The sequence below is a fragment of the Paraburkholderia sp. EG286A genome (assembly GCF_040965375.1).
In the GTDB taxonomy this organism is placed as follows: domain Bacteria; phylum Pseudomonadota; class Gammaproteobacteria; order Burkholderiales; family Burkholderiaceae; genus Paraburkholderia.
Map to the genome: position 1 here is coordinate 1,371,401 of NZ_JBFRCB010000001.1, position 57,491 is coordinate 1,428,891.

Sequence of the window (57,491 nt, forward strand, 5' to 3'; positions counted from 1 at the left end):
AATTCTCCTCGATGAAAGTCTGGAAATCGCGCGGCTGATACACCTTGACGGTGGCCTCAGCCAATAGTTTGTCTTCCTGATTGATGGTGCAGCCGTACGCGCCGTGGCCTTCTTCGCTGCGCAGCAGTTCGCTAACCGTCACGCTGAGTGGCGCGCCGCCTGCGAACGCAGCTTGAGCCGCCTCATAGCGGCGTGTGCCGAGCAGCACGCCCGGGCGGGCCGGCTTGCCTTCGCGCATCGACAACAGGCCGACGTGAGCGGCGATCGCCTGCGCCATCAGTTCGATGCCGATCCACGCGGGCATCGCGCCCTGCTCGTCGGCATACCATGCATCGGCGTGCACGCCGGCCAGCGCCGTGAGGGATTCGTCGCTGCATGCGGCGACCGAGTCGAGCAGCAGCATCGTGCCGCGGTGCGGGATGATCGCCTCGATCGGCGGGAACGCATCCGTCGAGGAGGAAAGAACGGAATTCATGGCCTCGATCATCGTCCGAGTATGAGTGACGCGTTGCTGCCGCCAAACGCGAATGAGTTGCTCATCACGTATTGGCGCACCCCGTTGCGCGGCAAATGCCGCAGGTCTTGAACCAGGTCGAGCGCGGGCAGCGCCGGATCGGCTTCCCCGTCCCACAGATGGCGCGGCAGCGCGACGTCGTCGCGGGCGAGCGTGAGCCACGCGAGCCCCAGTTCGCTCGCGCCTGCCGCGCCGAGCGTATGACCCGTGAGCGGCTTCGTGCCGCTCGCGGCCACGCCGTCTGAGAACACGCGCGCCATGAGATGCGCTTCCATCTGGTCGTTCTTGATCGTGGCCGTTGCGTGCAGGTTGACGTAGCCGATCGCGGCCGCGCCGATGCCCGCATCGGCGAGCGCCGCACGCAATGCGAGTTCGCCACCCGCGCCCTGCGGGTCGGGGGCGGATATGTGGTGGGCATCGCTCGACTCGCCCGCGCCCGCGAGCATCACCGGCCCTTCCTCGCGGCTCATCAGGAACACTGCCGCGCCCTCGCCGATGTTGATGCCGCGACGCTGTGCGCTCATCGGGTTGGTCCGTACGGGGCTCGTCGATTCGAGCGAGGCGAAGCCTTGCAGCGTGAGTTCGCAAAGCGAATCGACGCCGCCCACGACGACGGCATCGCACAGGTTCGCGCGCAGCAGACGGCGCGCGGCGGCGAACGCCTTGGCGCTCGAGGTGCATGCCGTGGAGATCGTATACGCCGGGCCGCGCAGATCGAGCGCCGCGGCGGCGAACGGCGCGGCCGTGCCGATCTCCATCTGGCGGTAGTCGAACGTCGAAGCGGCGTCTTGCTGCACCGGCTGCGTGAACGTCGCTTCCACGGCGCTGATGCCCGACGTGCTCGTCCCCAGCACGACGCCGATACGGCCCGCGCCGAAGCGCTCGCGCGCGGCTTCGATGGCGGGTCGGATCTGCGCCAGCGCGGCGAGCAGAAGCCGGTTGTTGCGGCAGTCGTAGCAGGCGAGCGACGCGGGTGGCGCAAGGTCGAGCGGCGCCTTCACGCTGCCCGCGAAAGCCGTGCCGGTACGCGTCGCGATCGGCCCCATGCCGGGCGCCTCGCCGCGCGCGAGCGCTGCGACGATCGCAGGTACGTCGTCGCCGAGCGCATTGACCATGCCGAGCGCGTGCAAATAGACAGGGAGCGCCATCAGGCCTTTCTCCGTTGATTCGTGGGCATGCCGCTTGTTCCGCTTATGCCGATAGGCGCGAGCATGACGGACACCATGATGCCGAGCGACAACGTGGCGCCGAAACTCTTGAGAGCGGGCATGGAACTCATGCCGAGCATGCCGAACGAGAGCAGCGTGGTCGCGGCGGACAGCAGCACACCGGTCCATACCGCGCCGCGATCGGTGGCGGCGCGCAGCGCGCCTTCGCGCAGAAAGACGGCGTAGTTCGCGCCCACGCCGAGCACGAGCATCAGCGCCAGCATGTTGAAGAGATTGATGCGCACGTGCGCATAGCCGAAAGCGGCGAGCGTGACGCCGATGGCGAGCCACACCGGCAGCGCGACCGCGATGGCCCCGCGCCAGCCGTAGCGGAACATCAGCAGCGCGAGCACGAGCGTGAGCGCGCCCGCGAGCCAGATCGCACCATCCTGCCGGTACACGCCAAAGAGCCGCGATACGCTCGCGGCCTTGTCGACGAAGCTCACGCCGGGCAACGCGTGCGCGACGTCGAGCAGCGCGGGCGCATTCGCAGCGGACACGCCTTGCGGAATCACGATCGCCGCGAATGCGCCGGGTGTGCTCACGGATCGCCCGAGCCACAGGTGGCGGAACGGCTGCGACCAGGGTTCGGCGAGCCAGTCGTCCACGTGCAGCACGGCAGCGCCCGAGTGCGCCCAGGCATCGAGCCACGTTTGCGCCACCTCGTCACGAAAGCCCGCCGCGCCCAGCAGCGTGCGCAAGGCGGCGGGATCGGCGAACACGTGTGCGCCGAGCAACGCGCGATCGGCCCGCTGCCGTGCTTCGGACGGCACGAACGACGTGACCGATTGCCAGCCGCTCAGCGCGGACGCGCCCGTGAGCATGTCGAGCCGCGCGCACAACGCCTCGGTGCGCTCGAGCACGGCCTCGGGCGACGCGCCGCGCACGACGAAGAACTGCGCGCTGTTGTCGGCGCCCACGGCGCTCGACACCACGCGCTCCTGCGCGACGAGCGCCGGGTCCCGCTGGATCAGCAGATGAATGTCGTCGTCGCTACGCAGTTGCAGCCAGCCCGGCACGGCTACGACCAGGAGAGCGAGCGCGACGCCCCAGGCGCGACGGCCGCCGATCAGCGCCTGCCATTTCGCGAGCGAGCCCGCGGCCACGGCGAAGAGCGTTTGGGGACTGCGGCGCGCGGGCTGCGTCATGAGGCTCGGCAACAGCCAGATGACCGAAGCGAAAGCGGTGAAGATGCCGACGATGGCGAAGCACGCGATCTGCCTGAGCGCCGGAAACGGCGCGAACGTCAGGATGGCGTAGCCAAGCAGGCTCGTGCTGAGCGCCACCGTGAGCGCGGGCAGCACTTCCCGCGCGCCGCGCCGCGCATCCCAGCCGTGCCGCGTGCCCAGGTAGACGACGAAGTACTGAATGGAGTAATCGACCGCCTCGCCGATCAGGCTCGCACCGAACACGAGCGTCAGCAGATGCAGCTTGCCGAAGACGAGCATCGTGGCCGCGAGCGCGCAGACGATGCCGAGCGCCGTGGAAACGAAGCCCAGCAGGATCAGCCGCGGCGAGCGGAAGATCCACAGCATCAGCAGCGCGATGCCCACCGCCGAAACGATGCCGATCACATGGACGTCGCGCTCCGAGGCGCGCCGTGCAGACTCGGCATAGAACACGGCGCCTGTACGCGCGAGCGTGACGTCCGGCCACGACGCCTTGAGCGCAATTTCACCGTGCGCGACGGCAAGCAGCACACCTCGCTGAACATCGGACTCGTAGGCTGACCCAGGCAGCGTGCCAATCACGAGCACGCTCGTGGTGTCAGGGCGATGCGCAACGAGGAAACCGTCCTCGACGGTGAGATTCGATGCCGCGAGCGGCAGCCCCGCGAGCCAGTGCTGAAGCCAGCCGAAGGGATCGTCGGCGAGCGACGTTGCGAGAGCCGCATTCGGCAGTCCATAGAGGCGCTCGGCGAGCGCGCCGCGCAACGTTTCGGTGCTTCCGGAGGCAAGCGCACGGTCTTGCGCAGTCAGCAGGCCAAAGCGGTACGGCAGGTAGAAACGCGTGATGCGCCCGAGGTCGAACGGCGGGACTTGCGCCGTCACCGAGGCGAACGCGTGACTTGCGCTGAGCACCGCGCCCAGTTGCTGTGCCGCGGCTTTCGCGTGCGCCGCGTCGCGGCTCGACACCAGCAGCACGGCGCGGTTGCCGAGCGCGCTCGCGAGCTGGTCCACGGCCTCTTCGGCCACGGGGTCCGCTTCGGTTGCGGGCAGCAGCGCGAGCAGGTTGGTCTGCAGGGGCGTCGGTCCCGCAAAGCGCCAGGCGCAATACAGCGCCGCCGCGAGGGCCAGCAGCAGCCACGCGGCCCGCAGCGTCCACTGCCGCCGCGACTGGGTTGCGGTGCGAAGCTCGGAGGAACTCACTATGGCGTTCCGAAAAGCTTCTGGTCGGCGGGCGTCAGTTCGGACACCTGCGCGCTGCCGCTAAAGTCGTATTGCGTGACGTCGCCGTTGGCGAACGTGATGCGCAAGCTGTGAAGGAAGTCGCCGCCATCCATCTCGATGCCGCGCAGCGCCTGCGCGATCTGCGGCTGGCGCGGCACGAGGCGCATCTGCCATTGCGAAGGCGTGCCGCGCGGCGCTACGTCGAATTGCGAGTACAGCCCGCTCAGGTCGCCGCCGAGCATCGCCCGCATCATCTTCGCGATCTCTGCCGCACCGCGCGCGCCCTGCGCACCGCCGTTCCGGGTGCGCTGATCAGGTTGACCGTTGGCATCGATCACGGTGACGCCGCTGTCGCGCATGATCCACGTCTTCTTGTATGGCGTTTCGACCTGCCAGATCACGCCGCGCTCGCGAAAGAACAGCAGCGAGCCCGTGCTGACGAGCGGGGCTTTCATCGCGGCAAGCGTCTGCGTTTGCGTGAAATGCGCACGCACGCCGTTCGCGCGCGCAAGACGCGCCGCGATCTGCGAGACGAGTGCCGCGTCGCCGGCGTTCGCGCCAGTGCTCACGTTCACGGGCGCCGTCGCGGCCCGCACCGGCATCCACACCGACTGAAGCGCAAGCAGTGCGGCCACCGCCGCCGCGTATCGTTTCAACGCGCCCATGCACGCTCCAGCTTTTCGAGCACGACAGGCGGCGAGACGAACTGCAGCTCCTGCGTGGCGGCGTTCACGGCGACCTGGATCGTGTAGCCCTTCGTGAGGCGCGTGCGCGAATCGCGATCGTAGATTTCGTAGCTGATTTTCAGGCGATTTTCGTACTCGATCAGGTCCGCGCAGACCTCGAGCTGCTGCCCATAAATAGCGGGCCGCACATACTTCAAATGCGCTTCGACCACGGGCCACACGTAGCCCGACGCCTGCATCTCGCGATAGTCGTAGTCGAACTTGCGCAGCAGCGCCGCGCGGCCGAACTCGAAATACTTCAGATAGTGGCCGTGCCAGCAGACGTTCATCGCGTCCACGTCGTGGAACGGCACTTCCACGTTCGCGCTCGCGCTCAACACCGGCACCACCTTGCGCGCCTCGCTCATGGCCTGCCCTCCGCGTTCTGCCCGAGGAAGTCGCCTGTTGCGATGCGCTCCGTCATGGCGCGCAGTTCGTGTTCGAGCGCGCGGTCCTCGTCGACGAATGGCGACGTCGCGGCCACGTCTTCCATGAACGCGGCAAGCGGCTCGGGAATCACCGTCGCGGCGTTGCCGCGCAGACGCAGGCGCGCGGCCTGCACGGTGGCGAGCGCGTGAGCGGCCGCGACCTGCTCGGTCAGTTGCAGCACGCGCAAGCAGTCGCGCGCCGCGATCGTCCCCATGCTCACCTTGTCCTGGTTGTGCGCCTCCGTCGAGCGGGAGAACACGCTCGCGGGCATCGTGTGCTTGAGCGCCTCCGCCGTCCACGCCGACGACGAAATCTGCACGGCCTTGAAGCCGTGATTGATCGGCGCGCGCGCACTCGTCGCGCCCGTGAGGTTGCGCGGCAGGCCGTTGTTGAACTTGTCGTCGACGAGCAAGGCGAACTGGCGATCCATCAGATCGGCGAGATTCGCCACGGCCGTCTTGAGGCCGTCCATGGCGAACGCGATATGGCCGCCGTAGAAGTTGCCGCCGTGCAGCACGCGCTCGCCGTCGGGATCGATCAGCGGATTGTCGTTGGCGCTGTTCAGTTCGTTCTCGATGTCGCGCCGCATCCACGTAAGCGCGTCGTTCGCCACGCCGATCACGTGCGGCGCGCAGCGGATCGAATAGCGGTCCTGCAGCCGGTGACCCGGCGTGTCCGGACGGCCGGCCAGGTCGGCGCGGATCCAGGCCGCCGCCTCGCCCTGCCCCGCGTGCGGCTTGGCTTCGAAGATGAACGCGTCGAAATGCGCGGCGCGCCCGTCGAGCGCCACCGTGGCGAGCGCGGTGAGACGTGCGGCCAGGCGCGCGAGCTGCGCCGCGCGCGTGAACGCGAGACAGGCGAGGCCCGTCATGACCGCCGTGCCGTTCATCAGCGCGAGGCCTTCCTTGGGCGCGAGCGTGAGCGGTTCGCGGCCTAGCGCGAGCCACGCGTCGCGCGCCTCGCACGGCGCGCCGCGAAACTGCACGCCGCGCTCGCCGACCAGCGCCGCCGCGACATACGAAAGCGGCGTGAGGTCGCCGCTTGCGCCCACCGAGCCTTCGGCGGGAATCCGCGGCAACACGCGATGATTGATGAGATCGGCGAGGCGTTCGAGCAGCACCGGGCGCACGCCCGAAAGCCCGAACGCCAGCGAATTCAGACGCGCGGCGATCACGGCGAGCGCCGAGGCGTCGTCGAGATACTCGCCCATGCCGCAGCCGTGATAGCGCGTGAGCTGCAGCGGCAGGGCCTCGACCAGCGCCATCGGCACGTCGACGACGCAGGCGTCGCCGTAGCCCGTATTGACGCCGTACACGGTCGCACCGGCGGCGAGATGCCGGCGCAAGAACTCCGCGCCGCGCGCGATGCGTTCGCGCCAGGCCGGGTCGTCGTTGAGCCGCACGGCGGCCTCCCCGCGCGCAACCGCCACGACGTCCTCGATCGTCAAATGGCGGCCGCCGACTACCACGGCATCCGCGTTGACTCCGGCATCCTTCAGGTCAGTCTCGGCCATTCGCTCCCCCACTGGGGCGCGCCCAGAAATCGTAGAAGTTGAACCATTGGTACGGCGCCTTGCGGCAATAGTGTTCGAGGCGCGACGCAAAGCGCTGCGCCCATGCCGCTATATGCTCGGCGCGGCCACGCCGCGGCAGATCGATGCGCTCGGCAAACGGCTCGAAGTAGAGCCGGTAGCCCGCGTGCTCTTTCAGGCAGAACAACAGATAAACGGGGCACGCGAGCGCGTGCGCCAATACATAGGGGCCCTGGGCAAACGCGGCCGTCTCGCCGAGGAATTGCGCTTCGGTGGTACGGCCGGTTTCGCGCGCAGGCGTGCGGTCGCCGACGATGACGAGCAGCTCGCCGCGCTCGATGCGCTCCTGCATCATCAGCGCCGTCTGCGGGCCGAAGTCGCTCACCGGCACGAGATGCTGCGCGAAATCGTGATGCGCGGAAGCCAGCACGCTGTTGAAGCGTTTGGCGTGCTCCGTGTAGACGATGGCCGTCACCTTCGTTTGCGCGCCGCGCACGGCCAGCGCCCGCGCCATTTCGAGGTTGCCGTGGTGCGAGCCGATCACGAGCGCGCCGCGGCCGCTCGCGATCAACGCGTCGAACGCGCGTGGGTCGTCGATCTCCACGTCGGCCTCACCGACGCGGCCTGTCCAGGCGGCCAGCTTGTCGAAGCCAGATTGCGCGAACGAGAGCATATGGCGATAGGCCGTGAACCAGCCGGGGCGCGGCGTCTCGCTTTCCGGCGAGCACTGGCGCAGCCGGTCGAAATAGCGCCGCGAAGCGTCGCGTGCGGGGCGGCCCGTGACCAGGAAGTAAGCGACGATGGGGTGCAGCCAAAGCGCGGTGAAGCGCCGCCCGAACAGGCCGCAACTCCAGGCAAGCAGCGCCATGCCGAGCCGGCTGCCGCGTTCGGCAGTGCGCCACCACGGGTCGTTGCCGTCGCCCGCCTCCGTGCGCCGCGGCAGGGCCTTGTGCGCGAGCAGCAGCGGCAGACGCGCGAGCATGCCCGCGACGAGCCGCGTATGGCTGCGGCTGATACGCACGTTGTCCCACAGCACGTCGAAATGCGAGACGCCGTCGGCCGCGTAGGTGACGGCGGTCGGAATCGAGACGAACGCCACGCGCCGCCAGTGCAGGCGCACGAGAATCTCGATGTCGAAGTCCATGCGCTCGGGCAGCTTCACGCTGTCGATCAGCGCACACGCGAGGTCGAGCGGATAGAGGCGAAAGCCGCACATCGAATCGCGGATCGTGAACGAGAGCGTCTCGATCCAGACCCATACGTGGGTCAGATAGCGCCCGTAGAGACGCGCTTTCGGCACGCTCTCGTCGTAGACGGGCTGGCCGATCACGACCGCGCGCGGATTCGCCTGCGCAGCGGCGAGAAAGCGCGGGACGTCCGAAGCGTCGTGCTGGCCGTCGGCGTCGATCTGCAGCGCATGCGTATAGCCGGCGTCGCGCGCGGCGCGCAGCCCCGCCATCACCGCGGCGCCCTTGCCGCCGTTCACGGGCAGGCGCCGCAGCGTGAGCTTGCCGGCGTAGCGGCGCGCGAGGTCCGCCAGCACCTGCTGGGTGGCTTCGTCGCTGCCGTCGTCCACGACGATGAGCGGCAGGCCGTGGACGATCAGGTTCGCCACGGTGCCGCCGATCGCGTCCTTGTGGTTGTAGATCGGAATGACGATACAGGCCGCGAGGCTCATGCGGGCTCCCTGTATACGAAAACGCCGGACGCGCAGTCACGCTCGCCGACGCGCCACGCGAACGCTACGCGGCGGCGCACGGCGTCGTGCTTGAGCACGAGCTTGAGCAGCACGCCCGGCGGCACTGGCATGGTGAATTTCAGTTGATCGATCGAGGCGAGCGCGCGCACGCCGGGCACCCAGTCGCGCGCGAACCGCATCGCCCAGTCCACCTGCACGACGCCCGGCAAAATCGGCAGCCCCGGAAAGTGGCCCGCGAAATGAACGAGCGTGTGCGGCACGCGCAGTTCGAACGCCCGCCCTTCTGCGTCGTCCCATTGCGCAAGCAACTCGAACCCTTCTTCGCTGGCCGCGAACGCACGGGCGACCGCTTGCGCCTGAATCTTGCCGCGCGAGTCGACTGGCAGCGCGCTATGAATGCGCCAGTGGCGCGGCAGAACGACAGTGTCGAACCAGGCGGCGAGATGGCGGCGAAATGCTTTCAGGAGCAGAACGCGGCCGTCGCGGCGCAGCGTTTCGCGGCCCTCCGCGGTGAGCACCACGAGCGCGCCAATGCGCTCGCGTGAGCCGCCTTCGAGCAGCACCGTTCTGACTTCGGCAACGCCGGGATGCAGCAGCAGTTTGCTCTCCATCTCGCTGAGCGACACACGCTTGCCGTCGAGCTTGACCACGCGGTCGAGACGCCCTTGCAGCACGAAGCGGCCGTGCTCGTCGAACGCGGCCTTGTCGTCGGTGCGATGCCAGCCGTCGTGGCCGAGATGCTGCGAGCGCACTTCGAGCGCGCCGCCCTCGTCCGCTGCGCCCGCGCGCACGGCGATGCCCGGCATGGGCGTCCATGCTTGCGCTTCGGTTTGTCTGCGCCAGGCGATGCCGCCCGTCTCCGTGCTGCCGTAGATCTCCAGCGGCGCGGCACCGAACGTGGCGGCGTATTGCTTCGCCGTGTCGAGCGGCAGCGGGCCGCCCGACGAGAAGAACGCGCGCGGCTGCGGGGCGAGTGTCGCGAACCCCGGCAGATCGGGCCAGCGCGAGAGCTGCGCAGGCGTCGAGACGACGACGGTCGCGTCGCACTGCGCCGAACATTCGGCAATCCGCGCCTGCAATTGCGCCGGGTCGGCACAGGTCGCGCGGGCGAACGGCCTGCCCGCGGCCAGCGGCCAGAAGACGCGGAACAGCAGCCCGTAAATGTGGTGATGCGGCACGCTCGCGAGCACGGCCGCGTCGCCCAGCAGCGCGCCCCATGCGGCTTCCAGCGTATGCACTTCGGCGTCGAACTGCGCGAGCGTCTTGTGGACCGCCTTCGGCGTGCCGCTGCTGCCCGACGTGAAGAGCGTGAGCATCGCATTCGCGTCGATCGCCATGGCGGGTTCGACGGGTTGAACCGCGGCCGTATCGGCACACCACGCGGCAAGCTCGTTTTCGTCGAGCACCGCATCGTACGCGTCGCTCAGTTCGGCGAGATAGCCCGGCGTCGCGTTCGCCGGAATCACGGGCACCTTGCCTGCAACAAGCAGTCCGAACAAAGCGCAGGCGAATAGATACGGGTCGTCGCTCCATAGCGCGAAGCGCAGGCCCGGCCGCGTGCGCAGGCGCGCCGCGATGCCAAGCGCATGCGTACGGAACATAGCGAAATCCGTCACGTTGGCGCCATCGACGCAAACGACGCTGCGCGGCTCGCGGCAACGCGCCACGAGAAGCTCGTGCAGTGCGATCACACCGCCTCCCGTCGCGCAGCACGCGGCAGCATGATCCATTTGCGCCAGACGAACTCGCCGGCGAGCAGCGCACCGATGATCACATACGCGAGCATGCCGTTGTAGAGCGACCAGGCGCGAGCAGGCCAGGCGAGTGCCGTCCAGGCGGAAAACACACTGTTCAAAGCGAAGAAAACACACCAGAGTTGCGTGACGCGGCGCGTATAGCACACGATGTGCGCGGGCGGATCGGCATAGGTCAGACGTGCGAATTTTTCGATCATCGACGGCCCCTTCACGAGGGTCGCGCCGAAGGCGACGAGCAGCCCGAGATTCACGAGCGAAGGATACAGGCGCATGAGCCGTTCGCTATTGGTGATGACGATGGCCACCGAGGCAATATTGAGCATGACGGCCACGGCCCAGTCCACCGGCGTGAGCTTGCGCAGGGTGGCGGCGAGCGCGCCCGTGCCGGCCACGCGCTGCATCCAGAGCAGCACGAGCAGCAACAAGCCCACGAAGCGCGGCGAATCCCAGCGCCACGCGCAGAGAATCACGACCGGGTAGGCGAGACCGGCTAGCAGCTTCCATTTGCTGCGCGCCCGGCCGCCTGCCACGTTGCTTTCACCTGCCGCGGCAGGCTCAGCCGGGCCGGGCCCGCGAAGAGCCGTCACGAATGGCCTCAAGCCTGGGTCACGAGCAGCGACTCGACCGCGGCGATCACGTCGCCCACCGTGCGCACCTGCTTGAACTCTTCCGGCTTGATGCGGCGGCCCGTCATTTCCTGGAGCTTGATGGCCAGATCGACCGCGTCGATGCTGTCCAGATCCAGTTCCTCGAACAGGTGCGCCTCCGGCGTGACGCGCGCCGGATCGATATCGAAGTTCTCGTGAAAGATCTCGCGGATACGGTCGAGAATTTCAGCTTCGTTCATGATTCAATCCCCTTTCCCTGCAGTGGCTTCCAGCGCCTCGTTTTCGTTTGCGTGGCCCGCGACGAGCGCCGCGAGCGTATTGATCGACCGGAAGTAGCCGCGCACGTTTTCGTCGTCGGCGTTGATGGTCAGTTGATAGCGCTGGCGCAGCACGATGCCGATCTCCAGCGCGTCGATCGAGTCGAGCCCCACGCCGTCGGTGTCGAACAGCGGCGCGTCGTCGTCGATATCGGCGGGCGTGAGATGCTCGAGATCGAGCGCCTCGATCAGGAGCCGCTTAATTTCCAGTTTTAAAGTATCCATAGTCAAACAGGTGCTGTGTGATTTGCGCCTCGATGGTGCGCGTGACGTTGCGCGCGGCGAGTGCGGAAGGCATGTCGCGCGGCGCGAGCGGCTGGACGCCGATGGGTGCCAGCACGTTCACGGTCATGCGAAAGGGTCGCTGCGGAACGTGATACCAGCGCATCTGCTTGGTGAAGGCGGGCGGATCGCAGTGCATGAGCACGGGCAGAACCGGCGCGCCGGCCTCGAGCGCCGTATGCGCGAAGCCGCGCGAGAACGCGTGCAGGCGATTCGGCGCCGGGCTGCGCGAGCCTTCGGGAAAAATGATCATGCTGTAGCCGTTCACCAGTTGGCGCGCGCAGTCCTGCACGAAGCCTGCGGGATCGGCGTTGCTCACGTACTCGGCCGCCCGCACGATGCCCCAGAAGCACGGGTTGCGCCAGTGCGCGTTCTTCACGACGCAACAGGCGGAAGGCGTGAGCGCGAGCAGCACGACCACGTCGAGGTAGGTGGGATGGTTCGCGACGACGATGGCGGGTGCGCCCGAGCGCAGCGCGTTCGCGCCGGCCACGTCGAGCGTCATGACGCCCGCGCGCTGCAAGGCGGCCACGAGCGAGCGGAAAAACCAGTGGATGACGGTAGTGACCGCGCGTTGCCGCGAAGCGCGATGCGGCCAGACCGCCGCGAGCGGAAATACGATGACCGAGAACAGCAGCCCGCACGCGCCGAACATCGCGAAGCTGAAGCCGGTGGCGAAGAGCCGCCAGCCGTAGTCAAGCCGAGCCAACATGCCAGCTCCATTGCCATGTGCCGCCGCCGCCCTGCCACGCGGCGCTTGCGCCGCCGCTCAGGCAGTGATGCAGCGCTTCGCTTTGCGTAGCGAATGCGCGTGCCGCCGCGGCCGGGCCCGGCTTGTCTTCCGTGATGGAGCACGCGAGCCGGCCTTGCGCAGCCGCGCTCGCATCGAGCAGCAGCGCGAACGCGCCGCGCTGCACTTCCTGCTCGACCGCGCCGTAGCGCGCGTCGGCGGGTTCGTCGGCGTAGACGATCAATACGGGGCTTGCGGGGTCTTCCGTATGCAGCGCGTGGCCTTCGAGCAGCGCGTAGCCCAGCGTCTGCGCGCCTGCCGAGAGGGCCGTCGCCGGCGAACGGTCGCCCCGCACGATGCCGAACAGCCCCGTCATCGCGTTGAGCACGGAAAGGCTGAACGCGTTCGGCGAAACCGGTTTGCTTGTCTCGATGTCGCGCAGAATGTCCGTCGTGCGGCGCAACTCGCCGTGCCGCGATGCGAAAACCACGCGTGTCCTGGCTTGCGCATCGACGCAGTCGCCGGCCACCTTCAGCGCCATCCGCGAAAGCGCGCTCAGCCGGCGGCGCATCATCGGATCGACGAACGCAACCTCAGGCAGACTTTCCGATGCGGAAGACCAGAAGGACCAACGCGCCACGGGCATGGTCCACGACAAATCGGGCATAGGGGTTGACGATAACGGCGGCCGCAGCGTGCGGGCTCTCGGCCCCGAACGGCGTATGTTTATTCTTCCTCGGCCCGCAAATATTCTGGACAGAGTTCTCGTGCGTACTTTAACGGCGTGATTCGCGGATTATTTAGGGCGAACCATGAAATATTTCGAAATGATTTGTTACGCATCAATAGATGCATTGAAATCAATAATTTAGGCGCGCGGCGTAAGCGCGCATCTGCCAAAGCGTATGCCGCTCTCAGCATGTCGAATATCGGCCAATGGTTTAGCGCCCCGGACCCGGCTGAAATAGGCAGTTACCGGGGTAAGCCGTAGAATGCGGGCGCCGCGCGGCAGTTTTAGTCACTGGCTGCCATGACACCCTACAGTCAGCTTCCAATAATCCGAACCCTCTATCCCCCAGTCGCCCTCATGCTTTCCCTCTCCACCGTCGGGCTGATGGTCTCGGGCTGCGCGATCGTGCTGCTCATGCCGGGGCCGACCAACACCCTGCTCGCCGCCGCCGGTTTGCGGCAGGGTTTGCGGCACTCCGCTCATCTGACCGCAGCCGAACTGGCCGGCTACCTGGTGTCGATTACCGTCTGGGGGTTGTGCTTCACCCATGCGTCGCATTCGCTGGGCTGGCTGCCGAAGGTGCTGCGTGTGGCCAGCAGCCTCTATCTGGCGTGGCTCGCCTTGCGCCTCTGGTTCACGGCCAACGCGATCGAGACCTCGGCCAGGGGTGTGGTCGGCACGCGCACGCTGTTCAGCGCCACGGTGCTCAACCCCAAGGCCATTTTGTTCGCCGGCTCGATTTTTCCGCCCGCGGCGTTCGCGAGCGTGGTCACGTGGCTCCAGGCCATGGCGATCTTCGCGGTCCTGCTGATTCCCATCGGCCTGACGTGGATCGCCATTGGCGCCGCGCCGCGCAACGGCCGTGCGCCGTTCATTCGCCCCGCGTTCTTCCAGCGTTGCGCATCCGTCGTGGTGGGCGCGTTCTCCGTGTCGCTCATATGGGCGCTCGCGCACTGACGCTATCACGTCATTCCCGGGCTCGCGCGACTTGCGGCGAAACGAGTTCGGCAACGCTGCACCAGCGGCTGCCAGCCGTTCCAGCCAGGCGCTGCAGCGCCTCGGCGTCGTTCACGGCGCATTCCACCGGAAACGACCTGGCCGCGTAGGCGGCTAGCCAGAGGGTCCGCATCACGCCGTCCGTGAACGCAACGTACGGTACGGCTGCGCTCGCCGGGCAACTGACTTCTGCAAGCGGCACCGGGTCTTCCTCGCCGAAGCTGAAACCCTCGGCCGCCAGTTCGAAGCGCGGGTCGGCACGCCATGTCTGCGGATTGCCGTTGGCGAGCCTGGCGTACTCGCCGCACGGTTCGTCCCGCCAGAGCCTCAAGAAGCGCGCGCAGTCCACTTCGACCACGGCCCGTTCCTCGTTGCCATAGTTCGAGCGGCTCACCGACATATACACGTCGGCGACCGAGGTGCGCACGCGAAAAAGCGCGGCACGCTGGCCGTTCAACGCCCTCGCCTGCAGACCCAGATAACTCTCCATCTCCGCTCCCGTTTCGTCGCAGCCCCATGCTTGCCGGAGAAAAAAGCGCGGGATAGCAGGAATGCGACAGCGCGAGGGGCAAAAGTGACCCTCTTCATTTTGGCGCCGGGTTGGCGTATTCATTCTCGCGATACAGCGCGTGGGTTCTATGTGCCGCACGCCGATTGGTGGCTTACTTGCGCCATCAAGCCAGCGCCCCGGCACGACGCGCAAGATGCAGCGGGCGCACCACGACACGAGGAGAACGCGCATGCCCACCGAAGACCCGCAACACCGCTACGTGCTCACGCTGTCCTGCCCCGCCGCGGCCGGGCAGGTCGCCGCGGTCGCCGGCTTTCTCGACGCGCACCGCGGCTATATCGACGAACTCACGGTATTCGACGACGACATCAGCACGCGCTTCTTCCTGCGCTGCGTCTTCCACGAGGTCGTGCAGCCCGGCGCGGGCGAGCGCTTCGATCTCGCGGGCCTGCGGGACGAGTTCGCCAGTGTCGCGCGCAAGCACGACATGACCTGGGCCATTCACGACCTGCGGGTACGTCCCAAAGTGCTCATCATGGTGTCGAAGCTCGAGCACTGCCTCGCCGACCTGCTGTTTCGCTGGCGCATGGGCGAGTTGCAGATGGACATTGCGGGCATTGCCTCGAATCACCGCGATTTCGAACCGCTCGCCAGGCAGCACGACCTGCCGTTTCACTATCTGCCCGTCACGCCGGAAACGCGGCGTGAACAGGAAGCCGCCATCCTCGACCTGTTCGATTCGACCGGTTCGGAGCTGCTGATTCTCGCGCGCTACATGCAGATTCTTTCCGACGAAACGAGCCAGAAACTCGCGGGCCGCGCCATCAACATCCACCATTCCTTCCTGCCCGGCTTCAAGGGCGCGCGCCCCTATCACCAGGCGCATGTGCGCGGGGTCAAGCTGATCGGCGCGACGGCGCACTTCGTCACCGACGATCTCGACGAAGGCCCGATCATCGAGCAGGAGGTGCAACGGGTCGACCACTCGCTGAACCCCGAGCGTCTGCTGGCCGTCGGGCGCGATGTCGAGTGCGTGACGCTTGCGCGCGCCGTGCGGGTGTTTCTCGAGCGGCGGGTCTTCATCAACGACGGCCGCACCGTCGTGCTGTGAGCAAGCGCCCGGGCCTTCACGCCGCCATGCTGTGGCGGCGCTGCGCCTGCGCCACCAGCGCCGCGAACGCACCCTCGCTCATCCGGCTCGCCACACGCTCTGCATAGTCGTGATGCCGCCGCGCGAGCGGCGCGCCCACGCAACGCGCCTGCAGATAACGCAGCAGCCCGATACGACCGTGCCCGCGCGCCATGCTCTGCTCCAGCAGGGCGAGCGCGGCTTCGGCATCGCCGTGACAGGCGCGTTTGTTGAGTTCGACGGTTACGGTGCGCGGCATGACAGCGGGCCTCGTGGATGGGTGCGGCGTGGGGCGTGTGCCCGCTCACGAGTTGACCAAAGCGGCGGCGGCGGCGCTAGAACGAACGCGCCAGGGCGGCGGAACCGCGCCGCCATGCGGCGTGTATTCCTTCAAGATTTCGCTTTTGCGAAGATCGATGGCGGAAATCGACAAGCGCCTCGGGGCCATATCGGGGAAGCTTGGCTGAAACCGCATCGCCGCTTATCTGTGCCTCCATGTCCGACACTCTCGCCACCGCCGTTTCCATCGACGCCGCTCCCAAGGAGCGCATCCGTTTCGGCATCGTGCTGCTGCCGAACTTCACGCTGACCGCGTTCTCCGGTTTCGTCGACATGCTGCGTCTGTCCGCCGACGAAGGCGACTACAGCAAGCCCGTGCGCTGCTCGTGGCGCGTGATCGGCGAAACGCTTGCGCCGGTGCGTGCGAGCTGCGGCATCCAGATCGCGCCTTGGGAAACCTTTGCCGACGCCGAACCGGTCGACTATCTCGTGGTCGTGGGCGGACTGCTGCACTCCGGCCCGCACGCGAGCGAAGCGACGCTGCAGTACATCCGCCGCGCGGCTGGCGGCGAGACGACGGTCGTCGGCATCTGCACGGGCGTTTTCGCGCTGATGCGCGCCGGCGTGCTCGACGGTCATCGGATATGCGTGAGCTGGTTCCACTATTGGGACTTCATCGAGCGCTTCCCCAACGTCAATGCCGACGCCATCGTCGCCGACCGGCTGTTCGCGATCGACCGTCGCCGCATTACCTGCTCGGGCGGCCGCGCGTCGATCGACGTCGCCGCCGCCATCTTGCTGCGCCACTTCGATCACGCGACTGTGCAGAAGGCGCTGCGCATCTTGCTGGTCGGCGAAATGCAAAAGGGCAATGCGCCCCAGCCTCACCCGCCCGGCCTCGAGCCCGCCACGCACCCAAAGGTCAAGCGCGCCGTCCTGTTGATGGAGCAGCAGGTTGGCCGCAACGTGCCGCTGGAGGAACTGGCCTGCAAGCTGAACCTTTCGGCGCGGCAGCTCGAACGCCTCTTCAAGGCGGAAACGGGGAAGAGTCCGCGCGCGTTTGCCAATGCGTTGCGTCTGCGGACCGCAGCGTGGCTACTTACGAGTTCGGATCGAACCGTTGCCGATATTGCTTCGAGTTGCGGGTTTTCGGATGCTTCGCATCTTGGGCGCGAGTTTCGTAAGCAGTTCGGCGTGCCGCCGGTGATGTTTCGTGCGCAGCGTAGTGGGCAGGATTCGGTGCAGTTGGCGGAGCTTGATGCGCTTTTGCGGGGGGGTGCTGCGCTTGCTGAGGGGGAGGTTGCTGTTAGTGGTTCGTTGCATTGAGGCCGAAAAAGCAAAAAAACCGATCACTCAGCGCCGCGCCGCTCATGACTAGGCGCATGCCCAAACTGCACCCGATACGCCTTACTAAAATGGCAGGGTGAATTAAACCCACAAATAGCGGTCACACGAGAAATCGAAGTATCGGTAGTCCGCAAGAGCTCACGCGCCCGCTTAAGCCGTAACGTCAAGTAATAATGCGTCGGCGAGACATTGAGATAAGCCTTGAACATCCGCTGCAAATGCCGCTGCGAAAGCCGAACGAGCCGCGCGAGTTCCTCCAGCGAGAGAGGCTCCTTGATATTCGCCTCCATCAACCGCACGACCTCCACCAACTCCGCGCGCGAAAAACCCACACGCGCATCCACTGGAATAGGCTGCAGATCCGACGAGCCGCGAATCCGCTCGAGAATGAACTGTTCGGACACCTTGGCAGCAAGACTCTGACCAAGTCGCGCGCCAACGAGTTCGAGCATCAGATCGAGCGGCGCAGTACCGCCCGTGCAAGTGAGCCGGTCGCGATCGACCACAAACAGCTCGTCGGCGAAACGCACGCGCGGAAACTCCTCGTGCAGAACCGTGAGATCCTCCCAATGCACGGCGCAGCGATAACCGTCCAGCAGCCCGCTCGCCATTAGCGCGTAAGCACCGGTGCAGATGCCGCCGAGCGGCACGCCCCGCTGTGCCACCATGGCGAGCGTCGCCCGCACGCCCTCGCTCATGATCTCGCGTATGCGTATGCCGCCGCACACGATCAGCACATCGGGCAGGCACGCCGGGTCGAGCGCCTGCGCGGGGCGCACCGTGATGCCGTTGCTTGCGCGGGCCGGTGCGCCGTCGAGCGAGTAGATCGACCAGCGGTAATGCTCCGCGCGCCCCACGTAGTTCGCCATGCGCAGAACCTCGACCGCACTCGAAAACGCGATCATCGAAAAATTCTGCAACGTCAGGAAACCGAAATGCCGGAGAGACGATGCCGTGCGCGTCTCGGGCTCGGGCACGGCGATGTCGGTCGTCACATTGCGCTCCTCGGGAAACGCGGTTGATCGTGTTATTCCAGCGCTTACGCCTCGACGACTGCGGGACGCACGCGCATCAGTTGCTTGAGTCCCGAGAACAGCGGCGCTTTCACGGCGCCCGGCGCCCGGCCAAAGCTCTCAGTAATGCGGTCGAGGATGATGGCGAGCAGCACGACGGAAAGCCCGCTTTCGAAACCGAGGCCAATATCCAGCCGCTGAATACTCGCGAGCACGTCGTTGCCAAGACCGCCCGCGCCCACCATCGAAGCGATGATGACCATCGAAAGCGCCATCATGATGGTCTGGTTCACGCCCTGCATGATGGACGGCAGCGCGTTGGGAAACTGCACCTTGTACAGCAGTTGCCACGGCGTGCAGCCGAACGCCTGTCCTGCTTCGACGATCTCGCGATTCACGTGCTTGATGCCGAGGCTCGTGAGACGCACGGCGGGCGGCATGGCGAAGATTACCGTCGACAGAATGCCGGGCACGCGGCCGAGACCGAACAGCATTGCGGCGGGAATCAGGTAGACGAACGCGGGCATGGTCTGCATCAGGTCGAGAATGGGCCTCACGATGGTTTGCACGAGCTTGCTCTTCGCCGTCCAGATGCCAAGCGGAATGCCGATCACGAGGCTGATCACCGTCGACGAGAGCGTGAGGCCGAGCGTCACGACGGTCTGATCCCAGAAGCCGGTTGCGTAGATCAGCAACAGCGAGCAGGTGGCGAATATCGCGAAGCGCCAGCCCACGCGCCACAGGCCGATTGCGATGAAGAACGCCATGAGCGCCCACATGGGGATGGCCTGCAAGCCGTGCTCGACGAGCGCAGCAAAACCCTCGATGGCCTTGCCGACGGCGTCGAAGCTGTTGGCGTCGTGGTCGAGCAGATAGTGAACCGACTGATCGACCCACTGGCCGACGGGAATGATCTCAGACATGGGCGGCACCTCGATTACGCGTAATGACCTTCAGGACGGCGGCCTGATCGATGGAACCGCAATAGCGTCCCTCGTCGTCGACCACGGGCAGCGCCGTCGTGTTCGCACACACGCGCGAGACCACCTGCTCCAGCGGCGTGCCAAGCTTGATGCACTCGACTTTCTTCAGCGACGGCTGCGCAGCGCCGATCGCATCGCGCGTGACGCAACCGCTGATGCGGCGCTGGGCGTCCAGCACGAACGCGTAATCGGCGCTGCCGTTGAGCGACGAGGCCACGCTCTTCGCGTCGAGCGTGCGGATGAGCGGCACGGCTTCGCGCTGCATGAGGTCGCCGGCGGTGAGATAGCGGCTCGTGTCCACGCCGTCGAAGAACGCACGCACATAGTCATCGGCAGGATTGCTGATGATTTCCTGCGGTGTGCCGATCTGCACGATGCGGCCGCCTTCCATGATCGCGATGCGGCTGCCAATGCGCAGCGCCTCTTCGAGGTCGTGCGAAACGAACATGATCGTGCGGCGCTGCTCTTTTTGCAGTTGCAGCAGCACGTTCTGCATTTCCTTGCGCTTGAGCGGATCGAGCGCGGAGAACGCTTCGTCCATGATCATGAGCGAGGGATTCACCGCGAGCGCGCGAGCGAGCCCCACGCGCTGCTGCATGCCGCCCGACAGCTCGGCGGGCAGCTTCTGCGCAAACGGCGCGAGGCCGACCTGTTCCAGCACGGCCAGCGCGCGCCGCTCGCGCTCCTTGCGGCCCACGCCCGCCACTTCGAGGCCGAACGCGGCATTCGCGAGCACGCTGCGCTGCGGCATGAGCGCGAACGACTGGAACACCATGCTCATGTCGGTGCGGCGCAGCGAGACCAGTTCCGAGCGCCGCACGGCCGCGATATCGCGCCCGTCGATGATGACCTTGCCGGCGGTGGGTTCCACGAGCCGGTTGATGAGCCGGATCAGCGTGGACTTGCCCGAGCCGGACAGGCCCATCAGCACGAAAATCTCGCCCTCATGCACCTCGAATGACGCATTGTTCACGCCGAGCACATAGCCGGTCTTCGCGAACAGCTCGTCTTTCGTCGCGCCCTTCGCAAGCAGCTCACGGGCAAGCTTCGGGTTGGGCCCGAATACCTTGCATAGTCCATCGACCACGATCTTGGGGGATTTCATCGACTCCGTCTCCTCGAACGGCAGGCGCCGGCCCGCACGGTATGTCTACATGGTTGCCAGAAAAATCCCTGCCGGGATGGCGAATTGCGACAGACGCTTACGCAAAAGCGACACGGCGCCGCATCAGAAAAATTACATGCTGCATATGCACAATCGCGCCGCGCGCGGCCCGTGATGGGCGCTGATCTGGCGGGGCCGCTGCAGGCCCCCTGCCGTTTTATTGTTTGCGATTACTGCGTGCCCGCCCAGGCATTCACGCGGTCGCCATGCGCGGCGATCCACGTATCGGCGGCGGCGTCGGGCTTCTCGCCGTTCTGGATCGCGAGCATTACGCTATCGATCTCACCCGGCTTCCACTGAAAGTTCTTCAGGAACGTCACGACCTGCGGAGCCTTCTTCTCGAGTTCGGGGTTGGCCACGTTGTCCACGTGCTCGGCCGCGCCGTACACGTTCTTCGGATCGTCGAGGAAGCGCAGCTTGTACTTGGCGAACATCCAGTGCGGCGTCCAGCCCGTGACGATCACGGGTTTCTTCGACCCCACCGAACGCGCCAGCTCGGCCGTCATCGCGCTGCCCGAACTCGGCATCACGCTGTAGCTGAGGTCGTATTGCTTGACGGCCTCGTCGGTCTTGCGCATCACGCCCGCGCCGGCGTCGATGCCGACGATGCGCCCGCCGAACGCCGACTTGTCCGCGTTCAGATCGGCGATGCTCTTCGCGCTCACATAGTCGGGCACCACGAGGCCGATCTTCGCGCCGGTGAAGTTCGTGCCGAGGTCGACCACCTTGTCCTTGAATTGCGCCCAGTACGCGCCCTGTGTGACGGGCAGCCAGGCGGAAAGCGTCGCGTCGAGGTCGCCGCGCGCCACGCCCTGCCACATGATGCCCGCGGCCACCGGCACGAGCTGCACCGGATAGCCGTAGCGTTTCTCGATGATGCGCGCGGCCACGTTGGACGTCGCGACGCTATCGTCCCAGCCCTCGACATAACCGATCTTCAAGGTCGGCTTGCCGTCGGCAAACGCCGGGGCGCTCAAGCTCACCATCGCCGATAACACACCGGTCCAAAAGAGTTTTCCAGCCAGCTTCATGGTCGATCTCCTGTGATATGGGCAAGCGCCCCGTGCCTATGCAGATTCGCCCGCCACAATCTGCCGCTAACGTCGATTTACGACGTGTTCTTGTCGTTGCGCGACGCGCGCGCTATTTGTCGACGACGAGGTCGGACAGCGGCTTCGAGCAGCACAGCAGCGCCATGCCCTGATCGATTTCGCGCTGGCGTATGCCGCCGCTATGCTTCATATCCACTTGCCCGGAAACGAGCTTGACCTTGCAGGTTCCGCACATGCCCTGGCTGCACGAGGAAGCGAGGCGCACGCCGGCCTGGCGCGCGGCGTCGAGCACGGTCTGTTGTGCACCGCATTGAATCTCGCGGCGGCTCTTCGCGAAGGTGATCTTGAAGCTGGCTGTTTCGACCGACGATTCCGCCGGCGGCTGTTCCACCGGTGCTTCGGCATCCGCCGTAAGCGTTTCGAATGAAAAACTCTCTTCGTGATAGCGTTCGCGCGCAAAGCCCGCTTCGTCGAGCAGATCGCGCACGGCTTTCATGTAAGGCGCGGGCCCGCAGGTGAAGATCTCGCGCTCCATGAAGTCCGGAGCAATCAACTTCAGGAGCGGCAGCGAGAGAAAGCCCGTCACGCCTGACCAATCGGTGCGCGCGCCCACCCTTTCACAGACGAACGACGTGCGGAAATTCGCGCGGCTCGACGCGATCAGCTCCAGCTCGCGCGCGAAGATGATGTCGTCGGGCGTGCGGGCGCTGTGCACGAAAACGATATCGCGGTCCTCCGCGAGATCGTGATGCGCGCGGCTCATCGACATCAGCGGTGTGACGCCGGACCCTGCGGAAAGGAACAGATACTTCGGCGCGGGGTGCCGCGCACAGGTGAATTCGCCGGCCGGCCCGAGCACGCGCAGCGAAACGCCCGGGCGCAGGTTGTCGTGCAGCCAGTTCGACACCTTGCCGCCCGGCACGCGCTTGACCGTAATGGAAATGGTATGAGGCCGTGCGGGCGACGACGAAATCGTATAGCACCGGTTGATGGCCTCGCCGTCGATCTCGAGTTCGAGCGTGAGGAATTGCCCCGGCTCGAACGAGAACGTGCGGCCCTGCGGCGAGCGCAGGAAAAAGCTCTTCACGTCGTGCGTTTCCTGCCATACGTGGCAGCACACGAGGGTTTCCTCGACCTCGCTCGTCCACCGCTCGGGCAGCGCGCCCCAGAACGCCGGGCGCGTGACCCGGCTGTCGCTGGCGTCGAGTGGATTGAATTGGGCCGCGTCTCGCATCATGTCAAACTCCGCTCTCTCTGCTTTACGCGTGTGCGTTATGCGCCAATCTGCGTGGCGAGGCGGCCGATATACCAGGCCGAAAACTTTTCGACGAGCCCTTCCGTGTACGGTGAATACGGACCCGGTTCATACGCGCTGCTCGTCGCGCCGCGCTGCGAATACTCCACGAGCGTGCGGTCCTGGTTGTTGGTCGCGTTCCACACGGCGGTGAGGTTCTCCACGTCGTAATCGATGCCTTCGCGCGCGTCCTTGTGAACGAGCCAGCGCGTGCGCACGAGCGTTTCGCCGGCGGACAGCGGAATCACGGAAAACGACACGATGTGGTCGCTCATGAAGTGATGCCACGAATTCGGCTGCGTCCAGAACGAGAGGCCGCCGAGATCGGCCGTGCGGAATTCGCCGAGCAGCTTCTTCGAGGCGACCTTCGCGTCCAGCGTTTGCGACTCGCCGCAACGGTCGAGCGGCAGGCGCTGCGTGCGAAAACCCGTGACATCCAGCAGTTTTTCGACTTCGACCGATGGCAGGTCCATCGCTTCCCACTGCTGCGCGCGCTCGTTGCAGGTGCGCTCGAACGCGTCCATGCCTTCCGCGTTGGCGTCCGTGCGCGCGTAGCCAAAGCCGTATTCGTAGAGCGAAATCGTCAGCTCGGGATGGTTCGCGACGCAGTGATAGCACTCGCGATTGTTTTCCATCACGAGCTTCCAGTTGCCCTTCTCGATGATGTCCACCTGCGCGGCGACCTTGCAGCCCGCCAGGTCGTGCGGCAGCAAATACGGCTCCATCTCGGCGCGCATGAGCGCGAAGTCGGCGGGCGGTTCTTCCGCCAGACACACGAAAATCAGGCCCGCAAGATTTTCCACATGCACGTTCTTGAGACTGTGCTTGCAGCGGTCGAACTGCTCGCCCATGTGCTCGGCGAACATCAGCGCGCCGGTCAGGTTGTAGGTCCAGCTGTGATACGGGCACACGATATTGCCCACCGACCCCTTCTCTTCGTTGCACAGACGCGCGCCGCGGTGGCGGCAAACGTTGTGGAACGCGCGCACCTGCATGTCGTCGTCGCGCACGATCAGGATCGAGTCGCCCGCCAGATCGACGGTCACGTAGTCGCCCGGTTCGGGAATTTCCGCTTCCGTGGCGACCTCGATCCAGTGTTGCCGGAAAATCGTCTCCATATCGAGCGCGAAAATCTCCTCGCTCAGGTAGAAAGGCGCCTCCAGGCTGTAACCCGCTTGGCGGCGCTCGATCAGCGCGCGAATCTCTGCCGTTACTTTCATGTGTGCTCCGGATTTTTCATCCCAGTTCGTTGCCGACAGGCCAGCAAAATCAGTAATCGATGAGTTGATGCTCCCGCAAATACGCGAGGATCACTTGTGCTTTTTCGACCGAACTCCCTTCAATTACGACGTTGCCGCCCCGGCTTTCGGTCGTGGTCGCCGAAAGCATGCGCGCGTGGCCTGAGCGCTTCTCTGCCGCGGCCAGCCGCACGGGTTTACGCTCGATTGGGCCGACCGTCCAGGCGGCCGCTTCGGTCGATTCGGCGGCGCTGACGCGCGTCGCGCTCGCAGGCCGCACCGCGCCCGCGCGCAGCCGCGCATAGGCGTAACGGGGCTGGGCGTTCGCGAGCGGATGCACGGCGATCACGGCGGGCAGCGCCGTCTGCACGCGACGGCGCAGACCCTTGGGCAGAAACTGGCGCACCACGGCGGCGCGCGTCGTGACGTCGACGTCGATATCGACTGCGCCGCCCACGATCGGCACGCCCAGCGCAGCCGCCACACGGTACGGCAGCATGCCGCTGTCGTGCGCGCCCTCGGCGCGCGTGCCGGTCAGCACGAGATCGTAGCCGCGCACGCGCTCGGCGAGCACGCGCGCCGCGTCGCCGGAAGGCGCGCAGGCCAGCACCTCGACTTCGTGCGCGCCCAGCGCGAGGTATTCGGCGAGTGCGGGATCGGCGGCGTCGCCTGCGTGCAGCACGTCGAGGCGCGCGCGATGTCGCTCGGCCAGCGTGCGCGCGAGCTCGAGCGCGAGCGCGTCGTTGCGGCTGTAACGCGGCGCGCCGCTCACGGGGTGCCGCCCTACCGAAACGAGCACCGCAATGCGCTCGATTCCATCTTGAGGATCATGGCGTGCGTTCATGCGGCGACTCCTGCAGAATGCGTTTCGTCACGGTTGGCGCTCGCCCCGCCACGCTTTGCGCGTGCGGCTCGCACCTGCTCGATCAGCGCGGCGATCGTGCCTTGCGCGTCGCCGACCACGGTCAAGTTGGCGCGCTTCGCTATCGGCGCGCTGCCGTCGAGATTCACGGCAATCACATGGCGGCAGTCCTTGATGCCCTGCAAGTGCTGCACGGCGCCCGAAATGCCGAACGCGATATACACGCTCGCCTCGACCGTCTTGCCCGTTGCGCCGACCTGCTTGTCGCGCGTGAAGTGGCCGTTGTCCACCGCCACACGGCTCGCGCCGATCGCCGCGCCGAATGCGCCAGCGAGGCGCCCGAACGCGGCAATGTCGGTCACGCCGTTGCCCGCCGAGACGATGAAATCGGCTTCTTCGAGCGCGACCTGGGCGGCGTCGATGGCTTCGAGCCCGAGGTCCCTGTATGGCGACGCGAGGTCGGTAGCCGGCCGGATGAAATCGCCTGCGAGGCGTTCGCCCGCGCCGACGAAAGGCAGCTTCGCCTCGACGGCGTTCGGCGCGAGCAGGACCACGTCGGGCAGCGAACGCTCGGCCCACGCGCGCTTCGCCTGTTCATACACGCCCACGTGCTTCGCATCGATCTCGACCACGTGGGTCGCCACGCTCGCACCGGCGGCGGCCGCATAACGGCGGCCGAGGTCGCCGTCGCCGCTGGCGTTGTCGGGCAGGAATACGTGCTTCGGCGCGAGCGCCGCCGCGCAGGCCTGCAGCGCACGCAACGCGCTTTCTGGCGCGAACGTGCGGCGCTCGAAACCGGGCAGTTCGATCAGCTTGTCCACCCCGAGCGCCCCGGCATCGTCCTTCAGCTCGCCGAACACGAGCAGCGCGACTTCGGTTTGCGCATCGGCCAGCAGCGCGGCGGCGGCAATGGCCTGGCACGCGTGATCGTCGAGTGCGCCGCGTTCGGCGTGTGCGACGACGAGCAGATGATGATTCGGATGACTCACCACGCGACGTGGCTTCGCTGCGCCTTCGTGCGCGTGCTGCGCGAGCCACTGCGCATCGCTCGCGTCTGCGCTGCCGGCTTCGCCCAGCGTGATGCGCCTGAGGCCCGTCGCCGTGACGACGAAGGGGCGGCGCGGATCGATTCGTTTGAGGGTATTCATCGATTCACTCCAGCGAAGCGGCCACGAGTTCGGCCACGTCGAGCACGTCGGGGCGCGGACCCACCACGCCTTCGAGCATGGCCGTGCACTGCGGGCAGCCCACGGCGACGACTTCGGCGTCGACGGCACGCGCGTCGGCGATGCGGATGTCGGGAATGCGCTGCTTGCCGGGGATATCGGTGAGCGGCGCGCCGCCGCCACCGCCGCAGCAGCGTGCGCGCATGCCGTGGCGCTCCATCTCCACGACCTTGATGCCGATGGTCTTGAGCAGCTTGCGCGGCGCTTCGGTCTCGCCGTTGTAGCGGCCCAGATAGCAGGGATCGTGGTACGTCGTGCGCTTTTCCGCGAGCGCCTGCACCGCCTTGGGCGCGATGCGTCCGGTCGCGGCGAGTTCCGCGAGGTAGGTCGTGTGATGCAGCACTTCGTAACGTCCGCCAAGCGCGCGGTACTCGTTGCGCAGGCTGTGCATGACGTGCGGATCGGCGGTGACGATGCGCGCGAAGTCCAGCGTGGCGAGCGTCGTCATCATCTGCCTGGCCATCTGCTGGAATGTCGCTTCGTCGCCGAGGCGGCGCGCTACGTCGCCCGTGTCGGTTTCCCGCGCGCCGAGCACGGCGTAGTTCACGCCCGCCTTGTTGAGCACCTTCACGAGCGCGCGCAGCGTGCGCTGATAGCGCATGTCGAACGCGCCCTCGCCCGCCACCACGAGGATGTCCACGCGCTTGCCCGGTTGCGCCACGGGCGCGTTGAGATCGACCGACCAGTCGTAGCGCGCCGCCTTGTCGTAGCCGCCCGCCGTGCCCGTTTCGCGCAGATTGGCCAGCACCTCGGGGCCTTTGCCCGGCACCTCGCCGTGCACCAGCGTCTGGTTGCGGCGCATATCGACGATGGCGTCCACGTGCTCGATCAGCATCGGGCACTCCTGCACGCAGGCGCGGCAGGTGGTGCAGGACCACAGCGTTTGCGCTTCGATCAGGTTTGAAACGATCGGGCCATTCGGCGCGCCGACATGCTCGCCGACCTTGATGCCGGGCGTGGGGCTGCCCGCATAGGCCGCATCGGTGCCGCCCGCCATGCCCACCACGAGATCCTGAATCAGCTTCTTGGGGTTGAGCGGCTGGCCCGAGGCGAACGCGGGGCACGCGGCCTCGCATTTGCCGCACTGCACGCAGGCGTCGAAGCTCAGCAGCTGGTTCCAGCGAAACTCAACGGGTTTCGCCACGCCATATTCCTGCTTCTCTTCGATGTCGGGGAGCTTCAACGCCGTCGGGGGCGTAGCCGTGCCGTTGCCGGTCCAGCCCTCGCGCGTGGCCGAAAAGCGCTCCTGGCGCGGATGGAACGCGAGGTGCAACAGCCCCGCCACGGCATGCTTCATCGGGCCGCCGCGCGCCGCGCCGAACGTCATCGCGAACGCGCCCACGGCGATCAGCAGCGCGCAGAGCACCGCGAAGCCGCCCGACATGGTGCCCGCCGGTACGACCGTGAAGAGCGCCACACCCAGCGCGAACGAACCGAGCAGCCACGGCAGCGTATTCCAGGGCCCGCACGAGAGGCGCGCCGGCACCGCTTTCGCGTGGCGGCGGCGCCACACGAACACCACGCCGATCAGCATGGCGAGCGCCGCGAGAAAGATCAGCTTGTCCAGCCACGGCGAATAGATCGCGAACCCGTAGTTGATGAACACGAGCGCGAGCGCCGCGATGGCGCCGCCCGCGGTGGCGACGTGCGTCTTGGCGATGTACGGATCGCGCGCGACCACGTGGTGCAGATCGACGAAATAACGCTTCGGGATACTGAACAGCTTGCCGACGCCGACGGAGCCGGGCGCAGCCGCGCGCCCCACCCGCCAGAACGCGGCACGCTTCGCGACCGCGAACGCGAGCCCCCCCATCGACACCCACAGCAGCGCGGTAATGAGCCAGGTCGGATTCATGGTTCAGAAGTCCTTGGCGAGCCGCAGCGCATCGTAGATCGCGCCGTGAATGTTGTGCAAGGAGATGCAGTCGCCCACGCGGAACAACAGGAAGCGGCCATTGCCGAGTTCTTCGGAAAGGCACGGCTGCGCTTCGGCCGCGAAGAGCTTGTGCACGTCCACCTGCCCGCGATTGACCGATTCGGGCTTGAGCTTCCAGTACAAGGCGTCGTTGGGCGTGCTGCCGTTTTCGATCACCACCTGATCGACGGCGCGCTCTTCCTGTTCCTCCGTGTACTCGTTGCGCAGCACGGCGATCTTCTTGCCGTCCTCTTCGTACACGCGGTCGAGCCAGTAGTTCGGCGTGTGAATCACGCCTTGCGCATAGAGACGGCGATAGAAGATCGGGAACGTGGTGCCGCCCACGTCGTCGGCGACCTTCACGTCGGGCGTCACGATCTCGACCTTCGAGCCGCGGCTCGAAATGAAATCGGCGACGCCTGCGCCCGCATGTGTGCTCACGCCGTCGTAGACGAGCACGTTCTGCTTCGGTTCGACCTTGCCGCTCAGGATGTCCCACGCGCTCACGGCGAGCCCCTCTTCCACGCCCCAGGCTGGAACCTGCTGCGTGAAGCTCGATCCGCCCGTGGCGAGCACGATGATGTCGGGCTTTTCCGCGAGAATGGTCTTCTCGTCGGCTGTCACTCCAAGGCGGCGATCCACGCCAAGGCGTTTCGTCTCCATGTCGAACCAGCGCACGATGCCCGCCATCTGCTCGCGCTGCGGCGCTTTCGCAGCGAGCAGAATCTGGCCGCCCACGGCGTCGTTCTTCTCGAACAGCACGACGTCATGGCCGCGCAGCCGCGCCACGCGTGCCGCCTCCAGGCCCGCGGGGCCCGCGCCGACCACCACGACCTTGCGCTTCGGCCCGCGCGATTTTTCGAACACGTGCGGCATGGTCGCTTCGCGCGACGTTGCCGCGTTCTGCACGCAGAGCACGTCGAGCCCGTTGTACTGGCGGTCGATGCAATAGTTCGCGCCCACGCACTGCTTGATCTCGTCCTCGCGGCCGTCGCGAATCTTGATGACCATGTGCGGGTCGGCGATCTGTGCGCGCGTCATGCCCACGAGATCGACCATGCCGCTCGCGAGCAGACGCTCGGCCTGGCCCGCGTCGCGAATGCTCTGCGCGTGCATGACCGGCAGCTTGACCACCGACTTGATACCTGCCGCGAGATGCACGAACGGCTCCGGCGGCAGCGCCATGGGCGGCATGCAGTTCGCGAGCGTGTTGTGCGTATCCGCACCTGAGCCGATCACGCCGAGATAATCGATGAGACCCGTTTCCGACATCGCCTGCGCGATTTCCTTGAGCTGCTCGTGATCGAGGCCGTCTTCGTGGAATTCGTCGCCGCACATGCGCAGGCCGACGCAAAAGTCCTTGCCCACCGCTTCGCGCACGGCCTTGAGCACTTCCACGCCAAACCGCAAACGGTTTTCGAGCGAGCCGCCCCATTCGTCGGTGCGGAAGTTCGTGCGCGGGCTCCAGAACTGGTCGATCAGATGCTGGTGCGCGGCGGAGATTTCGATGCCGTCCATGCCCGCGTCCTTCACGCGCTTCGCAGCCGCCGCGAAGTCTCCGATGATGCGGCGGATCTCCTCCACCTCGATGATCTTCGCGTTGCCGCGGTGCACGGGCTCGCGGACGCCCGAAGGCGACATCAAATGCGGCCAGTGCTCGCCGTGAAAGGCGGAGCGGCGGCCCATGTGGGTGGCCTGGATCATGATCTTCGCGCCGTGGCGGTGCATGGCCTCGGCCAGACGCGCGAGCGGATCGATGATCTTGTCGGTGGCGAGATTCACCGACTTCCACCAGCCCTGCGGGCTGTCGATCGACACCGGGCTCGACCCGCCGCATACGGCCAGGCCTACGCCGCCCTTGGCCTTTTCTTCGTAATAGCGGATATAGCGGTCGCCCGGCAAGCCGCCCGGCTCCGCGTAGACCTCGGCGTGGGCCGTGCTGACGATGCGGTTGCGCAGCGTGAGCTGATTGAGCGTCAAGGGTTTGAACAGATTGGGGTAGCGCATCGCAGACGACCTCTGGCGTTCGTGTCTTTCGGTGTGACCTGTATTGCGGGGGGCGCGCGGTCGTTCAGGCGGCGATCGGCGAGACTTCGAATACGCAGTGCGCGTGGCCTTCGGCGGCGCATTGCACTTCTTTTGACTGCGAACGCGGCGCGTGCTTGCCGCCTTCCGTGGTGTCGTTCACCCAGTCCATCGCGCCCGCGAACCAGCCCGCGAACATGTAGCAAAGCTTGCCTTCCTTGCCCGGTTGCGCCAGCACGAACGACGAATGACGCAATTCGATCTTCGCGCGCGCGGTTGCCGGGTCCGCCTCGCGTATCGTGAAGAGGCCCCAGCCGCGCTGCGAAAGACGCTTCAGGTAATGCTCGAACACGTCCATGCCGGCAATGCCGTGCTTTTCGGCTTCCTTCGCGCACCAATGGTACGCCGACTTGTAGCCGGCCTTGTAGAGAATCTCGGCGTATGCGTCACGGCCGAGCGCCTCTTCCACGGCGGTGTGGTTGTTGGTGAAGAAGTGACGCGGCACGTACAGCATCGGAAGCGCGTCCGTGGTCCAGACGCCGGTGGCGGGATCGACATCGATCGGCAGTTGCGGTTGCATTTCGTGGGGCTCCAATGACTCAACGAGCGTTTTTAGTTAGGGTTTCTAAGTGGTAACGATGGCCTTTCCATGCTGCATGGTCAGGCCCGGCGATCAACTGCCCCAGACTTCGCCGAACACGCGCATCCAGTTCTCGCCCATGACCTTCTTGATGCGCGTTTCGCTCCAGCCGGCCTTTTGCATGGCGGCGGTGAGATTCGGAAATTCGCCGATCGTGCGGATGCCTTCCGGGTTCACGACCTTGCCGAAATTCGTGAGACTGCGATAACGGCCCTTGTCGTGCGTGATCCAGTCGAAGAACTCGGTGCTGTAGCCTTGCGTGAAATCCGTGCCGATGCCCACGCGGTCCTCGCCGATCAGATCGACGACGTATTCGATCGCTTCGAGATAGTCCTCGACCGTCGAATCCGGGCCCTTCTTGAGGAACGGCGCGAACATCGTCACGCCCACGAAGCCGTTAGCGTCGGCAATCTCCTTCAGCTGCTCGTCGGTCTTGTTGCGCGGATGCTCCTTGAGACCCGACGGGCAGCAGTGCGAATACGTCACCGGCCTCTTCGAGCACGCAATCGCATCCGACGAAGTCTTTCCGCCCACGTGCGAGAGATCGACGAGAATCCCCACGCGGTTCATTTCCTGGATCACTTCGCGCCCGTAACCGGAGAGCCCGCCGTCCGGCTCATAGCAGCCGGTGCCGACCAGGTTCTGTGTGTTGTAGCAAAGCTGCACGACGTTCACGCCGAGTTCCTTGAACACCTCGATATAGCCGAGGTTGTCTTCGAACGCATACGAGTTCTGGAAGCCGAAGATGATGCCGGTCTTGTTCTCTTTCTTCGCCCGCAGGATGTCGTCGGTCGTGCGCACGAGCGTGAGGATCTCGCTGTACTCGCGAATCTGCTGCTTCATCTGCGCGATGTTGTCCACCGTCTTCTGGAAGTCCTCCCAGACGGAAACCGTACAGTTGACGGCGGTGACGCCGCCCTTGCGCATGTCTTCGAACACCGAGCGCTCGAACTTCGAAATGTTCAGGCCGTCGATGATGATGCTGTTGTCGTGCAGAGTGCTCATTAGCCGCTCCGAAACTCGCGAATGAAATTGAAAGGCGGTGGTGTGAAGAATCAGGCTTGCGTATAGATCGGGAAGCGCTCGCACAGCGCGAATATCTCGCGGCGCACGCGCTGCTCGGTGGCGGCGTCGCCTTCGGGATGCGCGCGCAGCGCGTCGAACACTTCGAGAATCAGGCGGCCGATCTCGCGGAATTCGTCCACGCCGAAGCCGCGCGTCGTACCGGCCGGCGTGCCGAGGCGAATGCCCGAGGTGACCGTGGGCTTTTCGGCGTCGAACGGAATGCCGTTCTTGTTGCAAGTGATGCCGGCGCGCTCGAGCGCCTGCTCGACCTGATTGCCCTTCAGGCCCTTGGGCCGCAGATCGACGAGCAGCAGATGGTTGTCGGTGCCGCCCGTCACGAGATCGACGCCGCCCGCCTTCAGCACCTCGCCCAGCGCCTTCGCATTGGCGAGCACGCCGTCGATATAGGTCTTGAAGCCGGCTTCGAGCGCTTCGCCGAACGCGACCGCTTTGCCCGCGATCACGTGCATGAGCGGGCCGCCCTGCAGGCCGGGGAACACGGCCGAGTTGATCTTCTTGGCGATTTCCTCATCGTTGGTCAGCACGAAGCCGCCGCGCGGGCCGCGCAGCGTCTTGTGCGTGGTGGAGGTGACGACGTGCGCGTGCTCGACGGGGTTCTGATGACGCCCTGCCGCGATGATGCCCGCGATATGCGCCATATCCACCATCAGCTTCGCGCCGACCGCGTCGGCGATGGCGCGAAAGCGCGCGAAGTCGAGAGCGCGCGGATACGCGGAAAAGCCGGCGATGATGAGGCTGGGCTTGTGCTGCTGCGCGAGTTCTTCGACCTGGTCGTAATCAATCAGCATGGTTTCGCGGTTGACGCCGTACTGCACGGCGTTGAACCACTTGCCCGAAAGCGCCGGCTTGGCGCCGTGCGTGAGGTGGCCGCCCGCGTCGAGCGACATGCCGAGCACCGTGTCGCCCGGTTTGGCGAGCGCGAGCATGACCGAGCCGTTGGCTTGCGCGCCCGAATGCGGCTGCACGTTGGCGAAGCCGGCGTTGAATAGTTGCTTGATGCGGCTGATGGCAAGCGCTTCCACCTCGTCGGCGAATTCGCAGCCGCCGTAATAGCGCTTGCCCGGATAACCTTCCGCGTACTTGTTGGTCAGCACCGAGCCCTGGGCCTCGAGCACGGCGCGCGACACGATGTTTTCCGACGCGATCATTTCGACCTGCGACTGCTGCCGCTCGAGTTCTTTCAGGATGCTGCTGCGGATTGCCGAATCGCGCTGCGCCAGCGTTTGCGAAAAGAAAGGTTGAGTGTTCGACATAGGGCTTCCGTGACGATGAATGAAGGACTTCCTGCAATGCTGGAGGCCCCGTCGCGACTGGCTTCAGAGCGGCTTTGAATCCGCTTGACCGGCTGGGGACCGACGGTTCTATTCTTGTCGTTCGAATTGGCGCTCAACGTCGAAATTCAGACGCGTTCTTTTCCTTTTCCGCCATCCGCGTCCATTTTTCACAAGTGGCTACGTTAGGGCGCGCGCTAACGGTGCGCCGTGCCCCATGTTTCCCAATCCAAATTATTTATCGTGCATCGCAGTGCACCAATCCCGCACTCTCGTCCTATTTCCCGCGTCCGGCTTTTTTGTCCAGATGACTCAGGGTTTTGCCGCATGGCACACTGGACCCGCCAAATTCGAAAATTGCGGTAGCGTAGCCGGCCCCCCGGCCTCACCGGGCCTCCACTGGGCATCAGGCTACCGATCACAAGGAATCGTCCCCCATGCTGCCGGATCGCACAGCGTCGTTAGCGCACTTCGCGTTCATGCCGCTGCCCGACTTCACGATGATCGCGTTCACGAACGCGATCGAAGTTCTTCGTATGGCTAACTACCTGAGCGGACAGCCGCTTTACAGGTGGTCGATCATCAGCCCGGAGGGCGGCCCGGTCGCGTCGAGCAATGGGCTTTCCATCGACACTGGCCCGGCCGAATGTGTGGGGAAGCCCGATATCGTGTTCGTCTGCGGCGGCATCGAAGTGCAGCGGGCCACCACGCCCGCCCATCTCGCTGCGCTGCGCCGCTTCGCGCGCATGGGTGTGGCGCTGGGCAGCCTTTGCACGGGTACCTATGCGCTGGCGAAGTCCGGGTTGCTGGCTGGGTATGCTTGCGCAATCCATTGGGAAAACATGTCGGCGCTGAAGGAGGAGTTTCCTTCGACGCGTTTTCTCAAGGAGCTTTTCGTCATTGATCGCGACCGCGTGACCTGCACCGGCGGCGTCGCGCCGCTCGACATGATGCTGCATCTCATCACGGCACGCGTGGGCACTGCGCGCGTGACGCAGATCGCCGAGCAGTTCGTAGTCGAGCATGTGCGCGATACGTCTGCCCAGCAGCGCATGCCGCTCGTCGCGCGGCTCGGGTCCGCAAACAAGTCGCTCTTCGAAGTCATTTCTCTCATGGAGAACAATATCGAGGAGCCGCTTTCGCGTGAAGAGCTCGCGCGGCTTGCGAATATGTCACAGCGGCAGTTGCAGCGGCTCTTTCATGAGCATCTTGGCATGACGCCGACTCATTATTATTTGACGCTGCGGTTGCGGCGGGCGCGTGAGCTGCTACTGCAAACCGATATGTCGATTATGCAGATTACGATGGCCTGCGGGTTTCAGTCGGCTTGTCACTTTAGCAAGAGCTATCGGGATGCTTTTGGGAGTGCGCCTACTGGGGAGAGGCGGAAGCGGGTGGCGCCGCTTTCTGGGTTGGATTCGCCTGGGGCGGCGGCTGTTGTTTTGCCTGCGCCTGTTGTTCATATCTGAAACTTGCTTTCGCGCTGGTCTGCCTGGGTTGCCCCTGTGCGGGGCAACGCGTGCATACCGACGCGAAAACAAGAAAACCCACAAAAACCGGCCAAAAGCCAAAACCAAAAACAAAAGCTAGGCCGCCAACAACCCATGCGGATCAATCACAAACTTCCGCGGCGCGCCCCCATCAAACTTCTTATACCCCTCAGGCGCCTCATCAAGCGAAATAACCGACACATTAACGATCTTGGCGATCGGCAACCGATCAAACAAAATCGCCTGCATGAGATTGCGGTTGTACTTGAGCACGGGCGTTTGCCCCGTATGGAAAGTATGCGACTTGGCCCAGCCAAGCCCAAAGCGGATGCTCAGGCTCCCATGCTGCGCGGCCACATCGCGTGCGCCCGGATCGTCGGTCACGTACAGCCCCGGAATGCCGATCATCCCTGCGGGCCGCGTGATTTCCATCAGCGAATTGAGCACCGTGGCCGGCGCCTCTTCCGAGTGACCGGAAGCGCCATGCCCGTGGGCTTCAAAACCCACGCAATCCACAGCACAATCGATTTCCGGCTTGCCGAGTATCTGCTCGATCTGCTCGCCAAGCGTCGCGTCTTTCGACAGATCGACCACTTCGAAACCCATCGCCTTCGCATGCGCGAGTCGCTCGGCATTGATGTCGCCGACGATCGTGCAGGCCGCGCCGAGCAAACGCGCCGAAGCCGCAGCCGCCATCCCCACCGGTCCCGCGCCCGCAATATAGACGGTCGAGCCCGGCTTCACGCCCGCCGTGACCGCGCCGTGATAGCCCGTGGGCAGAATATCGGAGAGACACGTGAGATCGCGGATCTTCGACATGGCCTGATCGCGGTCCGGAAACTTCAGCAGGTTGAAGTCGGCATACGGCACGAGCACGTATTCGGCCTGGCCGCCAATCCAGCCGCCCATGTCGACATAGCCGTAAGCGCCGCCCGCGCGCGACGGGTTCACGTTCAGGCAAACACCGGTGTGCTGCTCGCGGCACATCGCACAGCGCCCGCAGGCCACGTTGAACGGCACGGAAACGAGGTCGCCAATCTTCAGCGTTTCGACGTCGTTGCCCACCTCCACCACTTCGCCGGTGATCTCGTGGCCTAGCACGAGACCGACGGGCGCCGTCGTGCGCCCGCGCACCATATGCTGGTCCGAGCCGCAGATATTCGTGCTGACCACCTTCAGAATGACACCATGGCCGATCGAGCGCCCGCTCGGATCGACCATCTTCGGATACGCGATGTTCTGCACCTCGACCTTGCCCGGACCTTGATACACGACGCCTCGATTACCGCTCATCTCGCTGTCTCCTGTTCGATGCAGCTCGCAACGCTGCTCACTAGATGGCGTCACCTCGTGCAGATTCCCGCGCAAGGCAACGATGCTTCGAGCGTAGCCTGCCCGCCGCATACGACGATGTGCAAAAAGCGACGCGCCCTTGCTTTGCGCCGACATCGGGCTACGCGTGTTGCCTGCTACGGCCGCCCGCCCCCGTCAGCCCGTATCCATTGCCGATAGTCGGCGCGCGTCCAGTCGAGCCCCACACCCACGCGGCGCGTGCCCGGCCGGATCTTCGGCTTGTGCACCGCGAGCCTGAGCGTTTCCAGCGCGGGCCATTCGCGAAACGAAAACGCCGCCATGTCCGCCACCAGCGTTTCGAGCAGCCGCGTGTGCGGCTTGTGCCCGAGAAAGTCGGCAAGGCGCGTGCAATAGCCGTCGTAGTCGATCCAGTCGCCTGCTTCACCCGTCGCGCTCTTTTCGTGCGGCATGCAGCGATAGCCGAGTTGCGCGTCGATCACGAGCGGCTGCGGGGAACCGTGCTCGTGCGGATAGATGCCGATGCGCGCCGGCACACTCAACGCTTCCACGAATACACTCCAGCCGCGCCCGCGCGGCTCGTCGTGCGCGCCGAGCGCACCGATTGCACCCAGCGCGCCGAGCGCCGGCTCGAACGCGGCATCGACGATCTTCATGGCGCGACCGACGCCGCGGCGTCGACCATCATGCGGCAGAAATAATCGGCGAAACTGCGGCGCACGACGATTTCGAAGCGGTCGTCGCCCGTGGGAATCAGCACGATCGAAGCCTTGAAATACACGCTCTGCGCGCATTGACCCGGCTTGAAGAGGCGCGGATGCAGGTCGAGCGGGCAGCCGCGCGAAAGCACGTCGCGCGCTCGCGTGCCCTCGATCTCGATCACCGTGTTGCCGCTGCCGATGTCCACGGCCGCCGCATAGGCGTCGCCGAGCACGGCGGTCAGCTTCGCTTCGAGCATGCCGGTTTGCACAGGCGCGAGCGAGCGCACGAGCCATTCGTCGGGTCCGAGCCAGAGCACGTCGTAATGCTCGCTGCGCGCGATGGTGTTCGGCGCTGCAGGCGGCTCGCAGCCCACCACGCTGGCGAACGCCGCGACGAACGCCGGATCGCTCAATTCGCCGCGCACGTTCACGAGGTCGCGGAACGGCAGCTCGCGCATGGCGAACGCTTTCGAGGCGCGTCCCTCCTGCGCCTTGACCAGATCCGCTGCGCCTACGAGCGGCGACTCCAGGCGCACGCCGACGACGCGCTCCGCGACCGGCAGGGGGTCTTTCGTTTCATTCAACATGCTGACGCACTCCTTCCGTGTCGTAGAAAATCGGGCTCGCGATCTGCGCGCTCACGCGCCGGCCATCGGCCATGGGTATCACCACGCGCTCGCCCATCTTGTTCAAGCCGCCCTTCACGACCGCGAGCGCGATGGAGCGCTGCAGGATCGGGCTGTAATAGCTCGACGTCACATGACCGATCATCGGGGTCGTGCCGTCGGACCGCGCTTGCGCATCGGGCGCGATGATCTGGCCGCCTTCGGGCAGCACGTATTGCGCGTCGTCGGTCAGCAGTCCGACGAACTGCTTGCGGTTTTCCTTCGCCGTATCCGAGCGCTTGAGCGAGCGGCGGCCGAGGAAGTCCTTCGTCTGCGAGACGAGACCGCCCATGCCGAGGTCGAAAGGCGTGACCGAGCCATCGGTGTCCTGGCCCACGATGATGTAGCCCTTCTCGGCGCGCAGCACGTGCATCGTCTCCGTGCCGTACGGCGTGATGTCGAACTCGGCGCCGGCCTCCATCAGTGCTTCCCAGACGGCGCGGCCTGCATTGGCCGGCACGTTCACTTCATAGGCCAGCTCGCCCGAGAAGCTGATGCGCATGACGCGCGACTTCACGCCCGCGACCGTGCCGTTGCGATACGACATGAACGGGAACGCGGCGTTGTCGAAGTCGATGTCCTTGCACACCTTCTGCAGCACCTTGCGGCTCTTCGGACCGACCACGGCGAACGTCGCCCAGTGGTCGGTGACGGAAGCCAGACGCACCTTCATGTCGGGCCACTCGGTCTGCAGCCAGCGTTCGAGCCACGTGAGCACGCGCGCCGCGCCGCCCGTGGTGGTCGTCATCATGTAGTGCTGCTCGCCGAGGCGTACCGTCACGCCGTCGTCGAACACCATGCCGTTTTCGTCGAGCATCAGGCCATAACGGCACTTGCCCACTTCGAGCTTGAGCCACGGGTTCGTGTAGACCCAGTTGAGCAGCTTCGCGGCGTCGGGCCCCTGGATGTCGATCTTGCCCAGCGTGGAAGCATCGAGAATGCCGACGCTGTTGCGCACCGCAAGACACTCGCGCTTCACGGCCGCGTGCAGATTTTCTCCGCTCTTCGGGTAGTACCACGGACGCTTCCAGTTGCCGACGTCCTCGAATTCCGCGCCATGCTGCACGTGCCATTCATGAATACAGGTCTTGCGGATCGGGTCGAGCATGTCGCCCAGTTCGCGCCCCGCGAACGTGCCGAACGTGACGGGCGTGTAGTTCGGGCGGAACGTCGTCGTGCCCGTTTCGGGAATCGTCTTGCCGAGCGCGCTGGCGAGAATCGCCATGCCGTTGATATTGCCGAGCTTGCCCTGGTCGGTGCCGAAGCCCATCGCCGTGTAACGCTTCACGTGCTCGACCGATTCGAAGCCTTCGCGCGCGGCGAGCAGAATGTCCGCTGCCGAAACGTCGTTCTGGAAGTCGACGAATTGCTTCGGCCCGCGCGCCGCGTCCTTGCGGCTGCCCACCAGCCACAGCGCCTGCAGCGGCGTTTCTTCGACCTCGGCGGCTCTCGGCACCGCGGGCCGCTTGAGCGGGAAGCCGAGCGACTTCGCCGCGTCGATGCCGCCGTCCACACCCTGAGTGAGCACACGGGCCAGGCCGAATTCGCCCACCGCTGCGCCAACGCTCACTTCCTCCTGCACGCGCTTGCCCGGCATGAAGCACGCCTTCGCGTCGCTCCAGTGCGCCTTGCCGCCCGACTGCGCGAAGAGGTGCAGTACCGGGCTGAAGCCGCCCGACACGGCAACGAGATCGCATGGGAGCGTGGCCTGCTGCGCGCCCGCTTGCCCGTTCGAGTAGCCCACCACGTCGACGGAACTCACACGCTGCTTGCCATGTGCACAGTTGATGGCCGCGTTGTACATCACCTTCACGCCCTGGCGGCGCGCGGCGGCCTGCAATGCGCCGTCGCCCTGGGCGCGCCCATCGACGACCGTGACGGTCGCGCCGCATGCCTTGAGGTCGAGCGCACAACGGTAGCCCGCGTCGTTGTTCGTGAACACGACCGCATTGCGGCCCGGCAGCACGCCATAGCGATGGATATACGTCGAGACCGCCGAGGCCAGCATGATGCCCGGCAGATCGTTGTTGCCGAACACGATGGGACGCTCGTGCGCACCCGTCGCGAGAATCACGCGCCTGGCGCGGATTTTCCACAACAGTTCACGCGTACCCTTGCGCGTGGACACCGGCAGATGCTCCGTCAAACGCTGCGTCACGGTCACGAGATTGTGATCCTGATAGCCGAACGCGGTGCTGCGCGACAGGATCTTCACGTCGGGCATCTGCTTGAGTTCGGCTTCGATCTTCTCGACCCACTGGAGCGCGGAACGGCCATCGATATCGGCCTTGCACGACAGCAGGCTGCCGCCCAGTTCGCGCTGGTCGTCCACCAGAATCACGCGTGCGCCGGTTGCGCCCGCCGTATGCGCCGCCGCGAGACCGGCGGGGCCGCCGCCGACCACGAGGACGTCACAATGCGCGAAGCATTTGTCGTAGCGATCGGCGTCGCGCACTTCGGGCGCCTTGCCGAGACCGGCGGCGTCGCGAATCTTTTCCTCGTACTTCGGCCACCATTTGCGCGGCCACATGAAGGTCTTGTAGTAGAAGCCCGCCGGCAGAAAGCGCGAGAACTTCTGGTTGATCGCCATGCGATCGTTCTCGAGGCTAGGCTCGGCGTTCACGCTCGTCGCCACGAGCCCCTGGTACAGTTCGACTTCGGTCGCACGCGCATTGGGCACCGTATACGCGCCGCGCTCGAGTTGCACGATGGCGTTCGGCTCGGCCACGTCGGCCGTCATGATGCCGCGCGGGCGATGGTACTTGAAGCTGCGCGCGACGAAATGCACGTCGTTGGCGAGCAGCGCCGAGGCGAGCGTGTCGCCCTGAAAGCCCTGATACGTGCGGCCGTTGAACGTGAAGTTCAGCGGAATCGCGCGGTTCACGCGCCCACCGGCGCCGAGGCGGTTCTTCTGGCTCATCGCTGCGTGCTCCCTTGCTTGTCGCCTTGCGCCCCATTTGCTGCGCCGAAGGTTTCGTAAGACTGAATCTCGTAGGTGACGGTGTCGCGCGTCGCCATGAACCAGCGGCGGCAGCCCTGCGCGTGCAGCCACTGCTCTTTATGCACGCCGCGTGGGTTGTGACGCATGAAGAGGTAGTCGCCCCACTCCTTGTCGGTGAGCTTGTCGGTGTCGAGCGGACGCGCGATTTCGGCTTCGCCGCCGCACGTGAACTCGACTTCGGCGCGGGGACCGCACCACGGGCATTCAATGATCAACATGTTTGGATCTCCTGTCGACCAGAGTTGGCGCTTCAGCGCCTTACTCTGGTCCCATGCAACGAAGTTGCCTAGTGCGCGACGGCGGCTGCGCCGTGTTCGTCGATCAGATGGCCGGTATAGAAGCGGTCCAGCGAGAACGGCGCGTTGAGCGGATGCGGTTCGTCCTTCGCAATGGTGTGCGCGAACACCCAGCCCGAGCCCGGGGTCGCCTTGAAGCCGCCGGTGCCCCAGCCGCAATTGAAATAGAGACCCTTCACGTCGGTCTTGCTGATGATCGGGCAGGCGTCCGGCGAAACGTCGACAATGCCGCCCCACTGCCGGTTCATGCGCACGCGCGAGAACACCGGGAACATTTCGACGATGGCCTGCAGCGTGCCCTCGATGATGTGGAAGCTGCCGCGCTGGCCAAAACCGGTGTACTGGTCCACGCCCGCGCCGATCACGAGATCGCCCTTGTCGGACTGGCTGATATAGGCGTGCACCGCGTTCGACATGATCACGGTGTTCACCACCGGCTTGATCGGCTCCGACACCAGCGCCTGCAGCGGGTGGCTTTCCAGCGGCAGGCGCACGCCGGCCATGTCCGCGAGCGTCGTGGTGTTGCCCGCCGCCACCACGGCGACCTTCTTCGCCTTGATGAAACCCTTCGACGTATCCACACCGGTCACGCGCGCGCCGTCGCGGCGAATGCCCGTCACCTGGCAGTTCTGGATGATGTCCACGCCGTGCTGGTCCGCGCCGCGCGCGAAGCCCCACGCCACGGCGTCGTGGCGCGCCACGCCCGCGCGGCGCTGGATCGAGGCGCCCAGCACGGGGTAGCGGCTGTTCAGGTTGATGGTCGGCTCGATTTCCTTGATCTGCTCGGGCGTGAGGAATTCGGCGTCCACGCCGTTCAGGCGGTTCGCATTCACGCGGCGCTCGGTATCGCGCACGTCCTGCAGCGTATGCGCGAGATTCATCACGCCGCGCTGGCTGAACATCACGTTGTAGTTGAGGTCCTGCGAGAGCCCTTCCCAGAGCTTCATCGCTTTCTCATAGAGCGCCGCCGACTCGTCCCACAGATAGTTCGAGCGCACGATGGTCGTGTTGCGCGCCGTATTGCCGCCGCCGATCCAGCCTTTCTCCAGAATCGCGACGTTCTTCACACCGTGCTCCTTCGCGAGGTAATAGGCCGTTGCGAGACCATGCCCGCCGCCGCCGACGATCACGACGTCGTACTCCTTCTTCGGCTCCGGGCTTCTCCACTGCCGCTCCCAGTTCTCGTGATACGACAACCCGTTGCGGAACAGACTGAATATCGAATAGCGGCTCATCTCGCGGACCCCTTGTTGCGCGTTACCATTAGCTTCAGTTAGCACTCGATGACGTTCACGGCGAGACCACCGCGCGACGTCTCCTTGTATTTCGTCTTCATGTCGGCACCCGTTTCGCGCATCGTCTTGATGACGTTGTCGAGCGAGACGTAATGCTCGCCGTTGCCCTTGAGGGCCATGCGCGCGGCGTTGATCGCCTTGATCGCGCCCATGGCGTTGCGCTCGATGCACGGAATCTGCACGAGGCCGCCCACCGGGTCACAGGTCATGCCGAGGTTGTGTTCCATGCCGATTTCGGCGGCATTCTCCACCTGGCGCGGCGTGCCGCCCATGACCGCCGCGAGCGCGGCAGCGGCCATCGAGCACGCCACGCCCACTTCGCCCTGGCAGCCCACTTCCGCGCCCGAGATCGACGCCGTTTCCTTGTAGATGATGCCGATGGCCGCGGCCGTGAGCAGGAAGTTGGCGATGCCGTCTTCGTTCGCGCCGGCCACGAACTTCACGTAGTAGTGCAGCACCGCGGGAATCACGCCCGCCGCGCCGTTGGTGGGCGCCGTGACGACGCGGCCGCCCGCCGCGTTCTCTTCGTTCACGGCCATGGCGTAGAGATTGACCCAGTCGAGCATCGAAAGCGGATCGCGCAGCGACTCCTCGGAGCGCGAACGCAGATGCACCGAGAGATCGGCGGCGCGGCGCTTCACGTGCATCGGGCCGGGCAGCTCGCCGTGCATCTTGCAGCCGCGCTCCACGCAGGCGGCCATCGCACGCCAGATCACGAGCAGCCCTTCGCGCACGTCCTCGGGGGCACGCGCCGCGCATTCATTCGCCAGCGTGACTTCGGCGATGGAGAGCCCGCTCTCCTTACACGCGCGCAGCAGGTCGTCGCCGGTGCGGAACGGATATGGCACCTCGCGTCCGCTGCGCACGCCGTTCACGCGATCGCCGTCGCGGTTCACGACGAAGCCGCCGCCCACCGAGTAGTACTCTTTTTCGACGAGCAGTTGCCCGTTTTCGTCGAAGGCCTGAAAACGCATACCGTTCGAGTGCAGCGTGTTCGCGCCGCCCATCGTCTTGCGAAAGAAGCCGATGCACTCCTTTTCGTCGAAGCGGATGGTCTGCTTGCCGAGCACCACGAGCGTCTTCTCGCGCCGAATGGCGGCGAGGCGCGGCTCGATCTGGTCGGGATCGATCGAGTCGGGCAAGTTGCCTTCGAGGCCGAGCAGCACGGCCTTGTCGGTGCCGTGGCCCTTGCCCGTCGCGCCGAGCGAGCCGTACAGCTCGACTTTGACGCGGCGCACAAAGGCGAGCAGATTGGCGTCCTCGACATGGGACGCGAAGCGGCACGCGGCGACCATCGGGCCGACCGTATGCGAGCTGGACGGACCGATCCCGATCTTGAACAGGTCGAAAACGCTGACGTTCATCTGACTTCCCTTCGCGCTGAGCGCATGGATGAGCTTGGGTGCAAGTAGACCAAAGAGGCCATGGCAGCCGATAGAACAAAAACGCCATCGCCGTTGGACGGCCTCGCCAGCCGGGGCTGCGGGCGACTCTGGCGGACGGTTCGCGAGGGTTTTACCGCGGGTTTTCCCGATGTTTTGCGGCGGGAAAACACCCGCCTGCCCGCTCAGAACTGATGACGCAAGCCAATGCGCACGTCGGCCTGGGTGGTGGTGGAAGACGGCGTGAAGCTATAGCCGATCACCGCGTCCACACCCTGCGAGGCCTTGAGCCAGTCGCCCGAGATGTACACGTCCGTGCGCTTCGAAAGCAGGTAATGCATCCCCGCCGAAAGCTGGTTCCAGTGGTGGCCGTCGAAGTGGGTGTACTGGTAGCCGCCCGCCACGCTCAACGCGGGCGTCACCTGCCAGTTCGCGCCGCCCTCGCCCACCTGCATGTGCTCGCTCTCGCCGAATGCCTTGATCTGCGTGTACGTGAACGCGCCCATGAGCGTGACGTCGCCGATGGCGTAGCTCGCGCCCGCGCCGAAGGTGGCCTGCTTGTCCACGGGGAACGGCGTCTCCGAGTAGAGCGAACTCACCGCGCCGGTGGCGGGATCGACGCTGACGGTCGGCCTGCCAAAGAACGTGCGCACGCCGATCATGTTGTATGGGTCGAACGCGTAAATGCCCGATGGGTTGTTCAACTGCGTGTACGCGGTGCCCATCGCGAACGGGCCGTTCTGGTACTGCGCGCCCACGCTCCAGGCGCTGCCGGTGTGGAAGTCGCCGGGCGTGTTGCTGAACGAGTACATGCCGCCGAACTGGAAGCCGCCGAACGTGTTCGACATGAACTTCACGGCGTTCGGCAGATGGTCGCCGTTCATGCGGTCGAAGTCGCCCTGGTTGATCGCGTAGCCGCTCGCCCACGCCGTGACGTTGTAGAGGTAGACGAACTCCTGCGTCATGTCGGCCTGATTGCCGAACGTGAGCGTGCCCCAATCGTTCTGGAGTCCGACATAAGCGAGGCGGCCGAAAAGCGAGCCGCCGTTGGCAATCTGTCCGTTGCCGAGGTGAAAGCCGCTCTCCAGCTGGAACACAGCCTTCAACCCGCCGCCGAGATCCTCGGTGCCCTTGAGGCCCCAGCGGTTCGCCTGCGCAATGCCATCGTCGAATTTCACTTGATGCGAGCCGCCCGCATTGCTCACGTAGGTCACGCCCGCGTCGATGATCCCGTACAGGGTGACGCTGCTTTGGGCATGGCTCGCGGTCGAGACAGCGCTCAATGTCACCGCGATGCCGCTCAGTGCCACCGCATTCAGTTTTCTCATGGTGTCGGGTCTCTCTGGTCTGGCGATACAGGTTGTCGGGCCGCGCCGGCAACGCGTGGCGGCTTGCGCGGTGGATCAAAACGTACAAGTCCAAATCTCGCCCGACTTGCGCAGACGCGACACGCGCTGGCGCTAACGCGACACGCCAGTGTCAGAAAAACCCCTGTAAAACAGGCGCAATCCGTTATCCGGCGGGCCTCGCGAGGGGTTCCGGCAGCGCGATCATCGGTAATCCGACGCGGACTTTGTAAAATGCGCCGATCCCGCCATTTCTACGTTTTTATTGATTGAACATTCAATAAAAAATACCTAGAGTGGAAACCTCCCCGAATCGCCCGGAATCACCATGCCCAAGATCGGAATGCGCGACGTGCGCCGCGCGCAACTCATCGACGCCACCCTGCAATCGATCGACGAGTCGGGTCTCTCCGGCACGACGCTCGCGACCGTCGCACAGCACGCGAAGATTTCGACTGGCATCGTCAGTCATTATTTCGGCGGCAAGGACGGCCTGCTCGAAGCCACCATGCGCCACGTGCTGCATGACCTCTGGGAGGCCACGGTGCGGCGTCGCCTCGCCGCGAAAAACGAGCCGCGTGCGCGCTTGCGCGCCATCGTCGCGGCCAACTTCGACGTCTCGCAGGTGAACGCACCCGTCATGAAGACGTGGCTCGCGTTCTGGGCCGAGAGCATGCATCAGCCCGCGCTGCGCCGGCTGCAGCGCGTCAACACGCGGCGCCTGCATTCGAACCTCTGCGCGGAGTTCGAGAAGGTGTTGCCGGGCGCCGCGGCCCGGCGCGCTGCAAGCGGACTCGCCGCCCTGATCGACGGCCTCTGGCTGCGCGGCGCGCTCACGGGCGAACCGTTCGACACGAAGGCCGCGCTGCGCGTAGCCAACGACTACATCGACCTGCAGTTCGAAGCGCGCGCCAAGCCGCGCTCGGGCAAGTCGACCCGATAACCCGGCCCGGAGCCCATCGATGTCCCTCTTTCCCCTGCAACGCCTCTTCATCGACGGCGCCTACAGCGACGCCACCAGCGGCGAAACCTTCGACACCTACGATCCCGCCACCTGCACCAGGCTCGCCACGGTGCAGCACGCGAGCGCCGCCGATATCGACCGCGCCGTGCAGTCGGCCCGCAACGGCCAGCGCGTCTGGGCCGCGATGACGGCCATGCAGCGCTCGCGCGTGCTGCGGCGCGCGGTCGAACTGCTGCGCGAGCGCAACGATGAACTCGCGGCGCTCGAAACCAGCGACACAGGCAAGCCCATCGCCGAAACGCGTAGCGTGGATATCGCCACGGGCGCCGACGTGATCGAGTACTACGCGGGCCTCGCGCCCGCGCTCGAAGGCCAGCAAATTCCGCTGCGCGAAAGCTCGTTCGTCTACACGCGGCGCGAGCCGCTGGGCGTCACGGCAGGCATTGGCGCATGGAACTATCCGCTGCAGATCGCCTGCTGGAAATCGGCGCCCGCGCTTGCCGCCGGCAACGCGATGATCTTCAAGCCGAGCGAAATCACCCCGCTTTCGGCCTCGAAGCTCGCGGAAATCTATATCGAGGCAGGCGTACCGCCCGGCGTATTCAACGTGGTCCACGGCGACGGTCGCGTGGGCGCCATGCTGAGCGTGCATCCCGGCATCGAGAAGATTTCGTTTACGGGCGGGGTCGAAACCGGCAAAAAGGTCATGGCGGCCGCAGGCGGCTCCACGCTCAAGGAAGTCACGATGGAACTGGGCGGCAAGTCACCGCTCATCGTTTTCGAAGACGCCGACCTCGAGCGCGCCGCCGATATCGCCGTCACCGCCAACTTCTTCAGCGCGGGCCAGGTGTGCACCAACGCTACGCGCGTGTTCGTCCATCAATCGGTCATTGCCGCGTTCGAGGCTCTCGTGCTCGCACGCGCGAAGCGCATCCGCGTGGGCAATCCCGCCGATCCGGCCACCAACTTCGGGCCGCTCGCGAGCGCCGCGCAACTCGACAAGGTGCTCGGCTATATCGAGAGCGGCAAGCGCGAAGGCGCGCGGCTGCTCGCGGGCGGGGCGCGCCTCACCCAGGGCGATTTCGCGCGCGGCCAGTACGTGCAGCCCACCGTGTTCTCCGGCTGCCGCGACGACATGCGCATCGTGCAGGAGGAGATCTTCGGGCCGGTGATGAGCATTCTCGCCTTCGCCAACGAAGCCGAAGTGATCGCACGCGCCAACGAATCGCTTTACGGCCTGGCCGCCGGCGTAGTGACCGAAAGCCTCTCGCGCGCGCACCGCGTGATTCATCGGCTCGAAGCCGGCATCTGCTGGATCAACACGTGGGGCGAGTCGCCCGCCGAAATGCCCGTGGGCGGCTACAAGCAGTCGGGCGTGGGCCGCGAAAACGGCATCACCACGCTCGAGCACTACACGCGCCTCAAATCCGTCCAGGTGGAACTGGGACCGTATCAGCCCGTTTTCTGAGGGAGTCCTGCATGGCAGCGCAAGAGTACGACTACATCATCATCGGCGCGGGATCGGCAGGCAACGTGCTTGCCGCGCGCCTCACCGAGGACCGCGACGCGACGGTACTGCTGCTCGAAGCGGGCGGCCCCGACTACCGCTTCGATTTCCGCACGCAGATGCCCGCGGCACTCGCCTACCCGTTGCAGGGCCGCCGCTACAACTGGGCCTACGAAACCGATCCCGAGCCGCATATGAACAACCGCCGCATGGAATGCGGACGCGGCAAGGGGCTGGGCGGGTCGTCGCTCATCAACGGCATGTGCTATATCCGCGGCAACGCGCTCGACTACGACGGCTGGGCCGAGCGCAAGGGGCTCGAAAACTGGAGCTATCTGGACTGCCTGCCCTATTTCCGCAAGGCCGAAACGCGCGACGTCGGTGCGAACGACTATCACGGCGGCGAAGGTCCCGTTCACGTGACGACGAGCAAGCCGGGCGTGAACCCGCTGTTCGAGGCGATGATCGAGGCGGGCGTGCAGGCGGGCTATGCGCGCACCGACGACCTCAACGGCTATCGCCAGGAAGGCTTCGGGCCAATGGACCGCACCGTGACGGCCAAAGGCCGGCGCGCGAGCACCGCGCGCGGCTATCTGGATCAGGCCAAGCATCGGCCCAACATCGACATCGTGACGCACGCGGTGACGGACCGCATTCTGTTCAGCGGCAAGCGGGCGTGCGGCGTCGTGTTTCTCGACGGGCCCGCGCGCGTGACCCGCTACGCGCGCCGCGAAGTGCTGCTGTGTGCAGGCGCGATCGCCTCGCCGCAGATCCTGCAGCGCTCGGGCGTCGGTCCCGGCGCGTGGCTGCGCGAACTCGACATTCCCGTGGTGCTCGATCTGCCAGGCGTCGGGCAGAATCTTCAGGATCACCTGGAAATGTACATGCAGTACGAGTGCAAGGAGCCGGTGTCGCTTTACCCTGCGCTCCTCATGCGCAATCAACCGGCAATAGGCCTTGAATGGATGCTGCGCGGCACCGGCATTGGCGCGAGCAATCATTTCGAGGCGGGCGGCTTCATCCGCACGCGTGACGACGATCCGTGGCCGAACCTTCAGTATCACTTCCTGCCCGTTGCAATCAATTACAACGGCAGCAATGCGATCAAGATGCACGGCTTCCAGGCGCACGTGGGCTCGATGCGCTCGCCGAGCCGCGGGCGCGTCAAACTGCGCTCGCGCGACCCGCGCCAGCATCCGTCGATCCTCTTCAACTACATGGCCGAGGCGCTCGACTGGCGCGAGTTCCGCGACGCGATTCGCATCACGCGCGAGATCATTGCGCAGCCCGCGCTCGACCGGTTTCGCGGACGCGAGTTGAACCCCGGCGCGGCGCTCAAGACCGACGCCGAGATCGACGCGTTCGTGCGCAACCGCGCCGAAACCGCCTATCACCCGTCGTGTTCGTGTGCGATGGGCTACGACGACATGGCCGTGGTGGATGGCGAAGGCCGTGTGCATGGACTCGACGGCCTGCGCGTGGTGGACGCGTCGATCATGCCGCGCATCACCACCGGCAACCTCAACGCGCCGACCATCATGATCGCGGAGAAGATCGCGGATCGCATTCGCGGGCGCGAGGCGCTTGCGCGATCGCATGCACCGTATTTCGTGGCGAACGGCGCACCGGCGCGGGGAGCGGATTTACCCGCGGCGGGCGGCACGTCGCATGGGAAGAAAATACGCGCGCATAGCGTGACGCTTTAAGCAATGGTGATGGGCCAGAGTCGGCGCGCGAGGAGTTGCGCGCCGACTCTGGCTTTTTGTTTGGGTTCGTCGCGCATTCAGCGCGTGATCAGTCCAGCAAGAAGCACAGCAACAGTCACAGCAAAAAAAAACGCGGCACCACGCGAGCGACCGGCCCGCACGATGCCGCCAACACTGAAGTCAACTCAGACCGACGCGGCCAGCCAATGCGAAACGGCTATCGTCAGCCCCGCCGCAACGAGCGCGCCATAAGGCGCAAGATTCAGCCACCGGCTGCGCACCGGCACGCTCACCTCCATATCGAGCGCACTGCCCGCCGGAAACCGCCCGCGATCCTGCCAGTAATGGCGGAAAGCAAACACCGGCACGATCAGCAGCATGGCGATGAGGCCATCGCGCAGCGTCCCCTCGCCTTGCAGATTCGCGCCCGCGCCCACGAACACGAGGTTCGCGTAGCCGCACAGCGCACCGAGCGCGAGCAGCCACGTCGGGCAACGAAACGGACGCGCCCACGCGCCGCGGTCCATGCGGTGAATCCAGCCCGACTGCAGGTTCAGGAACACGAACAGCATGTAGCAGACGTTCGAGATCGACAGCACCGTCATATAGTCAGACATCGCGAGCAGGACGAGATTGAAACCCAGATCGGTCCACATCGCCGCGGTCGGCGCGCCGTGCTCGTTCACGCGCGACAGGTAGCGCGGCAGCCAGCCGTCCACCGATGCCTGATAGAGCGTGCGCGACGAACCCATCATCGACGTCATCACGATCAGCAGGATGGAGAGCATCAGCATCACCACCACGGCGTTGCCCACCCAGGCGCCGCCGCCTACCATCGCGGCCATCGCGGTGCCCACCCCGGTGCCGTCGCCGATGCGCGGATCCAGCATCATCGCGGTACCCAGCGAGCCCTGAAACGCGAGCGGAACGAGCGTCATCACGACGAGGCAAAGCGCGCCCGACCAGAAGATCGCCCGTGCCGTATCGCGCCGCGGGTCGCGAAACTCGCGCGTATAGCACACCGCCGTTTCGAAGCCGTACGATGCCCATCCCGCCATGAACATCGCGCCCAGCGCCATGACCACGCCCTGCCCGTTCCACGTGCCGAACACGGCCGCGGTGAGATTGCCGTGGGCGTCGTGCCCGAGCGGCAGCAGCGGAAAGAGATGCTTCGCGGGAACATCACCCGTGACGAAGGGCACGAGCCCGACGATCAAAAGCGGCGTGAGCGACGCGATGCCGAGAATCTTCTGCGTTTTTGCGGCCTTCGAAGCGCCGCTGTGCTGAAGCCGGAATGTGACGAGCAGGAACGCCGCGGCGATCAGGAAGGTCGCGTTGATGCGCAGCGTGAGACCCGGCTTGATGAAGTCCAGGTTGGCGAGCGTCCAGTGCCACTGCAGGATGGCCGCCTCGGGCGCGAACAGCGTGGCGAGCGCGTAGTTCGCGGCGAGCCCGCAGCCCAGCGCCAGCATGGGCGACCATGCGAGCCAGTTACACCACACGGAAACCGGCGCGATCATCTTGCTGTAGCGGACCCAGCCAATTGCTCCGTACACCGAAGCACCGCCCGACTTGTGTGGAAAGAGTCCTGAAATCTCGGCGTATGTGGCGCTTTGCACGAGGCCCATCGTGATCGATGCGATCCAGATGGCCCAGGCCGGCTGGCCGATGGTCGCGCAAACACCGCCAATCGTGAACAACACGCCCGCGGGCACGCCGCTCGTCACCCAGAACGCGTCTTTCCACGTAAGGCCGCGCTGCAACCCCTGGCCATGACTGCCTCGTGCGGCGCTCTCCTCTGCGCCATGCGTACCGATTCCTGCTTGCTCCATCTGCCTCCTCCTCTTTTGAACGCTAATCAACCAAAATTGCCGCGCAAATAGGGATGTACCGCAGGGTTGTCCGCGGCTTTCGCCGCGGACAACGGCACGTCAGTGCACGCCCAGCGAGGCGCGCACGGCGGGCAGGCCCGGCTTGCCGTCGAGCGTGGTCACGCCGGCGAGCCAGTTGTCGAGCACCTGCGGGTTGCTGCGCAGCCAGTCGGCGGCGGCCTTGTTGGGGTCCTCCTTGTTGGCGATCGGCACCATCAAATGGTTCTCGATGGCGGTCGTGAACTGGAGGTTGGAGACGAACTTCGCCACGTTCGGGCAGCGCGCGGCATAGTCGGGCGGTTCCGCGGTCAGCACGCGCGCCGCGCCATAGTCAGGCCCGAACACCGCATCGCCGCCGGAGAGATAGTCGATCTTCATCTGCACGTTCATGGGATGCGGCTCCCAGCCGAGGAACACGATCCATTGCTTCTCGCGCACGGCGCGGTTCACTTGCACGAGCATCCCCGCCTCGCTCGATTCGACCAGCTTGAATTTGCCGAGCCCGTACTGGTTCGCGCCGATCATCTTCTGGATCAGCGCGTTGCCGTCGTTGCCGGGTTCGATGCCGTAGATGCGGCCCTGGAGCTTGTCCGCGTATCTGGCGATGTCCTGAAACGATTTGAGGCCGCCCTGGTAGACGTAATCGGGAACGGCGAGCGTGTATTTCGCGCCCGTGAGATTGGGCGTCGAGAGCACCTTGATCGAACCCGACTTCGTGAACGGCTCGATGATCGGGTCCATGGTCGGCGACCAGTAGCCGAGGAACACGTCGATCTGCTTGCTCTTGAGCCCTGCGAACGTGATCGGCACCGAGGCGATCGTCTTGGTCGGCGCATAGCCGAGCGCGCCGAGGATCGTCGACGCCACGCCCGTGGTCGCCGCGATATCGGTCCAGCCCACGTCGGCGAAGCGCACGTCCTTGCACGCGGCGGGATCGGCCGCGTAGGCGCCGGTGCAGAGGATGGCGGCGCACGCGAGCGCGCCTGTCTTAAGCAGGGGGAATCGGCACATCGTCATCTCCTCAGGAATCGAACTGCGTCGCAGGGTCATGAAGGCACATGACACATGGTTGTCCGGCAAAAACCGGACTAACGTAGCAATTGCGACGAGCAATTGCGCAGAAGCGACAAGCGATTCCCGAGAAGCCCCCTGAACAGCGGCTTTAAGTTAATTGAACGATCAATATACGAACTTGCGCGGCGTTCCTTTCATTTTCAAAACGTAATCCATTGGCGCCACCTCGCGTGCGCCGCGCGGTGTCAGCCGCGCACACGGGGCTGTTGCCAGACTGGGTCGCGTGCGAATTCGACAAACGATTTGAGGTAGTCGACCACGGCGTCGCCTTCGCGCGTGCCGAGAAAGATCTGCTTCGCGATGCCCCGCTTGCCGAGCTTCACGATCGCGAGCGGCATGCGGTCTGCGTATTCTTCCGCGAGCCAGCGCGGCAACGCGGCCACGCCGCGCTGGCTCGCGACCATCTGCAGCATGATGTCGGTCGTTTCGATCGTCTTGTGACGGCGCGGCGTGATGCTCGCGGGCCGCAGAAACTGGTTGTAGATATCGAGCCGGTCGGTATCCACGGGATACGTGATGAGCGTTTCGTCGACGAGCTGCTCGGGCTTCACGTAGCGCGCGTTCGCGAGCGGATGGCCTTCCGCGACCACCAGCACCTGCTCGTAGTCGAACACCGGATCGAAACGCAGCCCGGGCCGGTTGAGCGGATCGGGCGTGACCAGCACGTCGATGTCATAGCCGATCAACGCGCCGATGCCGCCAAACTGAAAACGCTGCTTCACGTCCACGTCGACATCGGGCCAGCGCGCCAGATACGGCGAAACCACCTTGAGCAGCCACTGGTAGCACGGAGCGCATTCCATGCCGATGCGCAGCGTGCCGCGCTCGCCCGCGGCGTACTGCTTCATGCGCTCCTCCGCGAGTTCGAACTGGGGCAGGAGCCGTTCGGCCAGCGAGAGCAGATATTGCCCGGCCTGCGTCAGCCGCAGGCTGCGCCCCTCGCGGTCCCAGATTTGCGTGCCGAGTTGCTGCTCGATCTTCTTGACCGTATGGCTCAACGCCGACTGCGTGAGGAAAAGCGCTTCCGCCGCTGCGGTAAGCGAGCCCTGGCGGGCGACTTCGCGGACGATGACGAGGTGAACGCGTTCGAGCATAGAAAAGGGCAACCCCGCGCCAGGCTGGCGACAGATGAAAGAAACTAATGGATGGATGAAATAATGCCATTTTTCTTCATCCTCGGATACCTCTATCATCGCTGCCACTCTGGATCGTTTTCAGCACTCTCATTTCGGACGGCACCGCACATGGTCACCACGCACAATCTCGGCTTTCCGCGCATCGGCGCGAAACGCGAACTCAAATTCGGTCTGGAGCGCTACTGGAAGGGCGAATCCTCGCGCGACGAACTGAAGGCGCTCGGCGTGCAACTGCGCGCGCGCCACTGGGAAAACCAGAAGGATCTCGACCTCGTGCCGGCCGGCGACTTCGCGTTCTACGACCAGGTGCTCGACATGAGCTTCACGCTCGGCAACTTGCCCGAGCGCGTGCAGGGCTTCCATGGCGACAAGCTCGACAACTCCTTCCGCGTGGCGCGCGGCCGCTCGGCAGCGGGCGCCGAGGACCATGCCGCTTGCTGCGGCGGTGTCGCGGCCGGCGAAATGACGAAGTGGTTCGACACGAACTATCACTACATCGTCCCCGAATTCACGGCCGATACGCAGTTCAACCTCGACACCGCGCGTCTTTCCGAGCAACTGCGCGAAGCCCGCGAACTGGGCGTGAAAGCCAAGCCGGTGATCATCGGGCCGCTCACGTACCTGTGGCTCGGCAAGGCCAAGGACGACTCGGACAAACTGGCGCTGCTGCCGCGCATCATGCCCGTGTATCGCGCGCTGCTCGACTACTTCCGCGTGATGGACGTCGAATGGGTGCAGATCGACGAGCCGATTCTCGTGACCGAGCTCGATCCGGCCTGGCGCGCCGCGTTTGCGACGGCCTATGAAGGCTTCGAGCTTCGTAGCGTCAAGCTGCTGCTGGCCACCTACTTCGGCCAGTTGCAGGACAATCTCGACCTCGCGTGCTCGCTGCCTGTCGACGGTCTGCATATCGACGCGATCAACGCCCGCGCCGAAGTCGCGCTGGCCGCGCAAAAGCTGCCTGCACAGAGCGTGCTTTCGGTGGGCGCGATCAACGGCCGCAACATCTGGAAGACGGATCTGAACGCCACGCTCGACTGGCTCGAGCCGCTCGCGAAGCAACTGGGCGAGCGCCTCTGGATCGCGCCGTCGTGCTCGCTGCTGCACGTGCCGGTGGATCTCGCGAGCGAAGAGAAGCTCGACGCCGAAATCCGTTCGTGGCTCGCGTTCGCGCTGCAAAAGCTCGACGAAGTGAAGGTGCTCGCCACGGCGCTGAATGCCGGTCGCGACAAGGTTGCGGCCGAACTCGCGGCGAACACCGCCGCCATTCAGGCGCGCCGCCAGTCGCCGCGCGTGAACAACCCCGCCGTGAAGGCTGCGATCGCGCGCATCGACGCGCAGCTCGGCAATCGTCAGCACGTTTACGCCGAGCGCGCCGCGAAGCAGGCCGCACGCCTGAAGCTGCCCGCCTTCCCGACCACCACGATCGGCTCGTTCCCGCAGACGGCGGAAATCCGCCAGGCGCGCAGCCAGTTCAAGAGCGGCGCGCTCGACGACGCGGGCTACCAGGCCGCCATGCGCGCCGAAATCGAGCGCAGCGTGCGTGAGCAGGAGCAACTGGGTCTCGACGTGCTCGTGCACGGCGAAGCCGAGCGCAACGACATGGTCGAATACTTCGGCGAGCAGCTCGACGGCTACGCGTTCAGCCAGTTCGGCTGGGTGCAGTCGTACGGCTCGCGCTGCGTGAAGCCGCCCATTCTGTTCGGTGACATCAGCCGCCCGAAGGCGATGACGGTGGAGTGGATCACCTACGCGCAGTCGCTCACGAACAAGCCCATGAAGGGCATGCTCACGGGCCCGGTGACGATCCTCAACTGGTCCTTCGTACGTGACGACCAGCCGCGTTCGGTCTCGTGCTACCAGCTCGCGCTCGCCATTCGCGAAGAAGTGCTCGACCTGGAGATGGCCGGCGTGGGCGTGATCCAGATCGACGAGGCCGCATTGCGCGAAGGTCTGCCGCTGCGCCGCGCGCAGTGGGGCGAGTATCTGCGCTGGGCCGTCGAGTCGTTCCGCATCACCGCGAACGGCGTGGAAGACGAAACGCAGATCCACACGCACATGTGCTATTCGGAGTTCAACGACATCATCGCATCGATCGCCGATATGGACGCGGACGTCATCACGATCGAGACCTCGCGCTCGGACATGGAGCTTCTGGATGCGTTCGACGACTTCAGGTATCCGAACGAAATCGGGCCCGGCGTGTACGACATTCACTCGCCGAACATCCCGACCGAAGCGCACATCGTGCAACTGATGCAGAAGGCCGCCGAACGCATTCCGGCAGAACGCCTGTGGGTCAACCCTGACTGCGGTCTGAAGACGCGTCAGTGGGCCGAGGTGGTTCCGGCGCTGACCAACATGGTCGCTGCCGCCAAGGCGCTGCGCAGCCAGCTGCAATAAGGCGCCGAGGCGCCCCGAGCCAGTCTCGGGGCGCCTCGGTTTTCGAACTCGTCAAGTTGCTCGCGCAACCATCATCGCAATTCGCGCCGCAAGATCTTCCCCGTAGCTGTCTTCGGTAATTCGTCGCGGAACTCGACGATGCGCGGGTACTTGTACGCGGCCATACGCGCCTTGCAGAACGCGATCAGTTCCGCCGCGTCGGCCACCGCGCCCGCACGCAGGCTCACCACGGCTTTCACGGTCTCCCCGCGATACGGATCGGGCACGCCCACCACGGCCGCTTCGCGCACGGCGGGATGGCCGTAAAGCACGTCTTCCACTTCGCGCGGCCAGACCTTGTATCCGGCCGCATTGATCATGTCCTTCTTGCGGTCGACGAGATAGAACCAGCCCGCTTCGTCCATGAAGCCGACGTCGCCGGTATGGAACCAGCCGCCGCGAAACGCATCGGCCGTCGCCGCCGCGTTGTTCCAGTAGCCGGGCACGACCATCGGTCCGCGGCAGACGATCTCGCCCGTTTCGCCGGCAGCGAGCATGTGACCGTCATCGTCGACGATCGCCGCTTCGGCGCCCGGCACGGGCACGCCCATGGCCAGCGCGCCGCTGCGCGGATCGACGGGCGCTGTCCTCTCTAGCGGCACCATGTGCGTGGGCGAATTGGTTTCGGTGAGCCCGTACGCGCCGTGGATCACGTGGCCGAACTTCGCGCGAAACGCCTCCACCACGCTGGGCGCGATGGGCGCGCCACCCGAATAAATCTTCGCGAGCGTCGCGAGTTTCTCGCGGGTCGCATCGGCGTGATGCAGCAGCGCGATGAACACCGTGATCGCACCGATCGTGAATTCCGCGCGGTGTTCCTCGATGGCGTCGAGCGTGGCAGCCGGGTCGAAACGGTGCGTGAGGATGAGCGGCGCGCACGCAATCCACGCCGCGCCAATGTGGCCGACCAGGCCGGTAATGTGAAAGAGCGGCGCCACACCGAGTATCGGGCCGCCTTCGCGCAGGCCGCAGAAATCGCGGTACGTCTGCGCATTGAACGCGAAGTTGCCGTGCGTGCAGATCGCGCCCTTCGGGCGGCCGCTCGTGCCCGAGGTGTAGACGAGCATGGCGGGATCGCTCGCCGCCGGCGCGACCGGCGGCGGCTTGCGCCCTGGTTCCATGGCCTGCGCCGCCTGCAAGAGATCGCGTGTGCCGCCCTCGCCTGCCCCGCTCTCCTCGCGCGGTGCGCCGAACACGCGTGGATCGTCGCGTGTCTGCAGCGCACGCGCGCGCGTCGCGAATACGCGCGGTGCAGCGTTGCCTTCGGCTTCGATGCTCGCCATCACTTCGCGAACGACTTCGCCTTCGAGCGCGGTGTCGCAAATCAGCACGCGCGTTTGCGAATCGTCGAGCAGCAGTTTCAGTTCGCGCGCGCGGTTCATCGGATTGACCGGGACCATCACGGCACCCGCCTTCCAGATGCCGAGCAAGGCCATCACGAACTGCGGCACGTTCTGCAGATAGAGCGCCACACGGTCGCCGCGCTGCACGCCTTCGTCCAGCAGCAAGCAGGCGATGCGGTCGCTCCACGCGTCGAGCGCCTGCCAGTCGAGCCTGCCGTCGAAGTAGAGCAGCGCGCTTTCCTGCGGCGCGCGAGCGAGCGCCGCCGCGAACATGTCGAGACCGTTCGTATAGTCCTGGCTGGGATTCGGCTCGATGCCCGAGTCGTACAGCGCGCGCCAGGGAAAGCGTTCGCAGGCGTTCACGTGCGTCTCCTCAAGCCGCGTCCGCCGGCTGGCCCACCGTGCTGCGCGCCATGAACCAGTAGAACAGCGCCGCGCAGCCCGCAATCGCGCCGCCCATGATGAACGCCAGCGAATACGATCCCGTGCGGTCGACGATAAAGCCCGCCACGACCGGCGAGAACGCCCCGCCGAAATAGCCGCCGAAGTTCTGGATCGCGCTCACGGATGCGACCATCGAAGACGGGGCGATGTCGGCCGCGAGCGCCCATGCGTTGCCGATGGTGGCGGCGATGAACGCCAGGCCCAACGTCATCAGCGTGACGCTCGCGCCTATCGTGCTCGCGAGTGGCAGCGCCGCCGCGCACACGCCCGCGCCGATTGCACCCACCACGATCAGCAAGCGCTTGGCGACCATCGGCGAAGCCATGCGGCGATCCACGAGTTTCTTCGCGATCCAGCCCGCGGCGATCTCGCCCGCCGCGCCGCCGACCCACGGAATGCTCGCGTAGATGCCCAGTTGAGCGAACGAAATATGAAAGCGATCGAGCAGGTAGAGTGGCAGGAACACGAGGAAGATATTCCACAGCCAGATCGCGCAGAAGTAGCCGAAGATCATGCCCCACACGCTGCGCGAGGCGAACAGCGCGCGCCAGCGAATGGGGGCAGT

At 65.4% G+C, this 57,491-nt stretch carries 47 protein-coding genes and 2 pseudogenes (2 of these 49 running past the window's edge); 8 read left to right on the top strand and 41 right to left on the bottom strand.

Features of this window, described 5'->3' with window-relative positions; all coding sequences use genetic code 11:
- From AB4Y35_RS06095 to AB4Y35_RS06155, 13 genes are all read right to left on the bottom strand, one after another.
- Nucleotides 1–475, bottom strand: the 5' portion of a protein-coding gene (locus AB4Y35_RS06095) for a hotdog family protein (protein ID WP_368703727.1). The gene continues 11 nt to the left of window position 1, outside the view; the window shows 475 of its 486 coding nt (coding positions 1–475); its start codon is at nt 473–475; the stop codon falls past the left edge of the window.
- A gap of 8 nt (nt 476–483) precedes the next feature.
- A complete protein-coding gene (locus tag AB4Y35_RS06100; protein WP_368703867.1) occupies nt 484–1,665 on the bottom strand; it encodes a beta-ketoacyl-[acyl-carrier-protein] synthase family protein in 1,182 nt (393 codons plus the stop codon).
- On the bottom strand, nt 1,662–4,091 hold the full coding sequence (locus AB4Y35_RS06105; RefSeq protein WP_368703728.1) for an MMPL family transporter: 2,430 nt from the start codon (nt 4,089–4,091) through the stop codon (nt 1,662–1,664). Before AB4Y35_RS06105 ends, AB4Y35_RS06100 begins: the two co-directional genes overlap by 4 nt.
- Complete coding sequence (locus tag AB4Y35_RS06110) at nt 4,091–4,777, bottom strand: outer membrane lipoprotein carrier protein LolA (RefSeq protein WP_368703729.1); 687 nt, start codon at nt 4,775–4,777, stop codon at nt 4,091–4,093. Before AB4Y35_RS06110 ends, AB4Y35_RS06105 begins: the two co-directional genes overlap by 1 nt.
- A complete protein-coding gene (locus AB4Y35_RS06115; protein ID WP_368696396.1) occupies nt 4,765–5,205 on the bottom strand; it encodes an acyl-CoA thioesterase in 441 nt (146 codons plus the stop codon). The genes AB4Y35_RS06110 and AB4Y35_RS06115 overlap by 13 nt, the downstream gene beginning before the upstream one ends.
- Nucleotides 5,202–6,779: a histidine ammonia-lyase gene (gene hutH / locus AB4Y35_RS06120; protein WP_368703730.1), complete on the bottom strand. Its 1,578-nt coding sequence runs from the start codon at nt 6,777–6,779 to the stop codon at nt 5,202–5,204. Before hutH ends, AB4Y35_RS06115 begins: the two co-directional genes overlap by 4 nt.
- Nucleotides 6,766–8,475 carry a glycosyltransferase gene (locus tag AB4Y35_RS06125; protein ID WP_368703731.1) on the bottom strand — a complete coding sequence of 570 codons (1,710 nt, stop codon included), beginning with the start codon at nt 8,473–8,475 and terminating at the stop codon, nt 6,766–6,768. Before AB4Y35_RS06125 ends, hutH begins: the two co-directional genes overlap by 14 nt.
- Nucleotides 8,472–10,187 carry an AMP-binding protein gene (locus AB4Y35_RS06130; protein ID WP_368703732.1) on the bottom strand — a complete coding sequence of 572 codons (1,716 nt, stop codon included), beginning with the start codon at nt 10,185–10,187 and terminating at the stop codon, nt 8,472–8,474. The genes AB4Y35_RS06125 and AB4Y35_RS06130 overlap by 4 nt, the downstream gene beginning before the upstream one ends.
- Nucleotides 10,184–10,783 (bottom strand): hypothetical protein, encoded by a 600-nt coding sequence (locus AB4Y35_RS06135; RefSeq protein ID WP_368703868.1) that lies wholly within the window; start codon nt 10,781–10,783, stop codon nt 10,184–10,186. Before AB4Y35_RS06135 ends, AB4Y35_RS06130 begins: the two co-directional genes overlap by 4 nt.
- A gap of 65 nt (nt 10,784–10,848) precedes the next feature.
- Nucleotides 10,849–11,100, bottom strand: coding sequence for an acyl carrier protein (locus AB4Y35_RS06140; RefSeq protein ID WP_028208535.1), 252 nt, complete (start codon nt 11,098–11,100; stop codon nt 10,849–10,851).
- A gap of 3 nt (nt 11,101–11,103) precedes the next feature.
- Nucleotides 11,104–11,403, bottom strand: coding sequence for a phosphopantetheine-binding protein (locus AB4Y35_RS06145; RefSeq protein WP_028212563.1), 300 nt, complete (start codon nt 11,401–11,403; stop codon nt 11,104–11,106).
- Nucleotides 11,378–12,172 carry a lysophospholipid acyltransferase family protein gene (locus AB4Y35_RS06150; protein WP_368703733.1) on the bottom strand — a complete coding sequence of 265 codons (795 nt, stop codon included), beginning with the start codon at nt 12,170–12,172 and terminating at the stop codon, nt 11,378–11,380. The genes AB4Y35_RS06145 and AB4Y35_RS06150 overlap by 26 nt, the downstream gene beginning before the upstream one ends.
- Nucleotides 12,156–12,857 (bottom strand): beta-ketoacyl synthase chain length factor, encoded by a 702-nt coding sequence (locus tag AB4Y35_RS06155; RefSeq protein WP_368703734.1) that lies wholly within the window; start codon nt 12,855–12,857, stop codon nt 12,156–12,158. The genes AB4Y35_RS06150 and AB4Y35_RS06155 overlap by 17 nt, the downstream gene beginning before the upstream one ends.
- A gap of 420 nt (nt 12,858–13,277) precedes the next feature.
- Here AB4Y35_RS06155 and AB4Y35_RS06160 point away from each other — a divergent pair, with 420 nt between their 5' ends.
- A complete protein-coding gene (locus tag AB4Y35_RS06160) occupies nt 13,278–13,877 on the top strand; it encodes a LysE family translocator (protein ID WP_368703735.1) in 600 nt (199 codons plus the stop codon).
- Nucleotides 13,878–13,887: 10 nt separating this feature from the next.
- Here AB4Y35_RS06160 and AB4Y35_RS06165 read toward each other — a convergent pair whose 3' ends face one another.
- Entirely contained in the window at nt 13,888–14,406 is a 519-nt protein-coding gene (locus AB4Y35_RS06165) for a hypothetical protein (protein ID WP_368703736.1), read from the bottom strand.
- 250 nt (nt 14,407–14,656) lie between these two features.
- Here AB4Y35_RS06165 and purU point away from each other — a divergent pair, with 250 nt between their 5' ends.
- A complete protein-coding gene (gene purU, locus AB4Y35_RS06170; RefSeq protein WP_368703737.1) occupies nt 14,657–15,538 on the top strand; it encodes a formyltetrahydrofolate deformylase in 882 nt (293 codons plus the stop codon).
- Between the two features lie 16 nt (nt 15,539–15,554).
- On the opposite strand, the gene AB4Y35_RS06175 is transcribed toward purU, so the two are convergent.
- Complete coding sequence (locus AB4Y35_RS06175) at nt 15,555–15,815, bottom strand: hypothetical protein (RefSeq protein ID WP_342925117.1); 261 nt, start codon at nt 15,813–15,815, stop codon at nt 15,555–15,557.
- A 236-nt stretch (nt 15,816–16,051) separates the two neighbouring features.
- Here AB4Y35_RS06175 and AB4Y35_RS06180 point away from each other — a divergent pair, with 236 nt between their 5' ends.
- Entirely contained in the window at nt 16,052–17,161 is a 1,110-nt protein-coding gene (locus tag AB4Y35_RS06180; protein WP_368703738.1) for a GlxA family transcriptional regulator, read from the top strand.
- A gap of 23 nt (nt 17,162–17,184) precedes the next feature.
- Here AB4Y35_RS06180 and AB4Y35_RS06185 read toward each other — a convergent pair whose 3' ends face one another.
- From AB4Y35_RS06185 to AB4Y35_RS06245, 13 genes are all read right to left on the bottom strand, one after another.
- On the bottom strand, nt 17,185–18,177 hold the full coding sequence (locus AB4Y35_RS06185; RefSeq protein ID WP_342923515.1) for a GlxA family transcriptional regulator: 993 nt from the start codon (nt 18,175–18,177) through the stop codon (nt 17,185–17,187).
- Nucleotides 18,178–18,221: 44 nt separating this feature from the next.
- Nucleotides 18,222–19,118 carry a choline ABC transporter permease subunit gene (gene choW / locus AB4Y35_RS06190; protein ID WP_368703739.1) on the bottom strand — a complete coding sequence of 299 codons (897 nt, stop codon included), beginning with the start codon at nt 19,116–19,118 and terminating at the stop codon, nt 18,222–18,224.
- Nucleotides 19,111–20,283 carry a glycine betaine/L-proline ABC transporter ATP-binding protein gene (locus AB4Y35_RS06195; protein WP_368703740.1) on the bottom strand — a complete coding sequence of 391 codons (1,173 nt, stop codon included), beginning with the start codon at nt 20,281–20,283 and terminating at the stop codon, nt 19,111–19,113. Before AB4Y35_RS06195 ends, choW begins: the two co-directional genes overlap by 8 nt.
- Before the next feature lie 230 nt (nt 20,284–20,513).
- A complete protein-coding gene (locus tag AB4Y35_RS06200) occupies nt 20,514–21,374 on the bottom strand; it encodes a glycine betaine ABC transporter substrate-binding protein (protein ID WP_368686804.1) in 861 nt (286 codons plus the stop codon).
- A gap of 112 nt (nt 21,375–21,486) precedes the next feature.
- Nucleotides 21,487–22,632 (bottom strand): 2Fe-2S iron-sulfur cluster-binding protein, encoded by a 1,146-nt coding sequence (locus AB4Y35_RS06205; protein WP_368703741.1) that lies wholly within the window; start codon nt 22,630–22,632, stop codon nt 21,487–21,489.
- A 35-nt stretch (nt 22,633–22,667) separates the two neighbouring features.
- Nucleotides 22,668–23,909: an aromatic ring-hydroxylating dioxygenase subunit alpha gene (locus AB4Y35_RS06210; RefSeq protein ID WP_368703742.1), complete on the bottom strand. Its 1,242-nt coding sequence runs from the start codon at nt 23,907–23,909 to the stop codon at nt 22,668–22,670.
- Between the two features lie 49 nt (nt 23,910–23,958).
- Complete coding sequence (locus AB4Y35_RS06215) at nt 23,959–24,771, bottom strand: electron transfer flavoprotein subunit beta/FixA family protein (RefSeq protein ID WP_368703743.1); 813 nt, start codon at nt 24,769–24,771, stop codon at nt 23,959–23,961.
- Nucleotides 24,768–25,937: an FAD-binding protein gene (locus AB4Y35_RS06220; protein ID WP_368703744.1), complete on the bottom strand. Its 1,170-nt coding sequence runs from the start codon at nt 25,935–25,937 to the stop codon at nt 24,768–24,770. The genes AB4Y35_RS06215 and AB4Y35_RS06220 overlap by 4 nt, the downstream gene beginning before the upstream one ends.
- Nucleotides 25,938–25,941: 4 nt before the next feature.
- Entirely contained in the window at nt 25,942–27,870 is a 1,929-nt protein-coding gene (locus tag AB4Y35_RS06225; RefSeq protein WP_368703745.1) for a (Fe-S)-binding protein, read from the bottom strand.
- Between the two features lie 3 nt (nt 27,871–27,873).
- Nucleotides 27,874–29,937 (bottom strand): FAD-dependent oxidoreductase, encoded by a 2,064-nt coding sequence (locus AB4Y35_RS06230; RefSeq protein ID WP_368703746.1) that lies wholly within the window; start codon nt 29,935–29,937, stop codon nt 27,874–27,876.
- A 64-nt stretch (nt 29,938–30,001) separates the two neighbouring features.
- The gene (locus AB4Y35_RS06235) at nt 30,002–30,535 is read right to left on the bottom strand and encodes a DUF5943 domain-containing protein (RefSeq protein ID WP_368686797.1); all 534 of its coding nucleotides are present in this window, start codon (nt 30,533–30,535) and stop codon (nt 30,002–30,004) included.
- 93 nt (nt 30,536–30,628) lie between these two features.
- Nucleotides 30,629–31,600 carry a dipeptidase gene (locus tag AB4Y35_RS06240; RefSeq protein ID WP_368703747.1) on the bottom strand — a complete coding sequence of 324 codons (972 nt, stop codon included), beginning with the start codon at nt 31,598–31,600 and terminating at the stop codon, nt 30,629–30,631.
- Between the two features lie 50 nt (nt 31,601–31,650).
- Nucleotides 31,651–32,934 carry a serine hydroxymethyltransferase gene (locus AB4Y35_RS06245; protein ID WP_368703748.1) on the bottom strand — a complete coding sequence of 428 codons (1,284 nt, stop codon included), beginning with the start codon at nt 32,932–32,934 and terminating at the stop codon, nt 31,651–31,653.
- Between the two features lie 455 nt (nt 32,935–33,389).
- On the opposite strand from AB4Y35_RS06245, the gene AB4Y35_RS06250 reads away from it, so the two are divergent.
- Entirely contained in the window at nt 33,390–34,421 is a 1,032-nt protein-coding gene (locus AB4Y35_RS06250; protein ID WP_368703749.1) for a GlxA family transcriptional regulator, read from the top strand.
- A 117-nt stretch (nt 34,422–34,538) separates the two neighbouring features.
- Here AB4Y35_RS06250 and fdhA read toward each other — a convergent pair whose 3' ends face one another.
- The 8 genes from fdhA to AB4Y35_RS06290 all read right to left on the bottom strand — a co-directional run bounded on the left by fdhA (nt 34,539) and on the right by AB4Y35_RS06290 (nt 44,421).
- A complete protein-coding gene (gene fdhA, locus AB4Y35_RS06255; RefSeq protein ID WP_069267059.1) occupies nt 34,539–35,735 on the bottom strand; it encodes a formaldehyde dehydrogenase, glutathione-independent in 1,197 nt (398 codons plus the stop codon).
- 176 nt (nt 35,736–35,911) lie between these two features.
- Entirely contained in the window at nt 35,912–36,409 is a 498-nt protein-coding gene (locus AB4Y35_RS06260; RefSeq protein ID WP_368703750.1) for a dihydroneopterin aldolase, read from the bottom strand.
- Complete coding sequence (locus AB4Y35_RS06265) at nt 36,406–37,041, bottom strand: sarcosine oxidase subunit gamma (RefSeq protein WP_368696412.1); 636 nt, start codon at nt 37,039–37,041, stop codon at nt 36,406–36,408. The genes AB4Y35_RS06260 and AB4Y35_RS06265 overlap by 4 nt, the downstream gene beginning before the upstream one ends.
- Nucleotides 37,031–40,039, bottom strand: a complete 3,009-nt coding sequence (locus AB4Y35_RS06270; RefSeq protein WP_368703751.1) for a sarcosine oxidase subunit alpha family protein — start codon at nt 40,037–40,039, stop codon at nt 37,031–37,033. The genes AB4Y35_RS06265 and AB4Y35_RS06270 overlap by 11 nt, the downstream gene beginning before the upstream one ends.
- Nucleotides 40,036–40,338 carry a sarcosine oxidase subunit delta gene (locus AB4Y35_RS06275; RefSeq protein WP_368703752.1) on the bottom strand — a complete coding sequence of 101 codons (303 nt, stop codon included), beginning with the start codon at nt 40,336–40,338 and terminating at the stop codon, nt 40,036–40,038. The genes AB4Y35_RS06270 and AB4Y35_RS06275 overlap by 4 nt, the downstream gene beginning before the upstream one ends.
- A gap of 68 nt (nt 40,339–40,406) precedes the next feature.
- Nucleotides 40,407–41,651, bottom strand: a complete 1,245-nt coding sequence (locus AB4Y35_RS06280; RefSeq protein ID WP_042260300.1) for a sarcosine oxidase subunit beta family protein — start codon at nt 41,649–41,651, stop codon at nt 40,407–40,409.
- A gap of 38 nt (nt 41,652–41,689) precedes the next feature.
- A complete protein-coding gene (locus AB4Y35_RS06285) occupies nt 41,690–43,075 on the bottom strand; it encodes an L-serine ammonia-lyase (RefSeq protein ID WP_368703753.1) in 1,386 nt (461 codons plus the stop codon).
- 203 nt (nt 43,076–43,278) lie between these two features.
- Entirely contained in the window at nt 43,279–44,421 is a 1,143-nt protein-coding gene (locus AB4Y35_RS06290; protein ID WP_368703754.1) for a porin, read from the bottom strand.
- A 346-nt stretch (nt 44,422–44,767) separates the two neighbouring features.
- Between AB4Y35_RS06290 and betI the strand changes: the two genes are divergently transcribed.
- Genes betI through betA form a run of 3 tightly spaced genes read left to right on the top strand, consistent with a single transcriptional unit; the run spans nt 44,768 to nt 48,616 of the window.
- On the top strand, nt 44,768–45,382 hold the full coding sequence (betI, locus tag AB4Y35_RS06295; RefSeq protein ID WP_368703755.1) for a transcriptional regulator BetI: 615 nt from the start codon (nt 44,768–44,770) through the stop codon (nt 45,380–45,382).
- 19 nt (nt 45,383–45,401) lie between these two features.
- Entirely contained in the window at nt 45,402–46,871 is a 1,470-nt protein-coding gene (gene betB / locus AB4Y35_RS06300) for a betaine-aldehyde dehydrogenase (protein WP_368703756.1), read from the top strand.
- Between the two features lie 11 nt (nt 46,872–46,882).
- On the top strand, nt 46,883–48,616 hold the full coding sequence (betA, locus tag AB4Y35_RS06305) for a choline dehydrogenase (protein ID WP_368703757.1): 1,734 nt from the start codon (nt 46,883–46,885) through the stop codon (nt 48,614–48,616).
- A 185-nt stretch (nt 48,617–48,801) separates the two neighbouring features.
- Here the strand turns inward: betA and AB4Y35_RS06310 are convergent.
- The 3 genes and pseudogenes from AB4Y35_RS06310 to AB4Y35_RS06320 all read right to left on the bottom strand — a co-directional run.
- Nucleotides 48,802–50,373 (bottom strand): annotated as a pseudogene (locus AB4Y35_RS06310) (APC family permease); the annotation flags it as partial.
- A gap of 174 nt (nt 50,374–50,547) precedes the next feature.
- Nucleotides 50,548–51,432: pseudogene (locus tag AB4Y35_RS06315) on the bottom strand (choline ABC transporter substrate-binding protein); the annotation flags it as partial.
- A gap of 314 nt (nt 51,433–51,746) precedes the next feature.
- The gene (locus tag AB4Y35_RS06320; protein WP_368703758.1) at nt 51,747–52,655 is read right to left on the bottom strand and encodes a LysR family transcriptional regulator; all 909 of its coding nucleotides are present in this window, start codon (nt 52,653–52,655) and stop codon (nt 51,747–51,749) included.
- A gap of 150 nt (nt 52,656–52,805) precedes the next feature.
- On the opposite strand from AB4Y35_RS06320, the gene metE reads away from it, so the two are divergent.
- Nucleotides 52,806–55,100 (top strand): 5-methyltetrahydropteroyltriglutamate--homocysteine S-methyltransferase, encoded by a 2,295-nt coding sequence (gene metE / locus AB4Y35_RS06325; protein WP_368703759.1) that lies wholly within the window; start codon nt 52,806–52,808, stop codon nt 55,098–55,100.
- 71 nt (nt 55,101–55,171) lie between these two features.
- Here the strand turns inward: metE and AB4Y35_RS06330 are convergent, their stop codons facing one another.
- Nucleotides 55,172–56,845, bottom strand: a complete 1,674-nt coding sequence (locus AB4Y35_RS06330) for a class I adenylate-forming enzyme family protein (RefSeq protein WP_368703760.1) — start codon at nt 56,843–56,845, stop codon at nt 55,172–55,174.
- A 10-nt stretch (nt 56,846–56,855) separates the two neighbouring features.
- A protein-coding gene (locus AB4Y35_RS06335; RefSeq protein WP_368703761.1) for an MFS transporter crosses the window boundary here: on the bottom strand, nt 56,856–57,491 show its final stretch. Its footprint extends 693 nt past the window's final position; only the last 636 of its 1,329 coding nucleotides appear in the window; its start codon lies beyond the right edge, outside the window — the gene reads right to left on this strand; its stop codon occupies nt 56,856–56,858.

Bases quoted from the DNA above. Each gene is read 5' to 3' on its own strand.
- AB4Y35_RS06110 (WP_368703729.1), bottom strand. From the start codon at position 4,777: ATGGGCGCGTTGAAACGATACGCGGCGGCGGTGGCCGCACTGCTTGCG.
- AB4Y35_RS06115 (WP_368696396.1), bottom strand. From the start codon at position 5,205: ATGAGCGAGGCGCGCAAGGTGGTGCCGGTGTTGAGCGCGAGCGCGAAC.
- hutH (WP_368703730.1), bottom strand. From the start codon at position 6,779: ATGGCCGAGACTGACCTGAAGGATGCCGGAGTCAACGCGGATGCCGTG.
- AB4Y35_RS06125 (WP_368703731.1), bottom strand. From the start codon at position 8,475: ATGAGCCTCGCGGCCTGTATCGTCATTCCGATCTACAACCACAAGGAC.
- AB4Y35_RS06140 (WP_028208535.1), bottom strand. From the start codon at position 11,100: ATGAACGAAGCTGAAATTCTCGACCGTATCCGCGAGATCTTTCACGAG.
- AB4Y35_RS06145 (WP_028212563.1), bottom strand. From the start codon at position 11,403: ATGGATACTTTAAAACTGGAAATTAAGCGGCTCCTGATCGAGGCGCTC.
- AB4Y35_RS06150 (WP_368703733.1), bottom strand. From the start codon at position 12,172: ATGTTGGCTCGGCTTGACTACGGCTGGCGGCTCTTCGCCACCGGCTTC.
- AB4Y35_RS06155 (WP_368703734.1), bottom strand. From the start codon at position 12,857: ATGCCCGATTTGTCGTGGACCATGCCCGTGGCGCGTTGGTCCTTCTGG.
- AB4Y35_RS06160 (WP_368703735.1), top strand. From the start codon at position 13,278: ATGCTTTCCCTCTCCACCGTCGGGCTGATGGTCTCGGGCTGCGCGATC.
- AB4Y35_RS06165 (WP_368703736.1), bottom strand. From the start codon at position 14,406: ATGGAGAGTTATCTGGGTCTGCAGGCGAGGGCGTTGAACGGCCAGCGT.
- purU (WP_368703737.1), top strand. From the start codon at position 14,657: ATGCCCACCGAAGACCCGCAACACCGCTACGTGCTCACGCTGTCCTGC.
- AB4Y35_RS06175 (WP_342925117.1), bottom strand. From the start codon at position 15,815: ATGCCGCGCACCGTAACCGTCGAACTCAACAAACGCGCCTGTCACGGC.
- AB4Y35_RS06180 (WP_368703738.1), top strand. From the start codon at position 16,052: ATGTCCGACACTCTCGCCACCGCCGTTTCCATCGACGCCGCTCCCAAG.
- choW (WP_368703739.1), bottom strand. From the start codon at position 19,118: ATGTCTGAGATCATTCCCGTCGGCCAGTGGGTCGATCAGTCGGTTCAC.
- AB4Y35_RS06195 (WP_368703740.1), bottom strand. From the start codon at position 20,283: ATGAAATCCCCCAAGATCGTGGTCGATGGACTATGCAAGGTATTCGGG.
- AB4Y35_RS06200 (WP_368686804.1), bottom strand. From the start codon at position 21,374: ATGAAGCTGGCTGGAAAACTCTTTTGGACCGGTGTGTTATCGGCGATG.
- AB4Y35_RS06205 (WP_368703741.1), bottom strand. From the start codon at position 22,632: ATGATGCGAGACGCGGCCCAATTCAATCCACTCGACGCCAGCGACAGC.
- AB4Y35_RS06210 (WP_368703742.1), bottom strand. From the start codon at position 23,909: ATGAAAGTAACGGCAGAGATTCGCGCGCTGATCGAGCGCCGCCAAGCG.
- AB4Y35_RS06215 (WP_368703743.1), bottom strand. From the start codon at position 24,771: ATGAACGCACGCCATGATCCTCAAGATGGAATCGAGCGCATTGCGGTG.
- AB4Y35_RS06220 (WP_368703744.1), bottom strand. From the start codon at position 25,937: ATGAATACCCTCAAACGAATCGATCCGCGCCGCCCCTTCGTCGTCACG.
- AB4Y35_RS06225 (WP_368703745.1), bottom strand. From the start codon at position 27,870: ATGAATCCGACCTGGCTCATTACCGCGCTGCTGTGGGTGTCGATGGGG.
- AB4Y35_RS06230 (WP_368703746.1), bottom strand. From the start codon at position 29,937: ATGCGCTACCCCAATCTGTTCAAACCCTTGACGCTCAATCAGCTCACG.
- AB4Y35_RS06235 (WP_368686797.1), bottom strand. From the start codon at position 30,535: ATGCAACCGCAACTGCCGATCGATGTCGATCCCGCCACCGGCGTCTGG.
- AB4Y35_RS06240 (WP_368703747.1), bottom strand. From the start codon at position 31,600: ATGAGCACTCTGCACGACAACAGCATCATCATCGACGGCCTGAACATT.
- AB4Y35_RS06245 (WP_368703748.1), bottom strand. From the start codon at position 32,934: ATGTCGAACACTCAACCTTTCTTTTCGCAAACGCTGGCGCAGCGCGAT.
- AB4Y35_RS06250 (WP_368703749.1), top strand. From the start codon at position 33,390: ATGCTGCCGGATCGCACAGCGTCGTTAGCGCACTTCGCGTTCATGCCG.
- fdhA (WP_069267059.1), bottom strand. From the start codon at position 35,735: ATGAGCGGTAATCGAGGCGTCGTGTATCAAGGTCCGGGCAAGGTCGAG.
- AB4Y35_RS06260 (WP_368703750.1), bottom strand. From the start codon at position 36,409: ATGAAGATCGTCGATGCCGCGTTCGAGCCGGCGCTCGGCGCGCTGGGT.
- AB4Y35_RS06265 (WP_368696412.1), bottom strand. From the start codon at position 37,041: ATGTTGAATGAAACGAAAGACCCCCTGCCGGTCGCGGAGCGCGTCGTC.
- AB4Y35_RS06270 (WP_368703751.1), bottom strand. From the start codon at position 40,039: ATGAGCCAGAAGAACCGCCTCGGCGCCGGTGGGCGCGTGAACCGCGCG.
- AB4Y35_RS06275 (WP_368703752.1), bottom strand. From the start codon at position 40,338: ATGTTGATCATTGAATGCCCGTGGTGCGGTCCCCGCGCCGAAGTCGAG.
- AB4Y35_RS06280 (WP_042260300.1), bottom strand. From the start codon at position 41,651: ATGAGCCGCTATTCGATATTCAGTCTGTTCCGCAACGGGTTGTCGTAT.
- AB4Y35_RS06285 (WP_368703753.1), bottom strand. From the start codon at position 43,075: ATGAACGTCAGCGTTTTCGACCTGTTCAAGATCGGGATCGGTCCGTCC.
- AB4Y35_RS06290 (WP_368703754.1), bottom strand. From the start codon at position 44,421: ATGAGAAAACTGAATGCGGTGGCACTGAGCGGCATCGCGGTGACATTG.
- betI (WP_368703755.1), top strand. From the start codon at position 44,768: ATGCCCAAGATCGGAATGCGCGACGTGCGCCGCGCGCAACTCATCGAC.
- betB (WP_368703756.1), top strand. From the start codon at position 45,402: ATGTCCCTCTTTCCCCTGCAACGCCTCTTCATCGACGGCGCCTACAGC.
- betA (WP_368703757.1), top strand. From the start codon at position 46,883: ATGGCAGCGCAAGAGTACGACTACATCATCATCGGCGCGGGATCGGCA.
- AB4Y35_RS06320 (WP_368703758.1), bottom strand. From the start codon at position 52,655: ATGCTCGAACGCGTTCACCTCGTCATCGTCCGCGAAGTCGCCCGCCAG.
- metE (WP_368703759.1), top strand. From the start codon at position 52,806: ATGGTCACCACGCACAATCTCGGCTTTCCGCGCATCGGCGCGAAACGC.